We start from the raw sequence: 55857 nt of genomic DNA, 5'->3' as shown, positions 1-55857 counted from the left end.
TCGGGGTGGGTATCGGCGTGCTGATCGCCGAGAACATCGACGTGATCGTGCCCTGGATCGAGGGGCTGGCGGGGACCCAGTTCATGCCCGCGGACGTCTACTACATCAGCGAAGTGCCCTCGCGGCTCGACTGGGGCGACGTCGGCCTGATCGGCCTGATGGCCTTCGTGCTCTCGTTCCTGGCCACGCTGTATCCCGCGTGGCGCGCCTCCCGTGTCCAACCGGCCCAAGCGCTCCGCTATGAATAATCCAGGCTCTGCGTCATGAATGATCTTCGCGATACCCCGCGCCCGGTGCTCGAGGCGCAGGGGCTGACCCGCACGTTCCGCGAGGGCAGCCTCAACGTCGAGGTGCTGCGCGGCATCGATCTGGCCATTCAGTCCGGCGAACGGATGGCCATCGTCGGCGCGTCCGGGGCGGGCAAGTCCAGCCTGCTCTCCCTGCTGGCGGGCCTCGATCAGCCCACCGAAGGCGAGGTGTGGCTGGCCGGGCAGCGTTTCTCCGCCCTTGGCGAGCGCCGCCGTGGCCTGTTGCGCAATCAGCACCTGGGATTCGTCTACCAGGCCCATCACCTGTTGGCCGAATTCTCGGCGCTGATCAACGTCGCCATGCCGCTGATCATCCGTCGCGAGTCGCGCGAACAGGCCGAGTCGCAGGCGCGCACCCTGCTCGAACGCGTCGGCCTGGGGCACCGGCTCGATCATCGCCCGGGCGAGCTTTCGGGCGGCGAGCGTCAACGCGTCGCCATCGCCCGGGCGCTGGTCACCCGGCCGGCGGTGGTGCTGGCCGACGAGCCCACCGGCAACCTCGATACCCGCAGCACCGAGGCGATCTTCGAGGCGATGCTCGAGCTCAATCAGGCCATGGGCAGCGCCATCGTGTTGGTCACCCATGACCTGGAACTGGCCGCCCGGATGGATCGCACCCTGCACATCGTCGACGGTCTGATCACCGACCGCGCCTAAGTCCGGTCCTCCCGGCGCGCGGCACCTCGCCGGATGCGCTCTGTTCCTCAAAACATATTGCGCCCCGGCAATCACGGTCTACTCTTTTTGGCATTGTCCTAATCGTCCCGGCAATCGGGGCGTTTGAGGCTCTGCATTCAATTCAGGGAGAACCGCCGTGGCAACACTCACCATCAATGGGCGATCCGTGTCCCTCGAGGTCGCCGATGACATGCCCCTGCTGTGGGCCATCCGTGACTACATCGGCCTGACCGGCACCAAGTTCGGCTGTGGCGCCGGGTTGTGTGGTGCCTGCACAGTCCACGTCGATGGCGAGCCGACCCGCTCTTGCATCACGCCGGTCGCCTCCGCCGACGGCAAGGAAATCACCACCATCGAGGGGCTGTCCTCCGCCGGTGATCACCCGGTACAGCTCGCCTGGGTGGCCGAGGATGCACCGCAGTGTGGTTACTGCCAGTCCGGCCAGATCATGCAGGCCGCCGCATTGCTGGCGGACAACGCCGATCCATCCGACGAGGACATCGATCAGGCGATGAAGGGCAACCTCTGTCGCTGCGGCACCTACAACCAGATCCGCGCGGCGATCAAGCACGCCGCGCGGGCCAACATGGCCGGCAACGACGTCCAGAATGATGACAAGGAGGTCTCGGCATGACCACGCGCAGGCAGTTTCTCAAGGTCTCCGCCGCCGTGGGCGGCGGGTTGTTGGTCGGCTTTCGTTTCGGCGCCCCCGAATCGGCGATGGCCGCCGACGGTACGTCGGGCACATCAGGGTCGGCGGGTGTTTTCGAGCCCAATGCCTGGATCGAGATGCACCCCGACGGTCGCACGATGCTCACCATCTCGGGTTCCGAGATGGGCCAGGGCGCGATGACGGTGATCCCGATGATGATCGCCGAGGAGCTCGATCTGCCCTGGGGCGCGTTCGACACCCGTTTCGCCCCCGCCGACGAGGCCTACGCCAACCCAGCGCTAGGCAGCCAGGTCACCGGCGGTAGTGCCACCGTGCGCGGCTTTTACACCAAGCTGCGCGAGGTGGGCGCGGCGACCCGCGAGGTGCTGATGCAGGCCGCGGCGAATCGCTGGGACGTGCCGCTCTCCGATCTGCGCACCGAGCCGGGCGTGGTGGTACATACCGCCACCGGGCGGCAGGTCGAATACAAGGATCTGGTCGCCGATGCCGCCCAGCTCGAGCCGCCGACAGAGGTCTTCACCAAGGACCGCAAGGATTTCCGCATCATCGGCAAGCCGACCAAGCGTCTGGATACACCGCAGAAGGTCACCGGCCAGGCGGACTTCGGCATCGACGCCCGTCCGGATGGCTTGCTCCAGGCCAGCGTCGAGCGCTGCCCGGTATTCGGCGGCACGCTCAAGTCGGTCGACGCCGCCGAGGCCCGCAAGGCCGATGGGGTCGAGGACGTGATCGAGCTCGAGCACGGCGTGGCAGTGCTGGCACGTGATTGGTGGAGCGCCGACCAGGCGCGGCGCAAGCTCTCGATCGAGTGGGACGAGGGCGAGTTGGCCGACCTAGACGACGCGGCGATCGACGCGCAGTTCCAGGAACGGCTCAAGCAGGACGCCCGTTCGGCCCGCACCGAAGGGCGTGGTGCCGATGCGTTGGGCAATGATGAGAACACGCATAGCGCGACCTACCGTGTGCCGTATCTGGCCCACACGACCATGGAGCCGATGAACGCCACCGCCTCGGTGACCGATGATGGTGTGACCCTGTGGGTGCCGACCCAGGCACCCGGCTCGGTGCAGAAGGTGGCCGCCGAGGTTGCCGGCGTCGACAAGGACAAGGTCACGGTGCACACCACCTTCCTCGGCGGCGGGTTCGGCCGACGGTTCGAGACCGACTTCGTCCGCGAGGCGGTCGAGCTATCCAAGCGCAGTGGTCGGCCGGTGAAGGTGATCTACTCGCGTCCGGACGACGTGCAGCACGACTTTTATCGGCCGGCGGCCTACAACGAGCTGTCGGCCACCCTGGGTAACGACGGTTTGCCGGTGACCTGGGTGCACCGCATCGCCGGTCCGTCGATCTGGTCCCGCGTCGCACCGGGCATGATCAAGGACGGCATCGATCCGGCGGCGGTCGAGGGCGCGGCGGATCACCCCTATCAGATCGAGAACATCGCCGTGTCCTACGCGAACGTCGACCCGGGTATCCCGGTGGGTTTCTGGCGCTCGGTGGGTCACTCGCACAACGCCTACATCGTCGAATCGTTTCTCGACGAGCTTGCCCGGCGGGCCGATGTCGATCCGGTCGAGTACCGGCTGCAATTGCTCGAGAGTGATTCGCGACACGTCGCGGTACTCAAGCGTGCCGCCGAGATGGCCGACTGGGGTGGTGAAGTGCCCGAGGGGCGTGCCCGTGGCGTGGCGTTGGCCAAGTCATTCGGCAGTTATTGCGCCCAGGTCGCCGAGGTCTCGATCGAGGACGGCCGGCCGCGCGTGCACAAGGTCTGGTGCGCGCTGGATTGCGGCATCGCGGTCAACCCCGCCGGGGTGGAGCGGCAGGTGCATTCCTCGATTGCCTACGGCCTGACGGCCGCGCTGTTTGGCAAGATCACGATCAAGAACGGCCGCGTCCAGGAGCAGAACTTCAACGACTACCCGGCCCTGCGCATCGACCAGATGCCGGAAGTCGAGGTCGGCATCGTCGATTCCGGCCAGCCGCCGGGCGGCGTGGGCGAGCCGGGGCTGCCGCCGCTGGCGCCGGCCGTGGTCAACGCATTGGCGAGCCTGACCGGCAAGCCGATCCGCCGGTTGCCGATCGAGTTGGACGACGAGGCGTGAGCCCGTCCCCGTCCGCGGCAAACGACCGTCAGGCGGCCCTGACGCTGGCGGTCGAGGCACTCGAGTCCGGTCGTGAGGTGGCACTGGTTACCGTGCTCGAGACCTATGGCTCGGCGCCTCGTCGACCCGGCTCGTTGTGGGTGATCGTCGACCCGTCCGGCCCCCGGTCGCGCCAGGCCGGGTCGATCTCCGGCGGCTGTGTGGAGGACGACCTGCTCGACTGGTTCGCCGCACACCCGAATGAGGCGCGGCGAGGCGAGCCGGTGGAACGGCATTTCGATGGCACCTCCCATCCAGGTCTGCCCTGTGGCGGCACCCTGTCGGTGCTGGTCGAGTGGCCGCGGCAGGCGAGCGACCTGCGCCCGGCGCTGGCGGCCGTTTCCCGGCGCGAGGCGGCCTGGCGCGAGGTCGATCTGATCACCGGCCAGGTGGGCTTTTACCCCATCGATGGCGTGGTGCCGGAATCGCCCAGCCGTGGCGAAAACGCCCTGGCCGTGCCCTTCGGTCCGGCGTGGCGGCTGGTGATCATCGGCACCGGACCGGTGGCCGAGGCCCTCGCGCCCCAGGCCCTCTCGCTGGGTTTCGAGGTCGACGTCTGTGACCCGCGGCCTCACGCCGACTGGTCCGTTCCCGGGGTCGCGCTGCACCGCGAGGTGCCCGAGCGGTTCTTCGCCGCGACCGGACTCGATGCGCGCACGGCGGTGGTGGCCGTCGCCCACGATCCCCGGCTGGACGATCTGGCCCTCATGGATGCCCTCGAGTCGCCCGCCTTTCACGTCGCCGCCATGGGGGGCGCGTCCACCAGTCGCGCGCGCCGCGACCGGTTGGGGGGCCTCGGCGTCGATACCGAGCGGCTGCGGGCCCCGGCGGGGCTCGACATCGGCTCGCATACCCCGGCGGAGATCGCGGTATCGATGGCCGCCGAACTGGTCGCGGCGCGTTACCTCGAGCGCCAGCGGGCAACGGCGAGGCTGCCGATGGCCCGCCGCTCACTCGATGCCGGCTGAGGAGGTCCCGCTCGCCGGGGTGGTGGGGGTCGTGCTGGCCGCCGGGCGGGCGCGTCGCTTCGGTGCCGACAAGCGCTGGACATCCTGGCAGGGCGAACCGCTGCTCGCCCACGTGCTGCGCACGGCTGGGGCCACCTGCGAGCGGGTCTTGGTGGTTGTCGAGCAGAGCGATGCCGAGCTCGACGAGCTGATGGATCGATTGTCGGCCGAGCCGGTGATATGCCCCGACGCACTCCATGGTCTGGCATTCAGCCGCCGTTGCGGACTCGATGCCTTGAAAGACGATCCCGACCTGCGCGGGGTGCTGGTCTTTCTCGGTGACATGCCGGCCATTCGTCCCGTCGATGCCCGTCGATTGGGACGAACGATGCTCGAGACCGGATTGCCGGTGCGCCCGGTCCATCGCGGCGAACCCGGGCACCCGGTCGCCTGCCCGCGCCGATGGTTGTCCGAACTGGGCGAGTCGGGGTTTCCGGCCCAGCAGGGTCGCATGATCGAGTGGCGCCACGCCGGGGTGGTGCACGATGTCGACTATCCGGCCGATCTGCACCGTTTGGGCAAGCCCGGATTCCACACCTGATTCAACCCTGCTCGGCCGAACGCGTTACCGTTTCGGTTGGCTGTGCTAAGTTGGAATTGACCCCGGGTGCTCGGGACTCTCTGTACGAACCGCCAATGCCTCTGGCCTACCGGCTTGTTCACCATCGAGGCACCGCTTTGAAGGCGGGCTGAATGCCCGCCGATAAGCGGCAACAAAGAGGGTGGGTAAACCGGACAGCCCCGTAGGGTGGGCCGCCAGGCGCCCGTCTGCGGCGTTGGCGGTTCGTGCAGAGGTTGCCTGTGCGGCAACGCGCCGCGCCTGCGGATCATTGCATTCCCAACTCAGCCCATTCCGCATCTAGCGAAGGACCCCGGATGAACGAGCGTCCGTCAACGAGTCGTGCCACCGAACCCCTGCACTCCTCGCGGCATTGCTTCGCCCAACCCCGCTTCGCCGACGAGTCGGCGGTGCTCGCCGATGCCTACCGCCTGCTCGATGACGCGGTGATCCGCTATCAGGGTCACCCGGTCGGCACGATGGCGAGCCTCGACCCGCGTGCCCCGGCCGAGAACTACCGCGATTGCTTCGTGCGTGACTTCGTCTCGGCGGCGTTTCTGATGTTGCTGGAAGGGCGCTCGGACGTGGTGCGCGAGTTTCTCGCCATGATCCTGCGCATGCGTGGCCAGCAGGAAGAGCTGGAAGGGCAGCAGATCGCCCCCGGTGTGCTGCCGGCCTCGTTCCGCGTCATCACCCTCGACGACGGCAGCGAGCAGTTGTCGGCCGACTTCGGCGACCGGGCCATCGGCCGGGTCGCCCCGGTGGACTCGATGATGTGGTGGGCGGTGCTGCTGCGCGCCTATGTGCGCTACACGGGTGACACGGCCTTCGCCCACACCCCGGAGGTCCAGCGCGGGCTGCGCATGATTCTGAGCCTCTGCCTGCAGAGTCGCTTCGAGGTCTTCCCCACCCTGCTGGTACCGGATGGCTCGTTCATGGTCGATCGCCGCATGGGCGTCAACGGTCATCCGCTCGAGATCCAGGCGTTGTTCGACATGACCCTGCGCGCCGCCGACCTGTTGACCGTCGACGAGGGCAGCCACTGGTTGATGGACCTGGCCAAGCGCCGCCGCGGCGTGCTGCGCGACTATGTCCGCCGTTATTACTGGTTGGATATCAACGTACTCAACGAGGTCCACCGTTTTTCCACCGAGAAGTTCGGTCACGACGTCGACAACGTCTTCAACATCTATCCGGAGTCGATCCCCGAGTGGGTGGCCGACTGGCTGCCCGACGACGGCGGCTATTTCGTCGGCAATCTCGGCCCGGGTCGGATCGACTTCCGGTTTTTCTCGCAGGGCAATTTTCTCGCGACGATGGCCGGGTTGGCGACCGCGGAGCAGGGCGATCTGCTGATGCGCACCGTCACCGAGCGCTGGGATGACCTGGTGGGACAAATGCCGGTCAAGCTGGTCTATCCGCCGGTGCGCGGCGCCGAGTGGCGCCTGATGACGGGATCGGATCCCAAGAACGTGCCCTGGTCGTATCACAACGGTGGCAACTGGCCGGTGCTGATCTGGCCGATGGTGGCCGCGGCACTCGCCGCCGATCGCCAGGATCTGGGCGAGCGGGCTTTCCGCGTTGCCGAGCGGCGGCTGATGGTCGACAACTGGCCCGAGTATTACGACGGCCGGCACGGTCGCCTGATCGGTCGCCGGGCCAATCTTCACCAGGTCTGGAGCGCCACCGGGCTGCTGTTGGCTCGCCACCTGCTGGCCAATCCCAGCTGCCTGGTGGACCTTGCGCTGACCGAGGATGAGGACAGTGTCCCTGGGAACGGACGGGGTGGGTCGGCACAATCAGATCGGGGAGACGATTGACGCCATGCCGGAAAGAAACGATCAAGACGGGCTCTACATTTGCTTGATCAGCGTGCACGGGCTGATCCGCGGGCAGGACCTGGAACTGGGCCGCGACGCCGATACCGGCGGGCAGACCCTCTATGTGGTCGAGGTGGCCCGCGCGCTGGCCCGCCGACCCGAGGTCGCGCGGGTTGACCTGTTCACCCGGCGGGTGATCGATTCGCGGGTGGCCTCCGACTACGCCCAGCCCGAAGAGGACCTGGGCGACAACGCCCACATCATCCGCATCGATGCCGGTCCCGAGGAATACCTCCCCAAGGAGCGGCTCTGGGCCTACCTCAACTGCTTTGTCGACGGCGCGCTGGCCCACATCGATGGGGTCGGTCGGACGCCGGCGCTGATTCACAGCCATTACGCCGATGCCGGTTACGTCGGCGTGCGGCTCGCCCACCACCTGGGCGTGCCGCTGGCGCACACCGGCCATTCGCTGGGTCGCGTCAAGCGCCGCCGGCTGCTGGCACGTGGCGAGAGCGGCGAGACGATCGAGTCGACCTACGCCATGTCCACCCGCATCCGGGCCGAGGAAGAAGTGCTGCTCGCCGCGGACATGGTGGTGGTCAGCACCGGCCAGGAGATCGAGGAGCAGTACGGGCTTTACGACTGGGCCGATCCCGAGAAGATGACGGTGATCCCGCCCGGCGTGAACCTCGAGCGCTTCTCCCCGCCACCCGATCCATTCGCCCCGCCGATCTGTGCCGATCTGCATCGCTTCCTCCGCGAGCCCGACCGGCCGATAGTGCTGGCGCTCTCGCGACCCGACGAGCGCAAGAACATTGCCACGCTGGTCGAGGCCTTTGGCGCGCATCCCACGCTGCGCGAGCAGGCAAACCTGGTGATCGTCGCCGGCAACCGCGAAGACATTCGCGACATGGATGCCGGCCCACGCAAGGTGCTCACCGATCTGTTGCTGCTGATCGACTACCACGACCTTTACGGGGTGGCCGCCTATCCGCGCCACCACCAGTCCGACGACGTGCCCGATCTCTACCGGCTGGTCACCAGCAGTGGCGGGGTGTTCATCAACCCCGCGCTGACCGAGCCGTTCGGCCTGACACTGATCGAGGCCGCCGCCGCCGGGGCACCGATCCTGGCCACCGAGGACGGCGGCCCGCGGGACATCATTGCCGCCTGCGAGAACGGCGAACTGATCGACCCCCTGGACCCCGAGGGCATCGGCGAGCGGATCGCCGCGCTGATCGAGGACCGCGATCGCTGGCGTCGCTATTCGGAAAACGGCATCCGGCGCGTGCGCGAGTGCTATGCCTGGGAGGCCCACGTCGAAAGTTACCTGGCTCGCGTGGCCACCCTGTTCGAGGGCGAACGTCGGGTGGCCCGCCCCAGCTTGCCGGAACACATGCTCAGCCAGGTCGACCGGGCGTTGGTGGTCGAGTTGGTGGCGCTGGGCGGCTCCACCGATGCGCCCACGCGCGGGCGCCTGGTCGAGACATTGCGAGCCCATCGCCGGCAGGCCGGCTTTGCGGTGGTCTCCGATCGACCGCGCCGCGAGGTGCTCAGCGCGCTCAAGGAACTGGGCGTACCCACGCCCGACGTGCTGATCACTCGCGGCGGCACGCAGATCCATTACGGCCCGCGCCTGTCGCGTGACGAAGGTTGGAGTCGCCACATCGGCTACGCCTGGCAACCGGACCGCGTCTACAACCTGCTGGCCCGCACCCCCGGTGTGGAGGTGCGCTCCCGGGCGGTGCAGGGGGTGCATTCCGTGCACGCCTTCATCGCTGATACCGACGTGTTCCCGGGCTTCGAGGCCCTGGAGAACGAACTGCATCAACTGGATATTCACGCCAACTTGGTGCGCCTGTCGCGCAACGAGTTGCTGGCCATGCCGGTGCGCGCATCCAAGGGCTTTGCCCTGCGGTATTTCGCCACGCAATGGGGCATTGCGCTCGACCACCTGCTGGTGACCGGCGGCGTGGCAACCGACGAGGACATGCTGCGTGGCAATCCGCTCGGGGCAGTGGTCACGCCCGACGGGGCACGTGAACTGCCGGGGCTGACGGACCTCGATCGGGTGATCTTCACGCGCTCGCACGGACCCATGGGTGTGCTCGAGGCGATCGAGCACTACGATTTCTTCGGCGCCTGTGACCTACCGGAGGAGCGGGGCGATGATGGGGAGGCATCATGAGCAAGCTGGCGCCGATCCTGTTGTGCTGTGACCTCGACCGAACGCTGATCCCCAATGGTAATGCCGAGGAATCGCCCGAGGCGCGGCCGCGACTGGCGCGCTTCTGTGCCCATCCGGCGGTCGAGCTGGTGTTCGTTTCCGGCCGGGACCTTCAGCTGGTGCTCGACGGCATCGACGAGTGGTCCCTGCCGCAGCCGGACTACATCATCGGTGACGTGGGCACCACGATCTACGCGCCGCGCTCGCAGGCCGGCCATGGGGATGGTGACTGGGTCCATTGGCCGGCCTGGACCGATCAGATTGCCCCGGCCTGGAACGGGCTGATGCACGACGACGTGACCCACATCTTCGCCGACATCTCCGCCATCCGGCCTCAGGAGACGGTCAAGCAGGGGGCGTTCAAGGCGAGCTATTACGTCGACCGGCAGTCGAATCAGGAGGTGCTCGACGCCGAGCTACACGGTCGGCTGTGGCGCAACGGGGTCGACGCGCGGCTGGTCTGGTCGCTCGACGAGGCGGCCGACGTGTTGTTGCTCGACGTGTTGCCGACCAGCGCCAGCAAGTTGCACGCGATCGAGTTCCTCATCCAGCACCTGTCCTTCGACGAGAGCCGGGCGATATTTGCCGGCGATTCGGGCAACGATCTTCACGCCCTCGGCAGCCACATCAACGGCGTGCTGGTGGCCAATGCCGATCCGGCGGTCAAGGCGCGTGCTCGCGAATTGGTGCGGGCCGGGGCCCTGGAGGACACGCTCTATCTGGCGCAGGGCGGGCTGTTCGGCATGAACGGCAATTACGCCGCCGGCGTGCTCGAGGGGGTGGTGCATTACCTGCCCGAAACCCGTGAGTACATGACGCTGGCGCAGGATTCCTGCGAGGCCCCGGGTTGAGGGTGTGGCGCTGGCTCGCCGGTCTGTTCGGTGGAGGCGCTCACGATGTGATTGAGATTCCGCCCCGTGCATGGGCAGCCCTGTGCGCTCAACTGCCGGAACTGGCGGCCCTGTCGACCGAGGACCGCGAACGCCTGCGGCCGTTGGCCGGTCGGTTCCTTGCCGGTCGGCCGTTTTACGCCGGCGGGGCGATGGAGCTCACGGATACCATGCAACTGCGGATTGCCGCACTGGCGAGCCTGCCGGTGCTCTCGCTGGGGATGGATTGGCTGGCGGGCATCCGTTCGGTGGTGGTGTATGCCGATGCCTTTGAGGTCGATCACGAGGAGGTCGACGAGGCCGGCGTGGTGCACCACGTGCGCGACCTGCGCGCCGGCGAGGCCTGGTCCCATGGCACGCTGGTGCTTTCCTGGGCGGATATCGAGGCCGGTCTCGATCCGGATTACGCCGCCAGTGTGGTGATCCACGAGGTGGCGCATTTCATCGACGGGGCCAATGGCGCGGAAAACGGCTTCCCGCCGCTGGGCAAGGGACATGACCGCGCCCGCTGGACGCATGACTTCCAGGCGGCCTTCGACCGGCTCAATCGAGAGGTCGATATGGGGAGGGAGCCGGCGATCGACCCGTACGCGGCCACCAATCCGGCCGAGTTCTTTGCCGTGCTCTCCGAGTACTTCTTCCGGCTGCCCGAGGAGCTGTGCCACTTCGATGCCGCGCTTTACGAGCATCTTTCACGCTTCTACGGCCAGGACCCACGGGCGCGCTTTACCGCACTTTCGGCTGGCAAAATCCCCGCAGGGGTCTAAGGTCTTGCACAGACCCGGCGCCACAGGCGTCGGAAAAGATTTCCACTCGTTTCACGGAGGGCTACCACCGATGTGCGCAGCCAAGACGAAGAAAGGCGAAAAGACACTCAAGAACCTGCAGCAGGCGCTGTCGATGGAATTGACCGCCACTCACCAGTACCTGTTGCACGCCCACGTGCTCGAGGACTGGGGACTGGATCGCTTGGCCACCAAGATGAACGGCGAGGTGCAGGAAGAGCTGGGGCATGCCAGCCGGTTCATCGATCGCATCCTGTTCCTCAACGGGGACCCGGTGGTCACGGAAGCCAAGCCGACCAAGCGTTCCAAGTCGCTGACCGAGATGTTCAAGGCCGATCTCAAGGAAGAACTCGCCTCGATCGAGTTCTACGGCAAGGCCGCTGGCGAGGCCGCCGATGACGGTGACGTGGGCACCCGGAAGCTGTTCGAGGAAATCCTCGTCGACGAGGAAGGCCATGCCGACTGGCTGCAGACGCAGCTCGAGCTGCTCGATCGGATGGGCGAACAGAACTACTTTGCCGCCTACCACACGCCGAATACTGGCGAATAAGGGCGAGTCCCGCCGGCCCAATCGTGCCGGCGTAAGGTTTGACCAAGAGGCCACACAACCAGGGCCGGCTCTACATGGGTCGGCCTTTTTCGTGTTCCCGTGCTTATCGCGAGTGCGATGAGCTGTGTGGGATGTCCCGGGGCGTCACTCGCCGCCTGATGAGAGGTGGTCGATGGCCGCTTGCGCCACGCGCTCCGACCAGAGCAGTGCGAAGTGATTCACGGGCAGGCAGCGGTGATCGGTCAGTCCGGGTGTCGAGGTTTCGGCGACGGCGACCGTGCCGTCGTTGGGTGAGACGAGCGCCTCAGGGACGAGACGACCCGGGCCGACTGGCCGGGTGCCGGCCAGCATCAGGGTGTTGGGGGCGGTCCAGGTCGGGACGTCGCCGGCGAGTCCCGCCTCCAGGCTGCCGCCGAGCAGCCATCGCCCAAGTCGCCATTGGGCCAGACCTCGGGCGACGGCGCTGCCGGCCAAGGGTGAGCCCAGCAACACGAGGCGTGCCCCGGGCGGTCGGCTATCGGGGTGGCGGGCGAACAGGTGGGCGAGGAGCACGCCGCCGAGACTGTGGGCGAGGAAGTGGTCCGGAGAGGCGTTCTGCTCGTCCAGCCAGTGTGCGAGTCGTTCCGCGTTGGCCGCAGGGGCGGCGCGGCTGGGATAGCCGAAAAGAAGGGGGGCGAAGCCGGCCTGTTTCAGCCGACGAGCCAGTGGCCACATGGCCCAGCGTCCCATCCACAGCCCGTGGATCAGTACCACGATCGGCCTGCACTCGGAGGAGGGCTCCATCAGGCCGCGGTCAGACGTGATAGCCGATCAGGTTGCCGATGAAGGCGGTTGCGCCCATGGCGGCCACGCCCCAGAACAGCACGCGCGCGGCACCGCGGAGCATGGAGGCGCCACCGGCGCGGGCGGCCAGGCCGCCGAGCAGGCCGAGCGAGATCAGGGTCATCGCCACCACCGCGGGCATCATGGTCGCGTCAGGAGTGAACAGTACGGTCAGTAGGGGCAGGCCCGCCCCGACGGAGAAGGCGGCAGCCGACGCCCAGGCGGCGAGAAAGGGTTGAGCCCGGGTGATCTCGTGCAGCCCCATCTCGTCGCGGGCATGGGCGCCGAGGGCGTCGTGTGCCATGAGTTGCTGGGCGACCTCCTGGGCCGTTTCCGGTGTGAGGCCACGGTCAATGTAGATCTCGCGCAACTCGGCCAGTTCATGATCGAAGTTGATCTCCAGCTCGCGCGCCTCCATGGCGAGATCGGCATTCTCGGTGTCTTTCTGTGACTGCACCGAGACATACTCGCCGGCCGCCATCGAGAGCGCCCCGGAGACCAGCCCGGCGGTGCCCGCCAGCACGATGGCCGCGCGCGGGCTGCCGGCGGCGATGAAGCCCAGCATCAGACTCGAGACCGACACGATGCCGTCGTTGGCGCCCATTACGGCGGCCCGGAGCCACGAGTTCCGATTGATGCGGTGATGCTCGGCGTGAATGTCTATCTGCTTTTCCATGAGGCGCCTTTGTCCTGGGGCATCCCCGGCTGGCGGGCCGGGTGATAATCTGATGACACCCCGCCGGTCGGGCCGGCAGGGAAGCGTTTCAACGGGATATTGCCACGGTAATCAGCCGTAACCCAACACGAGGGCGCGGGTCGGTCGGCAAGGCCATCGACCCATCATCATGCAGCATCCGCTCGACATCAGCTCCGATCATCTCTGCCAGCGCCTGCAACAGGTGCTCGATGGCATGGGCGGCGTGGTCGCGCCGGATGTGGCGCTGGCCGTCGAACGCCTGTGTCTGTCGGTCGCGCGCGCCTCGGAAGGGGCGGCCGGTCCGCGGGTGGCCGTGGCGCTGGCGGACATCCAGGCCGACCTGCCAACCCTGGTTGCGGCCTTGCTGGCGGACCCGGCCCTGGGCAAATCCGGTTCGGGCAAATCCGGTTCGGGCAAATCCGGTTCGGGCGAGCCCCGGTCGCCGGAGTCTGAAACCGCCTCGTTCGCTTCGGCCGTGCTGGATCGCAACGGCTGTCGGGACGTGCAGCGCTTGCTCGAGGCGATCGAGCGCTTGCGGGGTTGGGAGGCCGGTTATCCCGAGCCGCGGACCGAACAGCAACGCGAGCACTGGCGTCGCCTGCTGCTCGCCGGCGCGCGTGACGCCCGCGCGGTGCTGATCGATCTGGCCTACCGCCTCGAGGGGATGCGGGCACTCGGCGACGAGCCCGACGAGGCGCGGCGTCGGCGCTTTGCCGGCATGACGCTGGCCGTCCACGCGCCGATTGCGCATCGGCTCGGACTGGGTCAAATCAAGTGGGAGCTCGAGGATCTGGCATTCCGCCACCTTGAGCCGAACACCTACGTCGAGATCGCCCGGCTGCTCGACGAACGTCGCACCAGCCGCGAGTCGTATCTGGCTCACGTCGAGCAAAAATTGAATCACGCCCTGATCCAGGCGGGCATCCGGGCGGAGGTCTACGGTCGACCCAAGCACATCTACAGCATCTGGGGGAAGATGCGCCGCAAGCAGGTCTCCTTCGAGGGGCTGTTCGACGTGCGCGCGCTGCGGGTGCAGGTCGACTCGGTTACCGACTGTTACGCGGCGCTCTCGGTGGTCCACGAACTGTTCCGCCCCATCCCCAGCGAGTACGACGACTACATCGCCCGGCCCAAGCCCAACGGCTACCAGTCGCTGCACACCGCCGTGCGCGCCGACGAGGACAAGGTGGTCGAGATCCAGATCCGCACCGAGCGGATGCACGCCTTCGCCGAGTTCGGTGTTGCCGCCCACTGGCGCTATAAGGCCGGCGGCGGGTCGGCGAATCCGTTCGATATGCAGGTCGAATCGCTGCGTCGTGATCTGTCACGCGGCGATATCCGGCCGCTGGATGCGCCGATGGTGTATGCCTTCACGCCCGACGGCGAGTTGGTCGAACTGCCGGCGGGGGCGACGGTGCTCGATTTCGCCTATCGCATTCACACCCACCTGGGACATCGCTGCCGCGGGGCGAAGATCAACGGCCAGATCGCGCCACTCAAGACCGAGGTGGCCAACGGCGACACGGTCGAGGTCCTGACGAACAAGGAGCCGTCACCCAGCCGCGAGTGGGCGCACGCCAAGAGCGGTTTTCTGCGCTCGGCCAGTTCGCGGGCCAAGGTGCGCAACTGGTTCGCGCAGTTCGATCGCGAGGATGCCCGCGAGCGGGGACGGTTGACCTGCGAGCGGCTCTATCGGCGCTTTTCCATGGATGCCGCCGCGCGACGGCGGCTGCTCGAGGCGCTTGGCGTCAACAGCGAAGACCAGCTGTTCCTGGCCGTGGGGCACCAGCGCATCGCCGCCGAAACGTTGCAGGCCGCCGCGCGCGGTCAGTTGGGCGCGGCGGCCGACCGCTCCGCCCGTCCGCCGCGCGAGGCGCCCCCCGAGGGCGAGCCGTTGCCCGAGCCGCCGGGCGGCCGCAGTCTCGTGATCGAGAACCAGTCGATCGACGGGCTCAAGGTGACGCGCGCGAAGTGCTGCCAGCCGCAGCCTGGCGAGCGGGTGATGGCCTTCCTCAGTCGCTCGCAGGGCTACAAGCTCCATCGCCCGGATTGCCGCAACCTCGCCCACCTGGCTCGCCAATTCCCCGAGCGGGTATTGCCGGTCGAATGGCCCGATTAGGGAAGGTCGGTACGATTCGATAGCGCCTCTGCGGGACCGCCAACGCCGAGTGCGGGCAAACCCGCAAGCCAGAGATGCCATCGAATCGTACCGACCTTCCCTTGACGAGCGCGACTGACAACAAACCGTCATGGACGCGGGGTAGTTTGGTGCAAATGGAAAAGACACCTGCTTCCCCGGCACTGCACCTGGCCGACGTCACGATGTTCTGGGGGCCGGCCTCGGGCGGCGTGCGGCGTTACCTCGAGGCCAAGCGCGACCACATCGCCGGTTGCCCGGATTGCCAGCACAGCCTGCTGGTTCCCGGCCCCCACCCAGCGTGGTCGGCCGATGCCAATCAATGGTTGCGCCAGTTGCCGGCTTGGCGTCTGCCGGCCGGTGATGGTTATCGCTTTCCCTTGCGAGCCGGCCCCTGGCGCGAGGCGTTGATCGAACTGGCACCCGATGCAATCGAGGCCGGCGATCCCTACGTGACGGCGCACGCCGCCCAGGCCGCGGCAAACCGTCTGGGAGTGCCGGCGGTCGGCTTCTTTCACTCGGATCTTTCGCGGTTGCTCGCGCTGCGCTGCGGCGACTGGGTCAGGCCGCTGTCCGGGCGCTACCTGGCGCGGTTGTATCGTCGCTTCGACTGGATGTTCGCCCCCAGTGACGTCATGGCCAGTCAGCTGGTCGATCTGGGCGTGCGCAATGTGAGTGTGCAGCGGCTCGGCGTGGATACCTCTGTCTTTCGCCCCTCGGCGGTCCAACCGGGACTGCGTGACAGCCTGGGGATCCCGCGAGACGCCCGGGTGTTGGTGTTCGCGGGTCGCAACACGCGCGAGAAACACGTCGACCAGCTGGTCGCGGCGCTCGATGAACTCGACGAGCGTTACTACCTGTTGCTGATCGGCGCTGGCATGCCGGTCGGCAGTCATCCCCGCCTGCGCGTGGTCGATTACGTTGCCGACGAGCACACGCTGGCCGCCTACCTCGCCTCGGCGGACGCATTGCTGCATGCCGGCGATGCCGAGACCTTCGGATTGGTGATCCTCGAGGCGATGGCCTGCGGCCTGCCGGTGGTCGGCGTGGCTGCCGGGGCCACGCCGGAACTGGTCGACGAGGCGGTGGGGGAGCTGGTCCCGAAGGCTCGGGCCGCCGCGCTGGCCCGAGGCGTGACGCGTCTGTTCGAGCGCGACTGGCTGGCGGCAGGCGCCGGCGCGCGCCGACGGGCGGTGCGTCACTACGGCTGGGGACCGCAGCTTGATCGGCAATTGATGAGAATGGGCCAGCTGTGCCGCGAGGGTCGGGTCAGCGACGACATTGGCCGCGAGGCATCGTGGCCAGGGAAGGGCTCGGTTTCCGCCTGATCGCGCCACGCGGGCCCGCGGTTGTGCCGCCCTGCCCGGATTACCTCGCCAGTGCCGCGCTCTTGACCAGGGCGATGACGGCCTGGCCGGCATCCAGCCCCATGTCGGCCACGGCGCGGTCGGTGACCTCGCTGACCAGCCGTTGACCGTCTTCCAGGGTGAGGAACACGGCCCGGCGGCCGGGGGCGCTGGTGTCGATCCGTTCGATCCGGGCCGGGAGCTGGTTCTGCATCGAGATGTTGTCGAGTCGCTCCCGGGCCAGTGCCACGTCGTCGGCGCGCACCCGCAGGCGGCGCGGGCCGTGCTCGGTCGTCGAGCCGTCCGCGCCCAGTTGGAAGGTCACCGGCTGGCCGGTGCCCGTTTGGGGCGCGGTGACGAAGCGCAGCCGGTGCGGGTCGCCGTGGACGTGCTCCACGTGGCCGTCGAGCGAGGCGACCGGGCCTTCCTCGGTGAACAGCGGCGAGTCGACCCGCCCGAGCGCCTCCTTCAATGGCTCGACCCGCTCGACCCGTCCTTCCGCCATGAACACCACCCGGTCGGCCAGCCGTTCCACCTCCGCCGGGGCGTGGGTGATCATCACGGTGGGGATGGCGAAATCGCGGATCACCGTCTCGAACAGGTCGAGCAGTTCGGCCTTGGCGCGCCAGTCGAGCGCGGCCAGCGGCTCGTCCATCATTAGCACGCGGGGTTTGCCGATCAGCGCCCGGGCGATGGCGATCCGTTGGCGTTCGCCGCCGGAGAGGCTGCCCACCGCCCGGTCGAGCAGCGGGCCGATGCCGGTGCGCTCGATGATCTGGTCGCGGTCGATGGCCGCCCCACGGTCTTGCGGCGCGCGCCGGGCGGCGAAGTCGAGATTGCCGCGCACCGTGCGGTGCGCGAGCAGGGCGGCGTGCTGGAAGACCATGCCGATGTCGCGCTGCTCGGCCGGTCGGCCACGACGGCCGTCCTGCCAGACCTCGTCGTGAAAGCGCAGCTGGCCGCGGGTATGCCGGTCCAATCCGGCCATGGCGCGCAGCAGCGTGCTCTTGCCCGAGCCCGAGCGGCCGAACAGGGCGGTCACGCCTTCCGAGTCGAAGGCGAAGTCGCCGGACGCCATCCGGAAGTCGCCGACGGTCAGTGTCAGATTGCCCTCGAACATGGTCTTACCCCAGCCTGGCCGAAAACCGGCGATTAATCAGGTACACGCCCACCAGCGTGACGAAGGCGAAGACCACCATCACCGCCGAGAGCAGGTGGGCTTGGGCGTATTCGAACGACTCGACGTGATCGAAGATCGCGATCGAGACCATGCGCGTCTGCCCCTCGATATTGCCGCCGACCATCAGTACCACGCCGAACTCGCCCATGGTGTGGGCGAAGGTGAGCACCGAGCCCACCAGCAGCCCCTGGCGCGAGAGTGGCAGGATTACGGTGAAGAACCGGTCGACAAAGCCTGCGCGCATCAGCCGGGCGGCATCCAGCACCTCCTCGGAGAGCCCCTGGAAGGCGGACATCATCGGCTGGACCATGAACGGCAGCGAGAACAGCACCGAGCCGATCACCAGGCCGGTGAAGTTGAAGGTCAGCTGGCCGTCGAAGCCGAACAGTCCCAGGAACTGGGTCAGCGCGCCATTGGGGTTCATCGCGATGATCAGGTAGAAGCCCAGCACCGTCGGCGGCAGCACCAGCGGCAGCGAGACCAGCGCCTCGAAGGCCACCCGCCAGCGCGAGCGCATGCGGGAAAGCCCCCAGGCGATCGGTACGCCGATGAGCAGCAGCAGGATGGTGGTCACCGCCGCCACCTGCAGGGTCAGCCAGATCGGGTGGGTGTCGAGCGGGATGCCGAACAGCGTCATGGCCTGTCCTCAGGGCGTGTCGTAGCCATACTTCTCCATGATCGCCGCGCCCTGGTCGCTGCGAACGAAGGCGAGGAAATCGTCGACTACCTCGGGATGCTGGCTGCGGGTCAGCGCGGCGGCGCCCTGCTCGATGGGATCGTAGTCCTCTGCCGGCGGCATCCAGATGTGTCCCTCGTCTGTTACCGGGCTTTGCGGGTCACGTAGTTGCGACAGGGCGACAAAACCCAGCTGGGCGTTTCCGGTGGTGACGAACTGGAAGGTCTGCGTGATGCTCTCGCCGGTGGCGATCTTCCCCTCCGCCCGATAGCGCTGGTAGAGACCACGCTTTTCCAGCACCTGCTGCGCGGCAAGCCCATAGGGGGCCGCCTTGGGGTTGGCCGCGGCCAGGTAGCGGAAGTCGCTGTCGGCCAGGATCTCCTCGGCGCGCTCGTGCACGGGCAGATCGAGGCTGAACAGGGCCAGTTTCCCCCGGGCGTAGACGAAGACGTCCCTTGCCTCGCCGGACTCGGCCAGCTGTTCCGGTCGGCCGGTGTCGGCGGAGAAATAGGCGTCGAAGGGGGCGCCGTTGCGGATCTGGGCCAGGAGCTTGCCCGAGGGGCCGAAGGAGAACCGCACCTCGTGGCCGGAGGACTCTTCCCAGGCCGCGCCGATCTCCTCAGCCGCCTTGGTGAAGTTCGCGGCCACCGCCACGGTGATGGTCTCGGCCTGGGCCGCCGCCGCGGTCAGCCAGCCGCTGGCAAGCAGGGCGGCCATCAGGGTCTTCTTCCACATCTCGAGCTCCTTGGTTTTGTCTTTCGATCGGTTGTTGGGTATATATCGATGCGCCAAGCGAGACACCGCGTGAGTGCTCGCGGGGCTACTCGTCCACGCCCAGGATCACGTGGCTGGCCTTGACCAGCGCGCAGGTCGCCGCCCCCTCGGCAAGGCCCAGCATGTCGATGCTGGTGTTGGTCACCACCGCCGTCAGGCGCGCGCCGCCGGGAAGGGCGACCACCACCTCGCTGTTGACCGCGCCGGTCTCGATGCGCTCGACCGTGCCGCAGAGCTGATTGCGCGCCGAGGTGCGCGAGTCGGCGTCGCTCAGGATCACGAAGCTTGCCTTGATCAGGGCATGCACGGCACGACCCTCGGCCAACGCCATGTCCTCGGCGCTGCGGCGCGTGATCACCGCGACCAGCTCGTCGCCACCGGCCAGCGAGACCACCACCTCGCTGCTGACCGGGCCGTAGGTGATCGCCTTCACCCGGCCGGCCAGGGCGTTCCTCGCGCTGGTCTTCATGTGGATCCTCCGCAGTAGGTCCAGATCGTCGGTCAGCTCGTTGCGTTCGAACAGGGCCAGCAGCTCCTGTTGCATGCCGTTGAGTCGCTTCCAGGCGGCCAGCAGGCGCCGCCCGTCCTCGGTGAGCCCCGCCCCGCCGCCCTTCGACCCGCCATGACGGGTGGTGACCAGCGGCTTGTCGGCGAGGTTGTTGATCGCGTCGACCGCGTCCCAGGCCGCCTTGTAGGTCATGCCGATCGACCGCGCCGCGCCGCTGATCGAGCCGGTCTGTTCCAGGGCGGCCAGCAGCCGCAGGCGGCGATCGGACACCTCGCCGGCACCCAGTTTCAGGCCGAGCGAGCCGGTGAACATCGCGTTATGTTTTTCACTATATATCGACATGAAGCTCAGAACAATGGGGTAATCGGGTGGCCGATCTTACTCGTATCGGCCGTTACCTCTCGTAATCCTTGATCTGCGCGAACGCCTCCAGGGCCGCCTCGCGGGAGGCCTTGAGATCGACGATCGGGCGGGGGTAGGTCTCGCCCAGTGTCACGCCGGCGCGGCTCAGGGTGCCGAGGTCGGCCTCCCAGGGGGCGAACAGCGCCTTGTCGGGCAGCCCGGCCAGTTCGGGTACCCAGCGGCGGACGAAGGCGCCCTCGGGGTCGAACTTCCCGCCCTGCAGCACCGGGTTGAAGATGCGGAAGTAGGGCGCGGCATCCGCGCCGGTGCCCGCCACCCACTGCCAGCCGGCGGTGTTGCTGGGCAGATCGGCATCGACCAGCGTGTCCATGAACCAGTCGGCGCCGATGTGCCAGTCGACCAGGCAGTTCTTGGTCAGGAAGGACGCGACGATCATCCGAGCGCGGTTGTGCATCCAGCCGGTCGCCCACAGGGCGCGCATGGCCGCGTCGACCACCGGAATGCCGGTTTCGCCGCGCTGCCAGGCACCGATGTGGTCGGGATCGTTGCGCCAGGGCAGGTGGTCGAAGCGGGCATCGAGATTGTCGGTCTGCGTCTGGGGAAAGTGGTAGAGCAGATTGGCGCCGAACTCGCGCCAGCCGATCTCGCGCAGGAAAGCCTCGGGGCCCTTGTCGTCGAGGGCATCCGGGTATTCGCATCGCACTCGGGCGACGACCTGGCGCGGGGAGATCTCGCCGAAGTGCAGGTGGGGCGAGAGCCGCGAGGTGCCGTCGAGATCGAGCCGGTTGCGGGTGTCGTGGTAGTGCGAAACGTCGTCGAGGAACGACTCGAACCGATCCCAGGCCCCCGCCTCGCCCGGCGTCCACCACTCGGCAAAGCCGTCGGCCCAGTCCCGCTGCGGCAGCAGTCCGAGCGAGCCGATCGTCTCGCTGTCGATTTCCGCCGGAACGGGGTTGAGGCCCTCGGGTTCGGGCAGGATCGGCTGGTCGATGCCCGCGGCGAGCAGTGCCTTCCAGTAGGGCGTGAATACCTTGTAGGGCGCGCCCTGCTTGTTGAGCACGTTCCACGGCTCGTGCAGGTAGTTGCCGGCAAACGACTCCACCGCCAGGCCCTCGTCGCGTAGCGCTTGCTTGGTGGCGCGGTCGGTGGCGATACCGGCCGGCTCCAGACGCCGGTTCCAGTGCACGGTCGTGGCGCCGGAGTCGGCCGCTAGCCGAGTCAGCACGTCGGCCGGCTCGCCGCGGCGAATGATCAGGCGACCGCCCAACGCCTGCAAGTCACGATCGAGTGCCGCGAGACTGTGATGTAGCCACCAGCGGCTGGCACCGCCGTGGTGAAAGCCGTCACGACGCGCCTGATCGGGCCCCTCGGGCGGCAGGATGTATACCGGTATGATGTCTCCGTTTACTGCGGCCCGCTCGAGGGCCGGGTTGTCCGCCAGGCGCAGATCCTGGCGAAACCAGACGATGGTGGGGGCGTTTGACATGGAATGGTCCGGCTGTCCGTGGACGGGAGAGGGAAATTGCCGGTGAGTATGGCAAAGGAAAGGCGGCTTTTTGCCGCGGGTTGGCCGGCGGGATTCCTGTCGGGCGCGCTGTTGGCCGCCTCGCTGTTGTTTGCGACCCATGCGGTCCAGGCGACCGAGGCGGAAGACGTCGAGGGGGCGGCCGAGACCCTGCCGGTGGTGCTGGTGGCGCCGGTGCGTGCTGGGGTCGATGCCCGGCCGGCGCTGGTGGGTGCGGTGGTCGCGAAGACCGCCAGCGCGCTGGGATTCCAGGTGGCGGGGCGGATCAGTGAGCGGTTGGTGCGGCGTGGCGAGCGGGTCGAGTCCGGTGCGGTGCTGGCCCGACTCGACGACCGGGATTTGCGTGCGCGGCTGGATTCGGCCCGCTCGGCCCTCGCGCAGGCGCAGGCCGAGGCAACGCTCGCCGACCAGGAACTGGCGCGCATCCGCGACCTGTCGAACCGCAATGTCGCCAGCCGGCAACAACTGGATCAAGCCATCTCCCGCCAACGGGCGGCTGCCGCGGCCATGAGTAATGCGGAGGCACGACTGACCGAGGCGAAGAATGCCCTCGACTACGCCGAGCTGCGCGCGCCGTTCGATGGCGTGCTGACCGGCCTGCTGGCCGATGTCGGCGACGTGGTCGCCGCCGGCCAGCCGATGCTGCAATTGGCCGCGGATGCCGGGCGGCTGGTCGAAGTGGCCGTGCCCGAGCGACGGATGCCGACCCTGTCGGAAGGGGCCATGGCCGAACTGGTTGGTGACGGGCAAACGGTGGCGGCCAAGCTCGATTCGGTCAGCGGCGCGGCCGACCCGGCCAGTCGCACCTATGCCGCTCGTTACCGCCTGAACGGGGCGGCGGTCGAGGGGCAGCCCTGGTCGCTGGGGCAGACGGCCATCCTGCGTTTTGCCGGCGGCGAACCGACGTTGCGTGTGCCGGTGGGCGCCGTCTTCGCCCGTGATGGCCAGTCGCGGGTCTTCCGCGTGCAGGACGATGCGGTGCAGGCGGTCGCGGTGACGGTGCGCTCGGTGGCGGGTGATTACGCGGTGATCGCGGGCGACCTGCCCGTCGGTGCGTTGGTGGTGGCCGCGGGCGTGAATCGGCTCCACGATGGCCAGCGGGTCCGCCCGCGCCGCGCCGCCGAGCTGGCCGGCGGGGCCGGGGAGCCGCGGCCTTGAGCCAGCCCGCCGATTCCTCGCGTTTCAATCTCTCGGCGCTCGCGGTCCGCGAGCGCTCGATCACGCTGTACCTGATCCTGCTGGTGGCCGCCGCCGGTCTGTATGCCTTCGTCTCGCTGGGGCGCGCCGAAGATCCGGCCTTCACCCTCAAGGTGATGCTCGCCGAGGCCCACTTGGAAGGCGCGACCGCCCGCGAGATGCAGGAGCAGGTGGGCGAGCCGCTCGAGCGTGCGCTCGACAACGTGCCCTACTTCGATTTCGTCGAGAGCGTCGCCCGCCCCGGTTCGATCTACCTGCGGATCAACTTCGAGGAATCCACCCCGCCCGAGCAAGTCAGCGACACCTTCTATCAGGTGCGCAAGCACCTCTCCGATGCCGAGCCCGAGCTGCCGCCGGGCGTGGTTGGCCCGTTGTTCAACGACGACTTCTCCGACGTCTACTTCACGCTCTACGCCCTGACCGCGCCGGGGGTGTCGCAGCGCCTGCAGGTTCAGGCCGCCGAAACCCTGCGGCGCGAGGCCTTGCGCGTGGAGGGCGTGGACAAGGCGCACCTGATCGGCGAGCAGGTCGACCGGATCGAAATCCGCCTCGACCCGGCGCGCATCCAGTCGCTGGGCCTGTCACTGGATGCGGTGGCCGCCGCGCTTGCCGGCCAGAACCGCATGACCTCGGCCGGGCGGATCGAGACCGACGGTCCGCGCCTGTCTGTGCGCGTCGGTCCGGGGCTGGATGGCGGCGGCACGGACGCAATCGAACGCATTGGCAACACCCCGCTGGTGATCGGCGAGCAGGTCCTGCGTGTCTCGGACGTCGCCGAGGTGTCGCGGCGGCTGGCCGATCCGCCCGCCTTTATCGTCGAGAACAACGGCGAGCGCGCGCTGATGGTGGGCGTGGTCATGGCCGACAACGTCAACGGCCTGAAGCTCGGCGAGCGGCTGGCGGCCTTCGAGGAGCGCATCCAAGCGGGGCTGCCTGCCGGTGTGCAACTGGAGAAGGTCACCAACCAGGCCGATGCGATTCGCCTGGCGGTGGACACCTTTCAGATCAAGTTCCTGCTCGCCCTGGGCGTGGTGATGCTGGTGGGCTTTCTCGCCCTGGGGCTGCGTGCCGGCCTGGTGGTGGCGCTGGCCGTGCCGCTGACGCTCGCGATTACCTTCGTCGTCATGCAGATCACCGGCAAGAACCTCGACCGGATCACGCTGGGGGCGCTGATCCTGTCGCTGGGCCTGCTGGTGGACGACGCGATCATCGCGATCGAGATGATGCTGGTGAAGCTCGAGGAGGGCACCGACCGGGTCGCCGCCGCGGCGCATGCCTGGACGGTCACCGCCATGCCCATGCTGGTGGGCACCCTGGTGACCGTGGTGGGCTTCGTGCCGATCGGCTTTGCCCAGTCGAACGTGGGCGAGTACGCCGGCAACATCTTCTGGATTCTGGGCATCTCGCTGATCGCCTCGTGGGTCGTCGCGGTGGTGTTCACCCCCTACCTGGGGGTGAAGCTGTTGCCGAAGGTCCAGCCCTCCTCCGGCGAGATGTATGCCGGGCGTGTCTACCGCGGGCTGCGGCGGTTGGTCATCGGTTGCGTGCACCACCGCTGGTGGGTGATCGGGGGCACGTTGATCCTGTTTGTCGCCTCGGCCGTGCTGATGGGGCAGGGCGTGGCCAAGCAATTCTTCCCCAGCTCGGATCGCCCGGAATTGCTGATCGATATCCAGTTGCCGGAGGGCAGCTCGATCGGAGCGACCCGCGAGGTGGCCGAGCGCGTCGCCGCGGCGATCGAGGACGATCCGGCACTCGAATCGCTGTCGACCTTCATCGGCCGCGGCGCGCCGCGCTTCTTTCTCGCGCTCAATCCCGAGCTGCCCGATCCGGCCTTCGCCAAGATCATCGCCGTCACGCACGATGCCGAGGCACGCGAGGCCCTGCGCGGGCGCATGCAGACGATGATCGCCGAGGGCGCCTTCCCCGAGGCGCGGGTCCGCGCGCACCCGCTGTTGTACGGCCCGCCGGTGGTCTGGCCGGTGCAGTTCCGTGTCATGGGGCCGGAAGTCGAGCGGCTGGTCGAGATCGGCGAGCGGGTACGTGTGGTGATGGCGGACAATCCGCACCTGGTCGATCCGCATCTGGAATGGGGGCGGCAGATCCCCACGCTGCGCCTGGCGCTCGACCCCGCGCGTCTGGCGGCCCTGGGGCTCACGCCCGCCGAGGTTCAGCAACAGCTCGCGGGCTTGATCAACGGTCGGGCGGCCACGCAGTTGCGCGAGGGCATCCGCGGCATCGACGTGATCGTCCTGGCCAACCCGGAACAGGCGCGCGACCCGGCTCGGCTCGATCAGTTGCCGATCCGCAGCGCCAATGGCGAAACGGTGCCGTTGGCCCAATTGGGCGAGATCGAGGTGGAAAGCGAATTGCCGGTGTTCAAGCGTCGTAACCAGGTCCCCTATCTGAACGTCAACGCCGAGATCCGCGGCGCCCAGCCGCCGGATGCGACCAGTGCCAGCTGGCAGGACCTGGCCGATCTGCGCGCCGATCTGCCGCCCGGTTATCGCCTGGAGATCGGTGGCACCGTCGAGCAGTCGGGCAAGGCGCAGAACTCGATCAAGGTGATCATGCCGCTGATGGTGGTACTCATGCTGACCCTGTTGATGCTCAACATGCGCTCATTCCCCGGCCTGTTCATGGTGCTGCTGACCGCCCCGCTGGGGTTGATCGGTGCCGCCGGGGCGCTGGCGCTGTTCAACCAGCCGTTCGGTTTTGTCGCCCTGCTGGGGCTGATCGGGCTGGCGGGGATACTCATGCGCAACACCTTGATCCTGGTGGGGCAGATCGACGAGAACCGCCGCGCGGGCGATGACCGCTACACCGCCGTGATCGAGGCGACCATTCGCCGTGCCCGGCCGGTGGTGCTCACCGCCCTGGCCGCGGTGCTCGCGTTCGTGCCGCTGACGGCCAGCACCTTCTGGGGGCCGCTGGCCTACACGCTCATCGGCGGGATCGCCGTGGGCACGGTGCTGACCATCGTGTTTCTGCCGGCGATGTATGCGGTGTGGTTCCGGGTCAAGCCGCCGGCCGCGGCCTGACGGCTGGAGCTTGAAGCTGGAAGAGGGCTCGTAGGAGCGGCTTTAGCCGCGATGCTCGCGAGAAAGCGGGAGGTCTGAGGCGGGGGCCTTGGCGGAGTGGGCCGCAGCAAACGCCCAACGGCACATCTCTTCCACTTCCACCTCTATGCTTGTCACCGAACCGTTGTCACAAATTCATCCTGTTGTCACAAACGATCCTCAGTATCCAATCCCGCAAACGCGTTGTGTTGAACACCAATTGAGGAATGACCCGTATGAAACCTTTTGCCGTAACAACGATTGGCCTGGCTGCCGTCGTGGCCGCCTCCATGGGCACCGCCCATGCCCGTGACCAGATCCGCATCGTCGGGTCTTCCACCGTCTTCCCGTTCTCCAGCTACGTCGCCGAAGAGCTGGGCGCGACCACCGATTGGCCGACCCCGGTTATCGAGTCCACCGGCTCAGGCGGCGGCATGAAGCTGTTCTGCGAAGGCGGTGAACTGGACACCCCGGACATCACCAACGCCTCGCGCCGCATGAAGACCTCTGAGTTCGAGCGTTGCCAGGAGAACGGTGTCACCGACATCACCGAGGCCATGGTCGGCTACGACGGCATCGCCTTTGCCCAGAGCAACAAGAACGACAGCGCCGCGTTCACCCGCGAGCAGATCGCCATGGCGCTGCTGGAGAAAGTGCCGGTCGATGGCAAGCTGGTCGAGAATCCGTACAAGAAGTGGAGCGACGTCGACTCCTCGCTGCCGGACCGTGAAATCCGCGTCTATGGCCCGCCGACCACCTCCGGCACCCGTGATGCCTTCGAGGAACTGGTGCTCGAGGCCGTGACCGAGGAGATGGAAGCCTACGGTAACGAAGGCTACGCCAACCTGCGCAAGGATGGTGCCTACATCGACGCTGGCGAGAACGACAACCTGATCGTCCAGAAGCTCGAAAAGGATACCGACGCCTTCGGCATCTTCGGCTACTCCTTCCTCGACGAGAACAGCGACAAGCTGGTTGGTTCGAACATCGACGGCGTCGCCCCGGAGCCGGAAGCCATCGGTTCGGGTGAGTACCCGGTCTCCCGTTCGCTGTGGTTCTACATCAAGAACAGCCACGCCGCCGACGTTCCGGCAATGGGTGACTACGTCGATCTGTTCATGAGCGACAAGATGATCAGCGATCTCGGCTACCTCAAGGGCATCGGCCTGATCCCGCTGCCGCAGGCTGAGCTCGAGCAGTGGCAGGAGCGGGTTTCCGATCGCACCAAGCTGCAGATGTCCGACCTCAAGTAAGCGCAGGATCCGCTTTCCCAGGAGGGGGAAGGGATGCTCATCCAGGGATGGGGATAGCCGGTGGGCTCGCTCACCGGCTTTCTCTTGTCGCAAGCGTTTGGTGTTTTGATGACCGAATGCTTGCAACAGGAGCCAGGTTCTCAATAATGGGCCGCCTGAACATCGCCGCCTCAGCCGACGATCGACCGGATGACCGGCAACGATCGGCCATCGACAAGACGGAACCCGCTGCCATGCAGACCGACCAGATACTGATGACGTTCTTTGCCGGGGTCTTGTTCCTCGGGGTGCTGGGGTTCTTCCTCGGCCGTTCCAAGGCTGCCCGTGTCCGCGCCAGCGGGACGCCCATGCACTCCCAGCCGGATCAATACGCCTGGTTCACCGTCCTGAGCGCCGCGGGTCCGGCGATGGTCGTCGCCATGCTCGCGGCCATCGTGCTGGGCTTGTTCGAAGATGTCTTCCCCGGCTGGTTGGCGGTAGTGGGTGCATTGGGTCTGGGGGCGTTCGGCTTGTTCGTCGGCCTGAGCCGGGTCCGGCCGGAACTGCGCGCCCGCGATTCGCTGGAGGGTGCCGTCAAGTGGGTGCTGGTTGGCGCGGCCTCGATTTCGATCCTGACCACCTTCGGCATCCTGTTCGCGATCGTGTTCGAGGCGATCCGCTTTTTCCAGATGGAGAGCTTCTGGTACTTCATCACCGGCACGACCTGGGCGCCGGGTGACTCCTTCCTCGAAGGCGCTGGGCGTGGCGACGGCTTACCCGAAGCATCCAACAATTTCGGCGCGGTACCGCTGTTCGCCGGCACCTTCATGATCACCGTGATCGCGATGCTGGTGGCGGTACCCATCGGGGTCTCGGCGGCGATCTACATGGCCGAGTTCGCCCCGTCGAAGGTGCGCGACGTGGCCAAGCCGGTGCTCGAGGTGCTCGCCGGCATCCCGACCGTGGTCTACGGCTTCTTTGCCGCGATCACCGTCGCGCCGCTGATCGTCTCGTTGGCGAATTCGGTCGGGCTGGACGCCTCGTTCAATAACGCGCTGGCCCCCGGCATCGTGATGGGCATCATGATCATCCCGTTCATCTCCTCGCTATCCGACGACGTGATCAATTCGGTACCCAACGCCATGCGCGAAGGCTCGCTGGCACTGGGCACCACACGGGCGGAGACGATTCGTTCTGTGGTACTGCCCGCCGCTTTGCCCGGCATCATTTCGGCGACGCTGCTGGGTGTCTCGCGGGCACTGGGCGAGACCATGATCGTGGTCATGGCGGCCGGCATGCGCCCCAACCTCACCGGCAACCCACTCGAGGACATGACCACCGTCACGGTGAGCATCGTCTCGTCGCTGACCGGCGACAACGAGTTCGAGTCGGCAGCGACCCTGTCGGCCTTCGCCCTCGGCTTGGTGCTGTTCGTGATCACGCTGGCGCTCAATACCGTCTCGGTGCTCATGATTCGCCGCTTCCGCGAGAAATACGCGGTCAGCAACCTGTAATTGGATTAATCGGAAGCAACCCGTCATGGCTCAGTCCCTCGACGACATCTCCCGTCAGTTGAAAAAGCGCCACCGCAAGTCGGCCCGCATGAAGTGGCTGTCGATGGCGGCGCTGATCCTGGCTGGCACCTTCCTGCTGGTCTTCCTTGGTGACATGCTGGCAAAGGGGCTGCCGGCCTTCCAGCAGGGCTACATCGAGGTCGAGGTGGACTACAGCGAACGGGCTGCCGAGCTGCCACTGGCCGCGGTCGAGGCGGACTATCGGGACCTGGTCAGCCGCGGTTACCTGCGCCTGATTCCGGGTCGCATGGCCGACGATGAATCGTTGTTGGGAACCACGCAGACCGAGTGGGTGTTGGCTGACGATGCGGTCGACCAGTATCTCAAGGGGCGCAAGGCCCGTCTCAAAGACAAGCAGATCGAGGTGCTCGACCGACTGGCCGAGGAAGGGCGCGCCGAGTTGCGCTTCAACACGGGCTTTTTCACCAATGGTGACTCCAAGTTGCCGGAAATGGCCGGCCTGGCGTCGGCCGCGATGGGCTCGGTTTTGGTGCTGATTGTCACGCTGGCCTTTGCCTTCCCGGTCGGGGTGATGACGGCGGTTTATCTCGAGGAATTCGCTCCGGACAACCGGTTCACGCGCTTTCTCGAGGTCAATATCAACAACCTGGCCGCGATCCCGTCGATCCTGTTTGGTCTGCTGGGTTTGGCGATCTTCATCAACTTCTTCGGTGCACCTCGTTCTTCGGCTCTTGCGGGTGGTCTTACGTTGGGGATGATGACCCTGCCGATCATCATCATCACGTCGCGCGCCGCCCTGCGGGCGGTACCCGACTCGATCCGCCAGGCCGCCTTCGGCGTCGGGGCCACCCGCTGGCAGACCGTGCGCGACCACGTCCTGCCGTTGTCGATGCCCGGCATTTTTACCGGCTCGATCATCGGTCTGGCGCAGGCGCTGGGCGAAACCGCGCCACTGATCATTATCGGCATGATCGCCTACATCCCGGACGCCCCCACCAGCTTCACCCAGGCCGCCACCGTCTTGCCTGCACAGATATTCACCTGGGCGGGCATGCCGGAGTCGTCTTATGTCGAGCGCACCGCCGCGGGCATTCTCGTGCTACTGACGGTGCTCATCTCGCTCAACGCCACGGCAGTCTATCTGCGCAAGAAATTCGAGCACCGCTGGTAATCCCAGCGGCTTGGTCAGAGCCCATTCAATGAACGCCCATCAACGACAGGTACGGCGAGCATGACAACCAAACTCGCATCCCCCGGCGCCCCAGTCACCTTCAGCCCGGAGACCACCCACGATCTCGAAATGACCGTGCGTGATCTCAAGCTCTGGTACGGGGAAAAACAAGCGCTGCACGGCATCGATCTGGACATCTACCAGAACAACATCACCGCGCTGATCGGCCCGTCGGGGTGTGGCAAGTCCACGTTCCTGCGTTGCCTGAATCGCATGAACGATCTGATCCCCTCGGCTCGCGCCGAGGGCGAGGTCATGATGGAAGGCAAGAACGTGCTCTCCAAGCAGGTCGACGAGGTGGCGCTGCGCAAGAAGGTGGGCATGGTGTTCCAGAAACCCAACCCGTTCCCGAAGAGCATCTACGAGAACGTCGCCTACGCGCCGCGCATGCACGACATCGTCTCCAAGGGCAAGGAGCAGGATGAGCTGGTCGAGCGGTCGTTGCGCGCCGCCGGTCTGTGGGACGAGGTCAAGGACCAGCTCGGCCAGCCGGGCACCTCGCTGTCCGGTGGTCAGCAACAGCGCCTGTGCATCGCGCGCGCGATCGCCGTGCAGCCGAGCGTGATCCTGATGGACGAGCCCACCTCCGCCCTCGACCCGATCTCCACGGCCACGATCGAGGAGCTGATGCATGAGCTCAAGCGTGACTTCACCATCGTCGTGGTCACCCACAATATGCAGCAGGCCGCGCGCGTCGCCGACTACACCGCCTTCTTCCACCTCGGGGAAGTGATCGAGTACAACGACACCGCGACCATGTTCTCCACGCCCGAGAAGAAGAAGACCGAGGACTACATCACCGGGCGGTACGGTTAATCCGGAATAGGGGCGGCGCCCGGGAGTGATGAGCGTCCCCGATGAGGCGTATTGCTCCGTGGGAAGCGAGCCGCACCAGCGGCCGTCCCGGTTCGCCGATTGGCGACAGCGTTTGAAGGGGCACGCGCTTGCCGGCGCGTTTCGTTTGCGAGGCAAACTCCCACGGGGAACGGGGGCCACGTCGTCGGGCCGAAAATGAGTGAAAGCGTCCAGGGATAGATCCATGCGTTAGCTTTCTCCCCGTTTCCTGTCCTTGAACAGAAAAAGCCCCGCGAGTCGATGACCCGCGGGGCTTTCTTGCATCCGGGTTGTCCGGAAGGCCTTAGCCTTCCTTGTGGTAATCCCAGAGGCGCTGGACTTCGTTCTTGGAGCCCAGGATGACCGGTACGCGCTGGTGCAGCTTTTCCGGGTCGATGGTCATGATCCGGTCCGGGCCGGTGATCGACAGGCCGCCGGCCTGCTCGACGATCATGGACATCGGGTTGGCTTCGTACATCAGACGCAGCTTGCCGCCGCGCTCGCGGTGCTTGCTGTCGATCGGGTACATGAACACGCCGCCACGCACCAGGATGCGGTGCACTTCGGCAACCATCGAGGCGACCCAGCGCATGTTGAAGTCCTTGTCGCGCTCGCCTTCCTTGCCGGCGAGGCACTCGTCGACGTAGCGCTTGACCGGCGCATCCCAGAAACGCTGGTTCGACATGTTGATGGCGAACTCGGCGGTGTCTTCCGGGATGGTCATGTTCGGGTGGGTCAGCTTGAACTCGCCCACGGAGCGGTCGAGCGTGAAGCCGTCGACGCCGTCACCGATGGTCAGGACCAGGATGGTGGACGGGCCGTACGTCACGTAGCCGGCGGCGACCTGCTCGGTGCCCGGCTGCATGAAGTCTTCCTCGGTCGGGTTCTCCTTGCCGGTGGGGGCCTTGAGCACGGAAAAGATGGTGCCGACGGTGACGTTGACGTCGATGTTCGACGAGCCATCCAGCGGGTCGTAGGTGCACAGGTACGGACCGCGGTGCTTGCCGACCGGCAGGTCGTAGACCTCGTCCATCTCCTCGGAGGCGAGACCCGCGACGTGGCCGCCCTCGGTGAGGATGTCGGTGAACTCGTCGTTGGAGATGATGTCGAGCTTCTTCTGCGTTTCGCCCTGCACGTTCTCGGTCTCGGCCGAGCCCAGCAGGTCGATGAGGTTGCCGCGGCCGACCTGGTCGGCGATCACCTTGCAGCCGGCGGCCACGTCGCTGATCAGGCCGACGAAGTCGGCATCGACGCGGCCCTGGCGCTGGTGCTCGGCCAGGTACTGCGAAAGTCGCTTGGCTTCAGACATGGAAAAGTCCTCTGTGTCAGTCGAATGGGTAAACGGGATTTCGGAGACAGGAAGTCTTTGAATGCGCGGGCATTCAGAGCCACCCTGTCCGAAAAATTGGAGCCTATGGTAACCGATCGTCGGCACCAATCGAACTGTGCCCCACGAGCCGTGTTGCTAAGGGGTTTCCGGGTGGCTGCAGGGTGGGGGCAAAATGGGTATGCTTGTCGGCGCTCATGTCCGGGCGGCGCTGGCCGCTCGAACGAACCCACGGATTCGGAGTCATCGGTCTTGGACGATCAGGACATCAAAACCGTCCGCGCCCCCCGCGCCATTGAGCGCACGCTCGAGCGATTGTTCGAGGCGCGCGGCCATGTCTGGCTGATCCCCGATGACGACCCCGACTTCCAGGGCCAGGTGCAGGTGGTGGGCAACGAGCCCGCCGCCCGCCGGCTGGTGCTCGACTGCCCCGATCCCGTGGTGCTTCGCCACGTGCTGCAAGCCCGCCAGGTGCGGCTGCAGGCGGTCATCGACGGCCTGCTGAACTGGTTTTATACCGCCGACCTAGCGACCCGTGAAGAGGATGGCGACTGCTACTTGAGTGTCGGCTATCCCGAGCTCATGCAGCGGCTCCAGCGCCGCGCGGCCTTTCGAGTCGACCTGCCTCCGGATGTGCCCGGTACGCTGGCGTTCTGTCCGTCGATGCCGCAAGGCGTCACGTCCGGGGACGTGGTCAACCTCTCGGCCACCGGTTGCGCGGTGAGCGTGGTGGGTGGCAAGGACCCGGGGCTCAAACCCGGCGACGAGGTCAGCGCCGCGCGCCTGAAGGTCGGCGACAGCATCGACGTGCGCCTGGAATTCATCGTGCGCAACCGCCGACCGGGCGTGGGCAAGAGCGTGGTCTATGGGCTGGAGTTCTCCGCACTGCCCCCGCGTGACAGCCAGCTGATCGACCGCGAGGTCATGCGCCTGCAGCGCCTGAGACTGACCCGGGGTTGATACCGGGGGCTGATGTCCGGGGCGAGGCGTCTCAGGTGCGCAGCACGCTATTGTCGCCGGTGCCGTACGGGTTGGGCACGTAGTCGTCGGCCGCCTCGTCGTTGTCCCAGCGGTCCTCGTCGATCAGGTAGCGAAAGGCGTACTCGCCGCCCTGCGGCAGGCTGACGGTCGTCCGGTAGCTGCCGTCGCGCTGGCGTTTGAGCGGTATCGTTTCATCGCCCCAGCCGTTGAAATCGCCGCGCACTTCGACGCGGTGTTTCTCACCGTCGTCCGGGCGGTAACTGAAGGTGATGCGACACTCGGGGCGTACCTTGAGCGGTTTTTTCGTGATCGACATGGCCTGAACTCTCTCCTGGATGGACAAACAAAGCCGACAGGGCGTCGGTCGCCTGCATTGCTTAAGCAATGTCGGGCGAACGGGCAATCCAGTCAAGTGCTTGTTTACGCGACGGTCGTGACGGTCGCGTGACCCGGAGGGGTATTTGGCTTGGAGGCGGTCGGGCTCAGCGCGTCAGGTTCTTCTCGAGCACGCGCATCAACCGTCCCTCGCTGACCAGTCCGGCCGTGACGAAGGCCAGCAGCAGGAGCACCAGCAGCCCCACGGCCAGGAACAACATCGGCGCGGTCACGGCCAGCAGGGCCTGGGTGGCCGAGTCGAGGTTGCCGGTCTGCATCAGGTCGAGCACGTGCAACGGATTGACCAGGATGGGGTTTTGCAAGAAGGCCCAGACATAGAAGCCGATGGTCACTACGCCCAGCAGCAGCGCGATCACCGGCCAGATGCGAATCAGCCGGCGTCGGCGGGAAATGATCTGGCGCATCTCCCGGTGCATGTCGTTGGCGGGCAGCTTTTTGGCCATGGTTCAGCCTCCGGTCACCGGTGGGAAGAAGGCAACCTCGTCGCCATCCGAGAGCGGATGATCCAGGTCGACATACTCGTGATTGACGGCCGCCAGGGTGTTGCTGGGGCGCTCGACATCGGTGACCCGCCGCCAGGCTTCGGCCACCGTGGCCGGGGTCTGGTCGAGCCGGGTCTCATCGAAGCCGATGCGCTCACGCAGGCTGGCAAACAGGCGGATGGTGATACTCATGGTCGGTCGTTTCGCTGACGGTGTGTGTCGGTTCTGCCGGCCGTTTCGACACATGCGAACGCCCGGTCTGGCCCCGCCTATTGTCTGCTAAAGTCTGAACCAATCCTAGTCCGGATTGTGACCCGAGACACTCGAATCGACCGGGCCAATCGGACCACCCGGGGGCATGCGTGCCCGGCCACCGACCTTCGAGGACGACCCTGCATGAAATGGATCAAGCGCATTGGCCTGCTTTTCGTCGCGATCGTGCTGGTCGCCATACTGGCGATCGTCGCGTTCGCCCTGACCTTCGATCCCAACGACTACAAGCCGCAGATCGCCGCCCAGGTGGAAAAACAGACCGGGCGCAGCATCCAGTTCAATGGCGACCTCTCGGTAACGATCTTCCCGTGGCTGGGGGCGGCCACCGAGGACGTGGTGCTGGCCAATGCCGAGGGCTTCGAGCCCGAATCGATGATCGAGATCAAGCGTCTCGAGGCCCAGGCCGCGCTTTTGCCGCTGCTGCGCGGCGAATTCGAGATCGGTACCCTGCTGATCGAGGACGCGCGGATCCACCTGACCCGCAAGGAAGACGGGCGCAACAACTGGGGCGACCTGGTCGAGCGTTCTGCCAAGTCGGCCAAGGCCTCGGGCGGGGAGCCCGACACCATCGAGCCGCAGGATGGCGACGGCCCGGCACTGACGCTCAGCGTCGGTGGTGTCGATATCCGCAATGCCACCCTGCACTGGCGTGACGAGCAGGCCAACCAGCAGTTGACCATCGATGGGTTGGATCTCAAGACCGGTGAGCTGGCCGACGGCGCGCCGACCGATATCGAACTGGTCTCCGGCTTTCGCCTGGCGATGCCCGACATGCCGGTCCTGAGTGGCAGCGTCGATCTCACCACCCGGGCGCAGCTCTGGCTCAGTCGTCAGGACATGCTGTTCGAGGATCTCGAGCTCAATCTGGTGGCCAGCCATGACCAGGGTGTGGATGCCGGTCTGCCCGAACGTATCGAGGCGATGCTGCGCGTCGAGAAGGCCGACGTGCGCGCCGGCAACTCGCAGGCGCGGCTCGATGGCGTGGTGCTCGACCTCAATGGCAAGGATGTCGGCCCACTGACCTACCTGGAAAGCCGGCTCGAGACCGTGCTGGAGGCCGACTGGTCGACTGGTCGTTACGAGTTGCCGCGCCTGACGTTCCAGGCCGATCTCAAGGGGCTGCCGAACGTGGGCGAGACGGTGCAGGTTGCGGCGAGCGCCGCGCTGGTCGCCAACCTCAAGGCCGGCACCGCGACCATCAACGATTTGCGCCTTTCCTCCGAGCCGATCGAGGCGACCGGTCGGCTGGACGTCAGTGGTCTCGATAGCGGCGAGCTGGTTGCCGCCGGTCCGATCAAGATCGCCGCCTTCGACCCGCGCGAACTGGCCGACCGGCTGGGCATGACCGTGCCCGAGATGCGTTCCGATGACGCGTTGCGCGAGTTCGCCCTGACCGGCCAGGTCGACCTGGCCCCGTCGCGGGCGATGTTCCATGACCTGCGCGTCACGCTCGATGGTCAGAAGCTGACCGGCCGTGCCGGTATCGACGACCTCGAGAGCGGTCGCCTGTTCGCCCGATTGCAGGGCGGCGATTTCGACGCCAACCCGTACCTCGCGCCGAAGGCTGCTGGCGACAAGGGCGCTGGCGACCCGGCGGGGTCTGGTGATGGCGGCAGCGAGCAGCGCAGGGCGGCCGCGAAGGACGCCGAGATCGAGTTGCCGGTCGAGATGCTGCGCGGGCTCAATCTCGATGCCCGGCTGCAACTGGAAAGCCTGCGCTACGAGGGCTACCGCCTGTCCAGTCCGGTGGTCCATCTCACCGCGGCTGGAGGCCGCCTGCAACTGACCGAGCTGACCGCCAATGCCTTCGAAGGCTCCATCAATGCCAGCGGGGCACTGGATGTGCGCGGCGAGGTGCCGAGTTATGCCGGCAAGGGCCGGATGCAGGGCGTATCGCTGCAACCGTTGCTCAGCGCGGTAATGGACGAGAACCGGTTGCTCGGCAAGGGCGATGTCGCCTTTGACGTCACCACCCAGGGCAAGCGGGCCGACCAGCTCAAGGCGGGGCTCGACGGCAATGCCGATTTCGCCCTGCGCGACGGCAAGGTCAAGGGCTTCGATATCGGCTACCTGCTGCGCCGTGCGCAGGCGCGCCTCGAGGGCAAGACCGAGCCGGAACCCGAAGAGCTGTCTACCGACTTCACCGCGATCACCGGCACGGCGGCCATCCGCAATGGCGTGGTGCGCAACGACGATCTCGCCGGCTCCTCGCCGCTGCTGCGGGTCGCCGGTGAGGGCCAAGTGGATCTGCCGCGCGAGCAGATTGACTACGGCCTGACCGTCACCGTGGTGAACACCGCCACCGGGCAGGGCGGCAAGGAGCTCGAGCGCCTCAAGCAGGTGCCGGTGCCGATTCGCATCCAGGGCGCGTTGAGCAATCCCTCGATCTCGCTCGATCTCGAATCGCTGGCCCGCGAGGCGGTCAAGGGCGAGGTGAAGCAGCGTGTCGAGGAAGAGATCGACAAGCGCCTGAAAGACAAGGGTGGCGACGCGGTGAAGGACATGTTGAAGGGCTTCGGTCTGTGAGCCGGCTGGATGCTGGCAACTGGCGAGCGGTCGGCCATGTCCGTTGCGGGTCGTGACCGCGCCGTTCGCCGATCGGCTGCTGGCCTGGTTCGACGATCACGGCCGGCATGACTTGCCGTGGCAGCACCCGCGCACGCCCTACCGGGTGTGGGTCTCGGAGATCATGCTCCAGCAGACCCAGGTGGCCACCGTCATTGCGTACTTCGAGCGCTTCATGGCGCGTTTCCCCGATATCGAGTCGCTCGCCGCCGCCGAGCCCGACGCGGTGCTCGCCCTGTGGTCGGGGTTGGGTTACTACGCCCGTGCCCGCAATCTGCATGCCGCTGCCCGGCAGATGATGGAGTCCGGCGTGCCCGAGACGACCGAGGGCTGGGCGGAGCTACCGGGGGTGGGGCCGTCGACCGCTGCGGCGATCGTCGCCCAGGCCTTCGACCGGCGGGCCGTGATCCTCGATGGCAACGTCAAGCGCGTGCTCGCCCGGCATGCGGCGATCGATGCGCCAATGGAAACCGCCGCCACCCAGCGTGAGCTGTGGTCGCTGGCCGAGGCATACACCCCGACCGGGCGACCGGCCGACTACACCCAGGCAATCATGGACCTGGGCGCGACCGTCTGCCGTCGGGGCAAGCCACGCTGTGATGTCTGCCCGGTGAGCGAGGACTGTCGGGCGCGGATCGAGGGGCGCGAGCAGGAACTCCCCGCTCGCCGGCGGCGCAAGCCCAAGCCGGTGCGCGAGCGGGTGCTGCTGTGGCTGGAAGACGGTGAAGGTCGTGTTTTCCTGGAAAAGCGCCCGCCGAGCGGCATCTGGGGAGGCCTTGCCTGTCTGCCGGTGAGCGAGACGCCCGAGACGGTTGATCAACGGCTGGCCGACCTCGGCTTCAAGCCCGCCGATGACTGGCAGGCGCTGGGCCAGCTGCGGCATGTCTTCAGCCATTTCGAGCTGGCCGCCGAGGTGTGGGGTGTGCAGATTGCGCCGGCTGCGGTGGCTGACCGCAACGGTGAGTGGCATGCGATCGAACAACTGGCCCACGAGTCACCGGTGGGGCTGCCCGCCCCGATCCAGCGGTTGATCCGTGCGCAGCTTGGCCCAGCGTTAGGGGACAAGTGAGGTTGTAGGGGCCTTGTCGTGCGGTTCGATCGGCTTTGGTGTGCCCAGGGGTGAGCAGTCAGCCACGCGGCTGACGTGGGACTGAAGTCCAACCCACGGTAGCGATGATGCCGTCCCATGGCTTGGGCTTCAGCCCGACGAGCCGTTGGATGCCGCCCTGCCGTGACGCCGGTCGCTGTTATCATCCACGCACATTTTCCGGGCACATCCCGCATCGACCCGTGAACGAGGTTCCCATGACTGACCGCACCGTTTTTTGCCAGCGCCTGCAGTGCGAGGCCGAGGCCCTGCCCAAGCCGCCCTATCCGGGTGAGATGGGTGAGCGCATCTACAACAACATCTCCAAGGCCGCCTGGCAGCAATGGCTGGCGCACCAGACCATGCTGATCAACGAGTATCGCCTGACGCCGATCGATCCCAAGGCGCGCGAATTCCTGGTCCGCGAGATGGAGAAATTCCTGTTCGAGGGCAACGAGGACAAGCCGGAAGGCTACGTCCCGCCGAGCGAGGGCGAATAAGAGGAGCGCGCGACACCCTTGTAGGAGCGGCTTTAGCCGCGATAGGCCACTCCGTGGAGCCCAGGCCTAACGTGGTGCCAAGGCGCTCGTCGCGGCCAGAAAATCGTCCAACGCGAGGAACGGCGCGGTGTCCATCGGCTCGCCGCGGCTGTTGGGCAGGGTGATCGCGCGCAGGTGACGGATGCCGAAATCCTCGGCGGCCGCCAGCGCGACCAGGTTGTCGTCGACCAGCAGGGTGCGATCGGGGTCGAAGTGCAATTGCTCGGCCAGCCGGTCCCAGAAGCGGGGCGACTCCTTGGCCGCACCGATCTCGTGGGCGTTGAAGATGCGATCGAGCCGCGTCGAGAGATCGACCTGCTCGAATTTGAGATCGACACTGGCCGGGTGGGCATTGGTCACCAGCACGCGCTGCTTGCCGGCCCCGCCCAGGCGCTCGAGGAAATCGGGCACGCCGTGGCGGTAGCGGATGTGGTGGGCCAGTTCGCGCTTGAGTGCGATCAGGTCGAGCTCATGGCGACAATCGGGTGCCAGCGCACGGTGCCAGTCGTCGAGGCAGTACCAGGCCAGCTGGCCGCGCAGGCCCTCGAAGCGGGCGTTGAGTCGCGCCATCGCCTCGGGCTCGGTCAGTCCGCTCAGCTCGACGTAGCGCTGCGGGAAGTGTTCCTTCCAGAAGCGGGCATCGAAGTCGAGATCGAGCAGCGTGCCGTCCATGTCGAGCAGGACGGTGTCGATCTCGCCCCACGGCAGCGCGTGGTGCGACACGGGCGTGTCGCCCAGGGGAGAATCGCTCATTAGTATCGGCTTTGAAGATTGGATGGGCCGGCTTGAGGCCGGTCCGGGATTCTACCAGCAGAGACAAGCGAGCCGGATCGACGGTTCCGGTAGTGGAGGGGAAGACAATGGCTGAATCGACGGCCGAACCGATGGTCCGTATCGAGCTCAACGGCGAGCCGCGCGACGTGCCCGAGGGCACCACGATCGAGGCGTTGGTCACGCTGGCCGGGACGAGCGGCAAGCGCTACGCGGTCGAGGTCAACGGCGAGATCTGCCCGCGTGCCGAGCATGCCAGCGCCGTGGCCGCCGACGGCGATCGGGTCGAGATCGTCCAGGCGATCGGCGGGGGCTAAGCATGATTGGGCTACTGCCTCGGCTCGCGCTTGCGCTCGTCCTGTCGCTGGGCTGGCTTTCGGCCCCAACCTCGGCCTCGGCATCGCCGGGCCAGGCCGCCATCGCCACCGCCCACCCCATGGCCACGGCCGCCGGGCGCGAGGTGCTGGAGGGCGGCGGCAATGCCTTCGACGCGGCGGTCGCCATCACGGCCGCACTCGCGGTGGTCGAGCCGTACAGCTCCGGCCTGGGTGGCGGCGGCTTCTACCTGCTCCATGAAGCGGCAAGCGGGCGCGACGTGATGCTCGATGCCCGCGAGCGTGCGCCGGGTCAGGCCAGCCGCGACATGTATCTCGACGATGAGGGCAATCCCCAGCCCGATCTGTCCGTCGATGGCGCGTTGGCCGCCGGCATCCCCGGCATTCCCGCCGCGCTCGATCACCTGGCCGCCGATTACGGCGCACTGCCTCTTAGCACGACCCTCGACCCGGCCATCCGCGTCGCGCGCGACGGCTTCGAGGTCACCGAGATGTATCGCCGCCTGGCCGGGTTCCGCGAGGAATTGCTCGCGGACGATCCGGGCAGCCGGTCGATCTTCCTCGATGACGGCAAGGTGCCGGCGCTGGACCACGTCATCCGCCAGCCGGATCTCGCCGAGACGCTTGAACGCATCGCCGTCGAGGGGCGCGACGGCTTCTACCAGGGCGAGCTGGCCGGGCGACTGGTCGATGGAATGCGCAAGGCCGGCGGCATCTGGGCTCGCACCGATCTGGCCGGCTACCGGGTGGTCGAGCGCGAGCCGGTGGTCAGCCACTTTCGCGGCTTCGAGGTGGTCTCCGCGGCCCCACCGTCCTCCGGTGGCGTGGCCATCGCGCAGATACTGAATACCTATGGCGCCCTCGAGCGCCGCGCCGGCGATCTGGACGACCTGTCCGTGTTGGGGCTGCACTACCGGGTCGAGGCGATGCGCCGCGCCTATCGCGACCGGGCGGAATACCTGGGCGATCCCGATTACGTCGACATGCCGATCGAACGGCTCACCAGCAACGATTACGCCGCCGGGCTGGCGGTGGGCATCTCGCCCACCGACGCCACGCCCTCGTCGAGCCTCGCCCCGGTGGTCACCGAGCCCGAGGGCCCGCACACCACGCATTTCTCGGTGATGGACCCGCAGGGCAACTACGTCGCGGCGACCCTCTCGATCAACTACCCGTTCGGCGCCGGGGTGACCGTGCCGGGCACCGGCGTGCTCCTGAACGACGAGATGGACGACTTCTCGCAAAAGCCGGGCGTACCCAATGTCTACGGGCTGGTCGGTGCCGAGGCCAATGCCATCGCGCCGGGCAAACGGCCGCTGTCCTCGATGTCACCCACCTTCGTGCGCAACGATGAGCTGGTGGGCGTGCTCGGCACGCCCGGCGGCTCGCGCATCATCACCATGGTGCTCGGTGGTGTGCTGGCGGCCACGCGCGGCGAGCCGGTGGCCGAGTGGGTCGCCCAGCCGCGCATCCACCACCAGTACCAGCCCGACCGGATCGAGGTCGAGCCCGACCTGCTCAGTGACGAGCAGCGTGCCGAGCTCGAGTTGATGGGGCATCGCATCGAGGTCAATGACGGCTTTGGTAATATGCAGGCGGTCGCCTGGTGGCGTGGCGACGGCCGGCTCGAGGCGGCCAGCGACCCGCGCGGGGAAGGGCAGGCAGACGTGTTTGCCCCCAAGGCACCATGAGCCGGTTTGCCCTGGGTTGCTTCCGCACCACGGCCCGGCCGGCGGGTGACGAGACGCTGTTCGGCCTGCCGGCCGCGCCGCGTCGCCTGGCGACCACGACCGGCTCGTTCACGCAGGCCTTGAGGCGGCACACCGGCCATCCCGTGGTGGTGCGCCGCCTCGACGAGGGGTGGCGCGGGCACGTCGCTGGCCGTTGGCCCGTGCCGCGGGTCACGCGCGTTTGGCAACGTCGCGTCCGGCTGGAAAGCGGCGATGCCCGGGTCGAGGCCCTGACCGAGGTGGTCGGCCCGCTCACCCCGCGCCTGCATCGCGCGATCACCGGCCTGGCCGACACGCCGCTGATGGCAGTGCTTGCCCGGCAGCCCCATTGCCGTCGGCTGAGTTTTCGCGTCCATCGTCACGGCCGCCAGATCGAGCGGCAGACCGTCTACCGCATCCACCTGGCCCGGGTGCGCGTCACCGAATGGTTTGATATCGAGCAGCACTGACATGCCACCGTGGGAGCGACCCTCGGTCGCGAAAGCCGCGTCAGCGGCTGTCCCGGTCGCAAACAGGCAATGCGTTCTCCGAGTTGCCAGCTGAACGACGGGACTCGCGCGTTCCGCGCGATTCGCTTGCGAGGCAAGCTCCCACAGGGGGTTTCCTTTTCGCACGAAAAAGCCGCGCTCGGATTGTCTCCGTCGCGCGGCTTTTTCTTCGTCTGGCTGGCGGCTTGGTTTAGCCGAATTCCATGCTGCGGGTATTGCCGCCCAGGTCGGCGAGGGTCTTCTTGACCTGATCGGTGAAGGCGGGCGGGCCGCAGACGTAGAACTCTTCGGAGAGATCGCGCACGTGCTCGTGGATAAAGCCTTCGTCGACGTGGCCGCTGTGGGTGCAAAACGGCGAGTTCTCGCGGGTGCAGACGAAATGCGCGTTCTCGCCGAAGGCGGCTTCCAGTTCGCGCTGCTGGATGATGTCTTCGGCGGTCTTGTTCGAGTAGATCAGCTTCTGCCCCTCGAGCTCGCCGCGGTCGGCGAGATCGCGGATGATGGCGAGGAACGGGGTGATGCCGGCGCCCGCCGCGATGAACCAGCCCGGCCCCTCGTAGTTGAAGCTGTCGAACGGCTCGGATATCCGCAGTTTCTGGCCGGGCTGGGCCTGCGCCAGGCGCTGCGTGACGCCGTCATGGCTGCCGTAGCTCTTGACCATCAGTTCCAGCACGCGGTCGTCGACCCGGTTGGTCAGGGTGAACGGGCGGCCCTGGTCGCGCCATTGCGGCTCGTCGATGGCCAGCTCGATCGCCTGGCCCGGCGTGAAGCGGTAGCCATGGGGCTTGGCCAGGATGTAGCGCTGGACGTCGTGGGTGACGAATTCGCGCAGCAGCAGTTCGGTCTGGAACATAGTCGTTTCGGGTCTTCGGTTGGGCTGAAAAATATCGGGGCAGTCTAGCTGATTTGAGGGGGGCTCGCCGCGCCGGCCGGGAAGATACCCTCCAAAACCGGTCCGCTTCGATGCCCTCAAGGCCGCCGTTCATCGGCCGGGCGCGCGACGCCGTTCTTAAAAAATCGCGCCGAATCCGGTACATTGACCGGCAGTTTCCGCGCGTGCGTTCAATTGCCCGAGTCCGTTTTGACGGCCGGGCCCAGGGCGGCGCGCCCGAATTTCCCCCGCATTTTGCAAGTATCCGAGGACCGCGAGATGAGCGACTACATCATTGCCCCGAGTATCCTGTCGGCCGACTTCGCCCGCCTGGGCGAGGAAGTGGACAACGTCCTGAAGTCCGGCGCCGACTGGGTCCACTTCGACGTGATGGACAACCACTACGTGCCCAACCTGACCATCGGCCCGCTGGTCTGCGACGCGCTGCGCAAGCACGGCGTCACCGCGCCGATCGACGTCCACCTGATGGTCAAGCCGGTCGACCGCATCATCCCGGACTTCGCCAAGGCCGGCGCCACCTCGATCACCTTCCACCCGGAAGCCACCGAGCACGTCGATCGCAGCCTGCAGCTGGTCCGTGACGAGGGCTGCCAGTCGGGTCTCGTCTTCAACCCGGGCACCCCGCTGGACGTGCTGGAATGGGTGATCGACAAGGTCGACATCATCCTGCTGATGTCCGTCAACCCGGGCTTCGGCGGCCAGAAGTTCATCCCCGCGACCCTCGAGAAGGCCCGCCAGGCGCGCGAGATCATCGATCGCTCCGGCCGTGACATCCGCCTCGAGATCGATGGTGGCGTTTCCAGCGCCAACATCGCCGAGATCGCCGCAGCCGGCGTCGACACCTTCGTCTCCGGCTCCGCGCTGTTCGGCAAGGGTCAGGATTCCGACCCCAACGGCTACGACAGCGTCATCAAGGAGATGCGCGCCGAGCTGGCCAAGGTCAAATGATGCCACGCTTCACGCCACGCATGGTGCTGTTCGACCTGGACGGCACCCTGGTTGACTCCGTGCCCGACCTGCTGGTCTCGGTCAATGCCATGCAGCGTGAGCTGGGCAACCCCGAGCGCGCCGAAGAGGACGTCCGCAACTGGGTGGGCAACGGCGTCGAGCGGCTGGTCGAGCGCGCGCTGACCAATGATCTGGACGGCACGCCCGATTCGGCCGAACTCGACGAGGCCCTGCCGGTATTCAAGCGTCACTACGCCGAGAACAACGGCCAGCACTCGCAGGTCTTCGACGGCGTGTTGCAGGGGCTGGAGTTCGTCAAGTCGCTGGGCCTGCCGATGGGTTGCGTGACCAACAAGGCCGAGGCGTTCACCCTGCCGCTGCTCGAGCAGACCGGCCTGCGTGATCACTTCGAGGTGGTCATCAGCGGTGACACCCTGCCACTGAAGAAACCGGACCCGGCCCCGCTGATCTACTCGGCGGGCTGGTTCCACGTTCATCCCTCCGAGGCGCTGATGATCGGCGACTCGATTTCCGACGTGAAGGCCGCCCGTGCCGCGGGCTTCTCGATCGTCTGCATGAGCTACGGCTACAACCACGGCAAGGACATCCGGGACTTCGACCCGGATGCCGTCATCGACTCGATGACGGAATTGTCCGGGTTGATCGGCCGGTAGGCCGCATGACGGAGCCAGGGATGATGGCGAAGGGGACGATGGCTGCGGGGACGACGCGCTGGCGGAGACGATGGCGTAGCTGAACGCCCACTCGTCCCCGTCCCTCGTTTTCCCTTCCGGAGCCCGTCATGCCCAACCGTTTCCAGCCCTACCAGCCCACCCGCGTCGATCTCGAGCAGCTTGCCGCCGAGGGCTACAACCGCGTTCCCGTCACCCGCCGCGTGCTGGGCGACTACGACACGCCGCTGTCCGTCTACCGTAAGCTGGTCGAGGGACCGTTCGGCTACCTGTTCGAGTCGGTCACCGGCGGCGAGCGCTGGGGGCGCTACTCGATCATCGGCCTGCCGTCCCCGACCATCCTGACCGTCCACGGCCACCGCGTGGTGGTCAAGCAAAACGGCGAGGTGGTCGAGGACGAGACGGCCGACGACCCGCTCGCCTGGATCGAGACCTTCAAGGCCCGCTACCGCGTCTACGAGCCGGCCGACATGCCGCGCTTTCACGGCGGGCTGGTGGGCTACTTCGGCTTCGAGACCATCGGCTACATCGAGCCGCGTCTGGCCAACTTCGATGCCGACGACCCGCTGGGCGTGCCCGACATCCTGCTGATGGCCAGCGAAGAGGTGGTCGTGGTCGACAATCTCTCCAGCGAGCTGCTGCTGGTGACCCTGGTCGACCCCGAAGCCGACGGGGCGCTGGATGTAGCCGAAGCCCGCCTGAACCAGCTGGCCGCCCGCCTGCGCGAGCCGGTGGCCCACTACGGCTCGTCCGCGCCGGGCAAGCCGATCGACGAGAATGACTTCACCGCCACCTTCACCCGCGAAGGCTACGAGAACGCCGTGCGCACCATCCGCGAATACATCGCGGCGGGGGATGTCATGCAGGTGGTGCCCAGCCAGCGGATGAGCATCGAGTTCAATGCTGCGCCGATCGACCTCTATCGGGCGCTGCGCTCGATCAACCCTTCGCCGTACATGTACTTCATCGATGCAGGCGAGTTCACCGTGGTGGGTTCGAGCCCCGAGATCCTCGCCCGTCTGGAAGACGGCACGGTCACCGTCCGCCCCATCGCCGGCACCCGCCCGCGTGGGGCCACGGAGGCCGAGGACAAGGCCCTCGAGCAGGATCTGTTGAGTGACCCGAAGGAGATCGCCGAGCACGTCATGCTGATCGACCTGGGGCGCAACGACACCGGCCGCGTCGCCAAGGTGGGGAGTGTGAAGCTCGAGGAGCGCATGATCATCGAGCGCTACTCGCACGTTATGCACATCGTCTCGCAGGTCACCGGCCAGCTGGACGACGACCTCAACGCCATGGACGTCCTGCGCGCGACCTTCCCCGCCGGCACCGTCTCGGGTGCGCCGAAGATCCGTGCGCTGGAGATCATCCAGGAGCTCGAACCCGTCAAGCGCGGCGTCTACGCCGGGGCGGTGGGGTACTGGGCCTGGAACGGCAACATGGATACGGCGATTGCCATCCGTACCGGGGTGATCAAGGATGGGCAGCTGCATGTTCAGGCTGGTGGCGGGATCGTCGCCGACTCGATTCCTGCTACCGAGTGGGAGGAGACGTTGAACAAGCGGCGGGCTTTGTTTCGGGCGGCGAATATGGCTAGTCGGGGATTGGATGGCCATCAATGACTTAAGTTAGCCGTCATTTTTGGTTTTTTGTGTTTAGGCGGATCCTGTCCAATATTCGGCATCGGTTTCTGCTTAGGGAGTTTTATGCAAAGGGACGCGACTGGTTGGATAGTAAGTGGGATTGTTGTCGTTGGACTAGTTCTGCTCTACATGTGGGGATCGTACTCTGACCTGACTGAGCGACGTCTTGCTTATCTTTACCATCCTGAAACTGATCAAGTTTATAGATTGGAGCTTGCTCCATTTTTGAGTGTTAATCAAAAGTGGGACCCATTCATTCCCTTTAAGGATTTGCATTACTCAGAGCCAGTCCGTGTGGACTATTTGGGGTATTTGCAAGAGCTTATGAGGGAGGTGAGAGAGGACCGAAGGCTTGCGGAAGAAGATTTCGACGCATGGATGGAAAAGATGGATGAAGAGCTGGAGGAGGATATAAATAAATATGGTGATGGGGCGTCAATTTTAGAAAACTGGGATGTGGAATACGGTGTGCTTGAAGTCGAATTCCCAGCTGAGAGACTTCCTAAGTTCTTAAAAATCTTTATGGCAAAGCACAACGTTGGTCACCCAAATGTATTCGCAGTGGATGCCGTCGTTGTGAAGAGCAAATATGATTTGGACGGATCACGACAGGATCTGCGTCCGTCGTTTTCGATCTTACATGATGCGTTGCTGATCAAGGGCGTGGCCGCATATCAAATATACAAAAATGCCTTGTGATAGTAGTTACCCGCCTTGGATGTAGCGTGATGGGCTGTTTAGCCGCCGAATGCATTTTCACGGGATGTTTAAATGGGTAATAAGATCCAGAGCGCTGCGGGCTGCTTTTTTATCGCCGCGATTGTGGTCTACGGCCTTCTGCAATTGTGGGCAGGGTATGTCGGGATAGAGCACCATCTTGGGTACGGTTGGGCTGTTGCCGCTGTTTTCGCTGCATTTTTGCTTAGGTTTGCTCTCCCAATCACTATCGGATCTTTTTTTGGTGCGATGGATGTCTGGGGGTGGCATTGGGCTGGTGCCCTAGTTTTTGCTGCACCAGGTCTGGCATTCATGGCACTAATGATTCCTGGCATGCTGACGTCCGTCTTTAGGAAAGAATGATCCAAAAAAGGGGTCAGAACCCTTTTTCTATGAAGTAGTCGGAGCATTGTCCCCTCCACGCTGAAGTGTGGTGGATCGGTTTCACGCGCCTGTTGCATGATGTGGCAACGCTTCGGCCTCCTGTATGGCGCGCGAGTCGGTTTTCTTGCTTGTCCAAGAAAACCGACGAAAAGAAGGACACAGGTCTCGTTCCGGGGTCGGACCTGGTTAAGTGCTTGATATAAATCCCCCTGCCCCTCTGGTGAGGGGCTTTTCATCTCTTAAAACGGCATTTTTGCCATCAAAACTGATCCCCTAAGAGGCCTTCCGTTCCTCACCTTGAAGCGTGGTGGATCGGTTTCACGCGCTTGTTCCGTGAGGTGGCGCTGCTTCGGCCCTGTGCGTGGCGCGCGAGTCGATTTTCTTGCTTGTCCAAGAAAACCGACGAAAAGAAGGACACCCCGACGCCTTGGCCCTTCGGGCCTGATCGCTGCGCGATCAGCCTCGCGAACGGGCAATCGCGGACGGGTCGGTTCGACGCGACTTCCTGTCGCGGCGAACCTCGGGCCGCCGTCCATGGCGGCCCGACCCTGCGATTTCCCGCCCGCGAGGCAAGGCGTAAGGGGGCTCACCCTTCGATTTGGTCCGCTGCCTGCCTCCAGGGCTTGAGGTTACCTTCGGGTCAGGTGGAGGGGGTGTCCAGAGGGCTAAATCTGCACGGCGGCAAACGGAGGCTTTTCCCCCTTGACGGCTTGCCTCACGGCCGGCGGTTGGCCGGGGTCGGAGCGACAGGGACGTCGCTCCGAGGCTCAGCGCGACACGACGTCGCGTCGAGCCGGCCCCGAGACATTCGCCGGCCGTGAGGCTTCGAGGTCGGACGTCGTCCGGCCTCGAAGGTCCGAAGGGCCAAGCCGTGGGGTGTCTTTCTTTTCGCCTCTTTTCTTGGACAAGCAAGAAAAGGGGCTCGCGCGCCTGGCAGCGCGATCGCTATTGATCACTCCGCGTTACTGGCGTGCGAAATGATCCTCCAGTGTCTATTCGACAGATCCGGCAAGTCGGCCGGTGGCCGACGTCGGACTGAAGTCCGACCTACAGTTGGTGGGAGTCGGGGGAAAGAGGTCAGAATCCTTTTCTTTTGGTGATCAACCGGACGGCCGGTCCTCCCCAATCCGCCTGTGCCGCCCGGCTCTCGTCGAGCGCCTCGTATGCTCGCTGGACCACAGCATCGGCATTCTGATCCTCGACCCGGAAGGCAGCCACGCCCACGCTGACATCAAATGTCGTTGATGCCGAGGCGTCTTCGACCAGGAAGTAGGCGGCCGCCAGGCGCAACTTGTCCGCTACCGCCGAGGTGCCGTTTACCGAGGTGTCGGGCAGGATCACGGCAAACTCGTGGTCGGCGATGCGAAACGACATGTCCATGCCACGCAGCGTCTCTCGCAGGCAATCGCCGAAGGCACGCAGGACGCGGTCTCCGGCCGACGGGCCGTGGTGGTTAATGAACTGGACGATGTCGAGCAGGATCAGGCTCACCGGCAGGTCGTTGCGCTGATGCTGACTGAACAGGGTGTCCAGTTGGCGCACGAAGTCACGGCGATTGCCCAGACCGGTCAGATCATCGATCAGCGCCCGCTCACGGTCGTGAGCCAGGTCGAGTTCAGCTGCCATGGAGCGCAGGCGCTCGGTCAAGCCTTCTCGATCAAGCGAGTCGATATCCGCCAGCCAGTGCGCGGACGGTTTGCTGGAAGGGTGCTGACTCACGGAAAACTCCTTCATGACGAAGCGCCGACCACTCGGCACGGCACGCGTTGTGACAATAGCAGCAAGCCAAGACAGGATCAGGTGGTGAAGTCTCGGATAACGGGGTCGGAGCCCTGACCGTCAGGCCTCAATCCGGGTAACCCTGCCTGTGGTAGGCTCGCCTGGAAGCCAATTCGACAGGAAGTCGAGACGCTTGGAAGGGAATCTGTTGTTCTCCGATATTTCCCCCTGGTCGGCGTTCCCATGCCGGTCATCCAAACCGGCTGACGCACTGTGTTCTGCAGGGCGCTGCGCAATCTCCCGTCTTGACTGTCCTTCGTGCTTCAAAAAAACCAAGAACCTAAAAAGGACCAAGAGCAATGAAAGACCTTCTTTTCTTCGACAAGATGCTGACGCCGAAGTTTATTACCGTCATTTACTGGCTGCTGCTGGTGGGTGTGGTGATCGGCGGCATCGGCATCATGTTCGCCGGTTACGGCTTCTCGTTCGCCGCGTTCTTCTCGGGGCTGATGACCATCGTCTTCGGCGCGATCCTGGCGCGCATCTGGTGTGAGCTGATGATCGTGCTGTTCAAGATGAACGAGGCGCTGCAGGACCTTCGCTACAAATAAAGGCTATTGCGGGCCCGGTTCGTTCGGGCCGTTAAAGAGAAGTCGCAGTCAGACCCGGCGCGGTCGCTGCGACTTTTTTTGGGGGAAAGGGGCCGAACCCGTCCGTGTCGGCTTCAGGCGGCTTCCACGCGATTGCGGCCATTTTCTTTGGCCTGATAGAGCGCGTGGTCGGCTTGTGCGACCAAGTCCTCGGTCGGGGTGGCCTCGTTGTGGATCGCAAGGCCGACGCTGATGGTGATCTCGAGTACGCCGGCGCTGGTGACGAAGGGCGTTTGGGCGACCGCGCGCCGGATTTTTTCGGCAATGGTCATGGCGCCCATTTCGTCCACGCCCTGGACCAGTAACAGAAATTCCTCACCGCCCCAGCGAGCCACCCGGTCCTCGGTCCGGACAGACCGCTCGAGTCGGAGGGCCAATTCGACGAGAACCTCGTCGCCGACTTTGTGGCCATATGCGTCATTGACCCGCTTGAAATGATCCAGGTCGGCCATCATCAGGGCGTAGGTCTGTTCGTGGCGAATGGCCCGGGCCCGTGCAATGGTCAGTTCTGCGTCCATGGCGCGCCGATTGAGCAGCCTGGTTAGTGGGTCGGTCATCGCGCTTTGCCGTAGCCGCTGTGCCGCCAGGAAGTTTGCCGCATTCCCGCAGTAGAACAGTTCCGCGATGATGCCGGCCACCACGACCATAATCGCGGGATAGATCAGAGGGGGTGTCATCTCGGCCAGGGGTACCCCGTTGAGCAGTAGCAGGAGAGGCAGTGCGAATAGCAGGGGTGGTCCGAAGACCAGGGGCAGATCCCGCAGTCCGCGGGTGGCCGTGATGGAAACGACCGCAATGTTGATGATCAGGTGTTGCCCGGTGTAGAGGTCGGCAGTGCTCTCAAGGGCCTGGCCCCGGGCGAAGATGCCCACCGCCATGGTCAGCAGCGCGAGGGAAAACAGTTGCAGCAGGGGCCGCGGCCAGGCCCCCTCCGGTCGAAACCAGCGCAGGCCCAGTATCGCCAACGACACGACCATCACTGGCACGCGCCAGAGGGCATTGTGCAACTCGGCCGATTGGTAGCCGGGTAAAAGCATCTGTTCCATTGCCTGTGCGGCGGGCAGGATGGTCAGCGCGGCGATGGCCGCCACCACGGCGATACGCCGTTCAGCCTCACGCTGGTGGTGCCGAAAGGCCCCTTGGGAGGAATGGGGGAGCCGGGCAAGCAGGGTGTTGAGAAGCCCGTGGGGCTGGGAGGTGTTCATGTGGGTGCGCCTCTAACGAGCGGGTCGGGGCGCGCTAAGCCCTTGCTCCTGGATCATGCATTCAATGTTAGGTCAGAAAAAGGAGGTCAGAACCCTTTTGGGCCAACCCGTCCGCTTATGCCGCCGTGAGTGGATGGAATCCGGTGGCTTCATGTCGCCGCACCGGACACCGAGGCCACCCGGCCGCTGACGCGAGTGGTCGGCCAGTTCAGCAAGCCGCTCGAGCGGCCGATGCGCCAACACGGGCGGATCGGTCCGGGCAATCCGGGGCTGCCACGGGAAGGGTCTGCACGACTCCGATGCCATTCTGCCGGCAAGCTCCAGGAGGGGCGGGTTAGGCATTTATCCGGGCTCCACTACAATTCAACAAGGGATTCGGTGGCGTCTCTGCGCGGCCGCCAAGGGTCCAGACGCAAGGCGCGGGCTGCAGTGAACGGCCGTCGCCTTGATTGCGAACAAACCCGCAAGCCAGAGAGCCATCGAATCGTGTCGACCTTTTCAAGTGATCAGCGGACCGGGGGATCAGTGGCTTATGGTCTTTGGGGAATGGCCTGAAACCATGGCTACTGTTTCCAGGACGTTGGCCATATCACTGCCTCCTGACTGTGCCGTGATGCCCATCGATGCGGGGCATAGATGACTGCGATTTCCCCGGAACTGAGTTATGCGGTGCGCCTCCCGGTGCTGGCGAAGTACCTGGGACTGCTCGCGTCCATGCTCGCCTTGCTCACGCTGGTGCCGCTGGGCGTGGCGGTGGCGTTTCAGGACTATGGCATTGCCCTGCGTTACCTCGCCGTCATCGCCGTGCTGCTGACCGCCTGGGGCGCGTCGCGCTCCATTCCCGAACCCAGGCGGATACAGACGAACGAGGCGCTGACCATCGTGGCGCTGGCCTTCGTGCTCTCGCCGTTGCTGATGACCTTTCCGTTCATGGGCAGCGGGCTCAGCTTCGAGAACGCCTTGTTCGAGGCGATCTCCGCGGTCACCACGACTGGGCTGTCGGTGACGACCGATCTGGCGGACAAGCCGGAGACGTTCCTGTTTGCCCGCTCGTGGATGCAGTGGTACGGCGGCCTGGGGATCGTGGTGCTCTCGATTGCCATCCTGATGGGGAGCCAGGTGAGCAGCCGCAGCCTGCGCGCGCCCCTGGGCGGCGAAACGCTGGCGACGACCACGCGCGCCCACGCGCGGCAGGCGCTGATTATCTACAGTGCGTTGACCGTAACCGGCATTGCCGTGGTCTGGCTGGTGTCGGGCAGCGGCGTGGTCGCGATCAACCACGTGCTGGCCGCGGTGTCGACCGGCGGGTTCTCGTCTTTTGACGACAGTCTTGCGGGCCTCGATAGCTGGTACAGCCGGTTCGCGATCATTGCCATCAGCCTGTGCGGCGCGTTGCCCCTGACGCTGTACGCGATCACCTTCTCGAAGCGCTGGCGTGACGCCATTCGCGACGAGGAGTTGCTGGCGCTGGTGGCGGCGGTGGGCCTGGTGACCCTGCTGCTGTTCCTGTCGTTCCGCTTGGGTTCGGGCATGGGGCTGCAGGATGCCGCGGGGCACGCGTTGTTCCTGGCCATGTCGGCCCAATCGACGGCGGGGTTCACGACGCTCGACCTGGCCTCGATCGATGATGGGGCCAAGCTGAGCCTGCTGGTGTCGATGCTGATCGGCGGTGGCGTCGGCTCGACGGCCGGTGGCATCAAGCTGCTGCGCTTGCTGATCCTGCTGCGCCTGATCCAGGTCCTGTTGCGGCGCACGACCATGCCCCCGCACGCCGTGCACCCTGCCAAGCTCGGTGGCAAGGTGCTGGAAGACGCGACCATTCAGCGCGTGCTGATCCTCGTCCTGCTGTATGTCGGCGTGGTGCTGATCTCCTGGTTCGCTTTCCTGGCCTACGGCTATGCACCGATGGACGCGCTGTTCGAGGTGGTCTCGGCAACCGCCACGGCCGGCCTGAGCGCGGGCATCACCTCGGCGGAGATGCCGCTTTTCCTAAAGCTCGTCCTGTGCCTGGACATGCTGCTTGGGCGGGTGGAAATCGTTGCGCTGCTGGTTGTCCTCTATCTTCCGAATTGGGTTGGAACACGCAAGGAGTCCTGATGAAGGCGATATTTGTCGGTGCGAGCTCTATGGCCGTCATGGCCGCGCAGCGGCTGCTCAAGCGCGGCCATGAAGTGGTAATCATCGAGCGGGAAAAGGGAAAGATCGACGAGCTCAGCAATGAGTTCGACTGCGGCTTTCTGCTTGGCGACGGCGCCAAACCGTCTCTGCTGCGTGAAACGAATCCGGAAGAATCGGATGTGCTCTACTGCCTGACCGGCGAGGATCAGACAAACATCATTGCCAGCCTGGTGGGGCGGTCGTTGGGGTTCGACAAGGTGGTCACCAAGATCCAGGACCCGAGCTACGAGCATATCTGCATCGAGCTCGGGCTCGATGCCACGATCATCCCGGCCCGCACCATCGGCCGGCACCTGGCCGACCTGTTCGAAGGCCGTGATCCGTCCGAGCTCTCCACCATCTTCCGTTACGACGCCTCGACCTTTTCGTTTGTGGCGAAGGAAAACCATATCGGCCCCGTGGCCGAGCTGGCGTTGCCCAAGGCCAGCCGGGTCATGTGCATCTACCGGAATGAACAGCTGATCGTCCCGGACGAAGACGAACCGATCGAGGTCGACGATGAAGTGATGATCATTACCCATCGCAAGAACCTCGAGGCCCTGCACGAGCAGCTGGGCGTGGTGGTGGACGACCAGCCCGAGGAGCCTGGGGCGAAGCCCGGGGGCTGAATGACAGTCGGCCTCGGTCGGGCTCCGCTACACTCCCCCGAGGGCGAGCGGGCCGACACCGGGAGGAAGGTCATGAACGAGCCTGCCAGAAGCAGGGGGGCGCCGGGGACCTATGCACTGGCCGTCATCCATGACGAGAACATGAACGGCAAGCTCGATACCCAGTGGCTGGGCATCCCCACGGAGGGTGCGGCTTTCCAGCGATGCCAGGGCTAGGTTCGGCGCGGCGAGCTTTCCGTACGACGGGGAGACCCTGGACCTGACGATTCCCCTGCATTACTGAAATGCCGTTGCGTGAGCAGCGAGAGCCTTCTCCCTCGCACGCTCAATCAGAAGATTTCTTGCGCCTGGCGGGACGATTGGGCCGAGGCAGGAGGGGCATGCCTAAGGTTGCGCGTGAGGGACAAGCCGCATTGGTTAACAAGCCTGGGGAAGGGGGGCGATGAGTGAAATGAAAAGATACTCCGAATGGATGGGTCGCGTTGTCTATTCCCTGATCAGCCTGAGTCTGGCGGGTATCAGTATCGCCATGATGGGGGCCGCACTGTGGGACATCTGGGGGTCGTTGCACGACAAGACCCTGCTCGTGAAGGCGCTGCTCGATGCCATCGGTCTGATCGTGATCGGGATGGCGGTATTCGATGTGTCCAAGTTCCTGCTGGAGGAGGAAGTCTTGCGGAGCAGTTCCACGAGATCGCCGGCCAAACAGCGAGCGACCCTGTTGAAGTTCCTCGTGATCATTGCCATCGCCGTGAGCCTGGAAGCCCTCGTCTTCATCTTTGATGCCGGGAAGAAAGATGTCGCAGACCTGGTCTACCCCACCTTGCTGTTGGTCTCCGCGGTACTGGTCGTGGTTGGTCTGGGCGTTTACCAACGGCTGACCCGGGATGAACGAGAGTGACCGGGATGCGCTCCGGGTTCGTGTCTCGAGCAAGCTGGCGGGATCGTCGGCGCTTGAGGAAAATCGGAAGGGTGTGAAATGGGTAAAGCGAAACTGATCGCCGCGCTGGTGCTGGTGGCGGTCGTGCTGATCATCGTCCTGCAGAACACGCAACCGGTCGAGACCCGGATGCTGTTTATGACGCTCACGATGCCCAGGGCCGCCTTGTTGGCAATAACGATGCTGATTGGCGTGGGCGTCGGTATGCTCATCGCGCTGGGCTTGTCGGGTCGAAAGCGCAAAAGGTAACCGGGCTGGTGGCGTGGGCTCATGGGTAGGGGCGGCGATTTCCCGCTCGGCGTGGCGTCTGCGTGAGCATTCGGGCATCCTCTCGTCCGATGATTTCCGAACGACAACTGCTTTTCCTGACCCGTGCCGGCTACGAGGGCGATTGCGCTGCCCAGGTGCAGGCCGTCGCCGCCGAGGCCGGCGTGCACGGCTTCTGCAAGGCCAAGCCCGATACCGGCTACTTGACCTTCATCGCCCACGACCCCGACCTGCTGGCCGACTGGTTCCAGACGCTTTCCCTCGACGACCTGATCTTTGCCCGGCAGATGTGTCTCGCCGGCGAGCCCCTGGCCGACCTGCCGCCGGACAACCGGTTGGGGCCGATCCTCGCTGCGCTCGACAGGCAGACGTTCGGTGGCACCTATGTCGAGACGCCGGACGCCGAGGCGACCCGGCCGCTGATGCGGTTGGCCCGCCAGTTCACCAAGCCGCTGGAGCAGTCGATGCGCAAGCGGGGGCTGCTCGAACCGGGCAATCGGGAGTTGCCGCGGCTGCATCTCACCTTTACCGATTCCACCACCGTGATCCCCGGCTGGTCGCACCCGGGGCAGGCGACGCCACGACCGATGGGGATCCCGCGCCTCAAGCTGTCCAAGCACGCGCCCAGTCGCTCGGCGCTCAAGCTCGAGGAGGCGCTGATCACCTTCCTGTCGCCCGATGAGCGCAAGGAGCTGCTGCGCGCCGGGCTGGAGGCGGTCGACCTGGGGGCGGCGCCCGGCGGCTGGACATGGCAGCTGGTGCGCGACGGGCTGATGGTCACGGCGGTGGACAATGGCCCGATGGCCGATGAGCTGGCCGCCTCCCACCAGGTGGAGCACCGCCGCGAGGACGGCTTCACCTTCCGCCCCGAGCGGCCGGTGGAGTGGCTGGTCTGCGACATGGTGGAAAAGCCGATCCGCGTGGCGGCGCTGGTGGCCGAGTGGATGGCGCGAGGCGATTGCCGGCGGGCGATCTTCAACCTCAAACTGCCGATGAAGAAACGCCAGCAGGCGGTGATGGAGTGTCGGGAGTGGATCGAGGATCGTTTGGTCGAGGCCGAGGTGCCGTTCGAGATGGATATTCGGCAGCTATATCACGATCGGGATGAGGTGACGGCTTACTTACGACGAGTGTCGTAGTCGTCTGTTGTCAGGCGTAGTTTGTGGTTTCGCACGCCGTTTTCGTTCAGCGGTTTGCAGGATGCCGCCGTGCCAGGCGCGCGAGCCTCTTTTCTTGCTTGCCCAAGAAAAGAGGCGAAAAGAAGGGCACCCCGACGTCCTGGC

The 55857-nt window shown here is 65.8% G+C and carries 53 protein-coding genes (1 of these 53 only partly in view); 38 read left to right on the top strand and 15 right to left on the bottom strand.

Going from position 1 to position 55857, the window contains the following annotated elements:
- The 11 genes from ABGV18_RS00265 to ABGV18_RS00215 form a co-directional block, all read left to right on the top strand.
- On the top strand, positions 1–248 hold the 3' end of the coding sequence (locus ABGV18_RS00265; RefSeq protein WP_396584324.1) for a lipoprotein-releasing ABC transporter permease subunit. 1000 nt of this gene lie to the left of the window's left edge; the window shows 248 of its 1248 coding nt (coding positions 1001–1248); the start codon falls outside the window, past its left edge; it ends in the stop codon at positions 246–248.
- A gap of 15 nt (positions 249–263) precedes the next feature.
- The gene (locus ABGV18_RS00260) at positions 264–965 is read left to right on the top strand and encodes an ATP-binding cassette domain-containing protein (RefSeq protein ID WP_396584323.1); all 702 of its coding nucleotides are present in this window, start codon (positions 264–266) and stop codon (positions 963–965) included.
- A gap of 157 nt (positions 966–1122) precedes the next feature.
- Positions 1123–1620 carry a 2Fe-2S iron-sulfur cluster-binding protein gene (locus ABGV18_RS00255; protein WP_396584322.1) on the top strand — a complete coding sequence of 166 codons (498 nt, stop codon included), beginning with the start codon at positions 1123–1125 and terminating at the stop codon, positions 1618–1620.
- The gene (locus tag ABGV18_RS00250) at positions 1617–3764 is read left to right on the top strand and encodes a xanthine dehydrogenase family protein molybdopterin-binding subunit (RefSeq protein ID WP_396584321.1); all 2148 of its coding nucleotides are present in this window, start codon (positions 1617–1619) and stop codon (positions 3762–3764) included. Before ABGV18_RS00255 ends, ABGV18_RS00250 begins: the two co-directional genes overlap by 4 nt.
- Positions 3761–4771 (top strand): XdhC family protein, encoded by a 1011-nt coding sequence (locus ABGV18_RS00245; protein WP_396584320.1) that lies wholly within the window; start codon positions 3761–3763, stop codon positions 4769–4771. The genes ABGV18_RS00250 and ABGV18_RS00245 overlap by 4 nt, the downstream gene beginning before the upstream one ends.
- The gene (locus ABGV18_RS00240; protein WP_396584319.1) at positions 4761–5351 is read left to right on the top strand and encodes a nucleotidyltransferase family protein; all 591 of its coding nucleotides are present in this window, start codon (positions 4761–4763) and stop codon (positions 5349–5351) included. The genes ABGV18_RS00245 and ABGV18_RS00240 overlap by 11 nt, the downstream gene beginning before the upstream one ends.
- A gap of 335 nt (positions 5352–5686) precedes the next feature.
- On the top strand, positions 5687–7189 hold the full coding sequence (locus ABGV18_RS00235) for a glycoside hydrolase 100 family protein (RefSeq protein ID WP_396584318.1): 1503 nt from the start codon (positions 5687–5689) through the stop codon (positions 7187–7189).
- Positions 7190–7193: 4 nt separating this feature from the next.
- A complete protein-coding gene (locus ABGV18_RS00230; protein ID WP_396584317.1) occupies positions 7194–9377 on the top strand; it encodes an HAD family hydrolase in 2184 nt (727 codons plus the stop codon).
- The gene (locus ABGV18_RS00225) at positions 9374–10267 is read left to right on the top strand and encodes an HAD-IIB family hydrolase (RefSeq protein ID WP_396584316.1); all 894 of its coding nucleotides are present in this window, start codon (positions 9374–9376) and stop codon (positions 10265–10267) included. The genes ABGV18_RS00230 and ABGV18_RS00225 overlap by 4 nt, the downstream gene beginning before the upstream one ends.
- 47 nt (positions 10268–10314) lie before the next feature.
- On the top strand, positions 10315–11073 hold the full coding sequence (locus tag ABGV18_RS00220) for a M90 family metallopeptidase (RefSeq protein ID WP_396580364.1): 759 nt from the start codon (positions 10315–10317) through the stop codon (positions 11071–11073).
- Positions 11074–11143: 70 nt separating this feature from the next.
- Positions 11144–11641, top strand: coding sequence for a bacterioferritin (locus ABGV18_RS00215; RefSeq protein WP_396580362.1), 498 nt, complete (start codon positions 11144–11146; stop codon positions 11639–11641).
- A 144-nt stretch (positions 11642–11785) separates the two neighbouring features.
- Here the strand turns inward: ABGV18_RS00215 and ABGV18_RS00210 are convergent, their stop codons facing one another.
- Together ABGV18_RS00210 and ABGV18_RS00205 are read right to left on the bottom strand one after the other, a co-directional pair.
- Complete coding sequence (locus ABGV18_RS00210; protein ID WP_396584315.1) at positions 11786–12424, bottom strand: esterase/lipase family protein; 639 nt, start codon at positions 12422–12424, stop codon at positions 11786–11788.
- A 10-nt stretch (positions 12425–12434) separates the two neighbouring features.
- Positions 12435–13139, bottom strand: a complete 705-nt coding sequence (locus ABGV18_RS00205) for a VIT1/CCC1 transporter family protein (protein ID WP_396580358.1) — start codon at positions 13137–13139, stop codon at positions 12435–12437.
- A 169-nt stretch (positions 13140–13308) separates the two neighbouring features.
- On the opposite strand from ABGV18_RS00205, the gene ABGV18_RS00200 reads away from it, so the two are divergent.
- Together ABGV18_RS00200 and ABGV18_RS00195 are read left to right on the top strand one after the other, a co-directional pair.
- A complete protein-coding gene (locus ABGV18_RS00200) occupies positions 13309–15279 on the top strand; it encodes a TGS domain-containing protein (RefSeq protein WP_396584314.1) in 1971 nt (656 codons plus the stop codon).
- Positions 15280–15434: 155 nt separating this feature from the next.
- Positions 15435–16625: a glycosyltransferase gene (locus ABGV18_RS00195; protein ID WP_396584313.1), complete on the top strand. Its 1191-nt coding sequence runs from the start codon at positions 15435–15437 to the stop codon at positions 16623–16625.
- A 40-nt stretch (positions 16626–16665) separates the two neighbouring features.
- Here the strand turns inward: ABGV18_RS00195 and modC are convergent, their stop codons facing one another.
- From modC to ABGV18_RS00170, 5 genes are all read right to left on the bottom strand, one after another.
- Positions 16666–17763 carry a molybdenum ABC transporter ATP-binding protein gene (modC, locus tag ABGV18_RS00190; RefSeq protein WP_396584312.1) on the bottom strand — a complete coding sequence of 366 codons (1098 nt, stop codon included), beginning with the start codon at positions 17761–17763 and terminating at the stop codon, positions 16666–16668.
- A 4-nt stretch (positions 17764–17767) separates the two neighbouring features.
- Complete coding sequence (modB, locus tag ABGV18_RS00185) at positions 17768–18460, bottom strand: molybdate ABC transporter permease subunit (protein WP_396584311.1); 693 nt, start codon at positions 18458–18460, stop codon at positions 17768–17770.
- 9 nt (positions 18461–18469) lie between these two features.
- Positions 18470–19234: a molybdate ABC transporter substrate-binding protein gene (gene modA, locus ABGV18_RS00180; RefSeq protein ID WP_396580349.1), complete on the bottom strand. Its 765-nt coding sequence runs from the start codon at positions 19232–19234 to the stop codon at positions 18470–18472.
- A gap of 85 nt (positions 19235–19319) precedes the next feature.
- On the bottom strand, positions 19320–20123 hold the full coding sequence (locus ABGV18_RS00175) for a TOBE domain-containing protein (RefSeq protein WP_396584310.1): 804 nt from the start codon (positions 20121–20123) through the stop codon (positions 19320–19322).
- Between the two features lie 52 nt (positions 20124–20175).
- Complete coding sequence (locus ABGV18_RS00170) at positions 20176–21630, bottom strand: FAD-binding domain-containing protein (protein WP_396584309.1); 1455 nt, start codon at positions 21628–21630, stop codon at positions 20176–20178.
- Between the two features lie 48 nt (positions 21631–21678).
- On the opposite strand from ABGV18_RS00170, the gene ABGV18_RS00165 reads away from it, so the two are divergent.
- The 6 genes from ABGV18_RS00165 (at position 21679) to pstB (ending at position 30739) form a co-directional block, all read left to right on the top strand.
- Entirely contained in the window at positions 21679–22827 is a 1149-nt protein-coding gene (locus ABGV18_RS00165) for an efflux RND transporter periplasmic adaptor subunit (protein WP_396584433.1), read from the top strand.
- Positions 22824–25907 carry an efflux RND transporter permease subunit gene (locus ABGV18_RS00160; RefSeq protein ID WP_396584308.1) on the top strand — a complete coding sequence of 1028 codons (3084 nt, stop codon included), beginning with the start codon at positions 22824–22826 and terminating at the stop codon, positions 25905–25907. Before ABGV18_RS00165 ends, ABGV18_RS00160 begins: the two co-directional genes overlap by 4 nt.
- A gap of 254 nt (positions 25908–26161) precedes the next feature.
- Positions 26162–27178 (top strand): PstS family phosphate ABC transporter substrate-binding protein, encoded by a 1017-nt coding sequence (locus tag ABGV18_RS00155; RefSeq protein ID WP_396584307.1) that lies wholly within the window; start codon positions 26162–26164, stop codon positions 27176–27178.
- 146 nt (positions 27179–27324) lie between these two features.
- Positions 27325–28671 (top strand): phosphate ABC transporter permease subunit PstC, encoded by a 1347-nt coding sequence (pstC, locus tag ABGV18_RS00150; RefSeq protein ID WP_396584306.1) that lies wholly within the window; start codon positions 27325–27327, stop codon positions 28669–28671.
- Positions 28672–28696: 25 nt separating this feature from the next.
- Positions 28697–29863, top strand: coding sequence for a phosphate ABC transporter permease PstA (gene pstA / locus ABGV18_RS00145; protein WP_396584305.1), 1167 nt, complete (start codon positions 28697–28699; stop codon positions 29861–29863).
- Positions 29864–29923: 60 nt separating this feature from the next.
- The gene (pstB, locus tag ABGV18_RS00140; RefSeq protein ID WP_396584304.1) at positions 29924–30739 is read left to right on the top strand and encodes a phosphate ABC transporter ATP-binding protein PstB; all 816 of its coding nucleotides are present in this window, start codon (positions 29924–29926) and stop codon (positions 30737–30739) included.
- A 322-nt stretch (positions 30740–31061) separates the two neighbouring features.
- Here pstB and ABGV18_RS00135 read toward each other — a convergent pair whose 3' ends face one another.
- Positions 31062–32066, bottom strand: a complete 1005-nt coding sequence (locus ABGV18_RS00135; RefSeq protein WP_396580334.1) for a class 1 fructose-bisphosphatase — start codon at positions 32064–32066, stop codon at positions 31062–31064.
- Between the two features lie 270 nt (positions 32067–32336).
- Here ABGV18_RS00135 and ABGV18_RS00130 point away from each other — a divergent pair, with 270 nt between their 5' ends.
- Complete coding sequence (locus ABGV18_RS00130; protein WP_396584303.1) at positions 32337–33044, top strand: PilZ domain-containing protein; 708 nt, start codon at positions 32337–32339, stop codon at positions 33042–33044.
- A gap of 31 nt (positions 33045–33075) precedes the next feature.
- Here ABGV18_RS00130 and ABGV18_RS00125 read toward each other — a convergent pair whose 3' ends face one another.
- The 3 genes from ABGV18_RS00125 to ABGV18_RS00115 all read right to left on the bottom strand — a co-directional run bounded on the left by ABGV18_RS00125 (position 33076) and on the right by ABGV18_RS00115 (position 34135).
- The gene (locus tag ABGV18_RS00125) at positions 33076–33381 is read right to left on the bottom strand and encodes an isoamylase early set domain-containing protein (protein WP_396584302.1); all 306 of its coding nucleotides are present in this window, start codon (positions 33379–33381) and stop codon (positions 33076–33078) included.
- Positions 33382–33547: 166 nt separating this feature from the next.
- Positions 33548–33904 (bottom strand): hypothetical protein, encoded by a 357-nt coding sequence (locus tag ABGV18_RS00120; protein WP_396584301.1) that lies wholly within the window; start codon positions 33902–33904, stop codon positions 33548–33550.
- Between the two features lie 3 nt (positions 33905–33907).
- Positions 33908–34135 carry a MoaD/ThiS family protein gene (locus tag ABGV18_RS00115; RefSeq protein ID WP_396584300.1) on the bottom strand — a complete coding sequence of 76 codons (228 nt, stop codon included), beginning with the start codon at positions 34133–34135 and terminating at the stop codon, positions 33908–33910.
- Positions 34136–34339: 204 nt separating this feature from the next.
- On the opposite strand from ABGV18_RS00115, the gene ABGV18_RS00110 reads away from it, so the two are divergent.
- The 3 genes from ABGV18_RS00110 to ABGV18_RS00100 all read left to right on the top strand — a co-directional run bounded on the left by ABGV18_RS00110 (position 34340) and on the right by ABGV18_RS00100 (position 38368).
- Positions 34340–36742 carry an AsmA family protein gene (locus ABGV18_RS00110; RefSeq protein ID WP_396584299.1) on the top strand — a complete coding sequence of 801 codons (2403 nt, stop codon included), beginning with the start codon at positions 34340–34342 and terminating at the stop codon, positions 36740–36742.
- Positions 36743–36794: 52 nt separating this feature from the next.
- The gene (mutY, locus tag ABGV18_RS00105; protein WP_396584298.1) at positions 36795–37850 is read left to right on the top strand and encodes an A/G-specific adenine glycosylase; all 1056 of its coding nucleotides are present in this window, start codon (positions 36795–36797) and stop codon (positions 37848–37850) included.
- A 236-nt stretch (positions 37851–38086) separates the two neighbouring features.
- The gene (locus ABGV18_RS00100) at positions 38087–38368 is read left to right on the top strand and encodes an oxidative damage protection protein (RefSeq protein ID WP_125198084.1); all 282 of its coding nucleotides are present in this window, start codon (positions 38087–38089) and stop codon (positions 38366–38368) included.
- Positions 38369–38434: 66 nt separating this feature from the next.
- On the opposite strand, the gene ABGV18_RS00095 is transcribed toward ABGV18_RS00100, so the two are convergent.
- Complete coding sequence (locus tag ABGV18_RS00095) at positions 38435–39160, bottom strand: HAD-IA family hydrolase (RefSeq protein ID WP_396584297.1); 726 nt, start codon at positions 39158–39160, stop codon at positions 38435–38437.
- Positions 39161–39267: 107 nt separating this feature from the next.
- Here ABGV18_RS00095 and thiS point away from each other — a divergent pair, with 107 nt between their 5' ends.
- Genes thiS through ABGV18_RS00080 form a run of 3 tightly spaced genes read left to right on the top strand, consistent with a single transcriptional unit; the run spans position 39268 to position 41692 of the window.
- Positions 39268–39495 (top strand): sulfur carrier protein ThiS, encoded by a 228-nt coding sequence (gene thiS, locus ABGV18_RS00090; RefSeq protein WP_396580317.1) that lies wholly within the window; start codon positions 39268–39270, stop codon positions 39493–39495.
- Between the two features lie 2 nt (positions 39496–39497).
- Positions 39498–41204, top strand: coding sequence for a gamma-glutamyltransferase (gene ggt / locus ABGV18_RS00085; RefSeq protein ID WP_396580316.1), 1707 nt, complete (start codon positions 39498–39500; stop codon positions 41202–41204).
- On the top strand, positions 41201–41692 hold the full coding sequence (locus ABGV18_RS00080; protein WP_396580314.1) for a chorismate--pyruvate lyase family protein: 492 nt from the start codon (positions 41201–41203) through the stop codon (positions 41690–41692). The genes ggt and ABGV18_RS00080 overlap by 4 nt, the downstream gene beginning before the upstream one ends.
- Before the next feature lie 229 nt (positions 41693–41921).
- Here ABGV18_RS00080 and ABGV18_RS00075 read toward each other — a convergent pair whose 3' ends face one another.
- On the bottom strand, positions 41922–42584 hold the full coding sequence (locus ABGV18_RS00075; RefSeq protein WP_396584296.1) for an FAD-binding oxidoreductase: 663 nt from the start codon (positions 42582–42584) through the stop codon (positions 41922–41924).
- Between the two features lie 297 nt (positions 42585–42881).
- Here ABGV18_RS00075 and rpe point away from each other — a divergent pair, with 297 nt between their 5' ends.
- The 5 genes from rpe (at position 42882) to ABGV18_RS00050 (ending at position 46986) form a co-directional block, all read left to right on the top strand.
- Positions 42882–43571 (top strand): ribulose-phosphate 3-epimerase, encoded by a 690-nt coding sequence (gene rpe / locus ABGV18_RS00070; RefSeq protein ID WP_396580310.1) that lies wholly within the window; start codon positions 42882–42884, stop codon positions 43569–43571.
- Positions 43571–44245, top strand: a complete 675-nt coding sequence (locus ABGV18_RS00065) for a phosphoglycolate phosphatase (protein ID WP_396584432.1) — start codon at positions 43571–43573, stop codon at positions 44243–44245. The genes rpe and ABGV18_RS00065 overlap by 1 nt, the downstream gene beginning before the upstream one ends.
- 128 nt (positions 44246–44373) lie before the next feature.
- Positions 44374–45885, top strand: a complete 1512-nt coding sequence (gene trpE / locus ABGV18_RS00060; protein WP_396584295.1) for an anthranilate synthase component I — start codon at positions 44374–44376, stop codon at positions 45883–45885.
- Between the two features lie 408 nt (positions 45886–46293).
- Positions 46294–46605 (top strand): hypothetical protein, encoded by a 312-nt coding sequence (locus tag ABGV18_RS00055; RefSeq protein WP_396584294.1) that lies wholly within the window; start codon positions 46294–46296, stop codon positions 46603–46605.
- 72 nt (positions 46606–46677) lie between these two features.
- Entirely contained in the window at positions 46678–46986 is a 309-nt protein-coding gene (locus tag ABGV18_RS00050) for a hypothetical protein (protein ID WP_396584293.1), read from the top strand.
- A gap of 1098 nt (positions 46987–48084) precedes the next feature.
- Here the strand turns inward: ABGV18_RS00050 and ABGV18_RS00045 are convergent.
- Entirely contained in the window at positions 48085–48726 is a 642-nt protein-coding gene (locus ABGV18_RS00045; RefSeq protein ID WP_396584292.1) for a diguanylate cyclase, read from the bottom strand.
- A gap of 359 nt (positions 48727–49085) precedes the next feature.
- Between ABGV18_RS00045 and ABGV18_RS00040 the strand changes: the two genes are divergently transcribed.
- Positions 49086–49337 (top strand): DUF4282 domain-containing protein, encoded by a 252-nt coding sequence (locus ABGV18_RS00040; protein WP_396584291.1) that lies wholly within the window; start codon positions 49086–49088, stop codon positions 49335–49337.
- A 113-nt stretch (positions 49338–49450) separates the two neighbouring features.
- On the opposite strand, the gene ABGV18_RS00035 is transcribed toward ABGV18_RS00040, so the two are convergent.
- The gene (locus ABGV18_RS00035; RefSeq protein WP_396584290.1) at positions 49451–50581 is read right to left on the bottom strand and encodes a diguanylate cyclase; all 1131 of its coding nucleotides are present in this window, start codon (positions 50579–50581) and stop codon (positions 49451–49453) included.
- 636 nt (positions 50582–51217) lie between these two features.
- Here ABGV18_RS00035 and ABGV18_RS00030 point away from each other — a divergent pair.
- The 6 genes from ABGV18_RS00030 to rlmM all read left to right on the top strand — a co-directional run bounded on the left by ABGV18_RS00030 (position 51218) and on the right by rlmM (position 55713).
- Positions 51218–52678: a potassium transporter TrkG gene (locus ABGV18_RS00030; protein ID WP_396584289.1), complete on the top strand. Its 1461-nt coding sequence runs from the start codon at positions 51218–51220 to the stop codon at positions 52676–52678.
- The gene (locus ABGV18_RS00025; RefSeq protein ID WP_396584288.1) at positions 52678–53367 is read left to right on the top strand and encodes an NAD-binding protein; all 690 of its coding nucleotides are present in this window, start codon (positions 52678–52680) and stop codon (positions 53365–53367) included. The genes ABGV18_RS00030 and ABGV18_RS00025 overlap by 1 nt, the downstream gene beginning before the upstream one ends.
- A gap of 72 nt (positions 53368–53439) precedes the next feature.
- Positions 53440–53583 carry a DUF2141 domain-containing protein gene (locus tag ABGV18_RS00020; protein ID WP_396584287.1) on the top strand — a complete coding sequence of 48 codons (144 nt, stop codon included), beginning with the start codon at positions 53440–53442 and terminating at the stop codon, positions 53581–53583.
- A 226-nt stretch (positions 53584–53809) separates the two neighbouring features.
- Complete coding sequence (locus ABGV18_RS00015) at positions 53810–54268, top strand: hypothetical protein (RefSeq protein WP_396584286.1); 459 nt, start codon at positions 53810–53812, stop codon at positions 54266–54268.
- A 78-nt stretch (positions 54269–54346) separates the two neighbouring features.
- Positions 54347–54556 (top strand): lipopolysaccharide assembly protein LapA domain-containing protein, encoded by a 210-nt coding sequence (locus ABGV18_RS00010; protein WP_396584285.1) that lies wholly within the window; start codon positions 54347–54349, stop codon positions 54554–54556.
- Positions 54557–54618: 62 nt separating this feature from the next.
- Positions 54619–55713, top strand: coding sequence for a 23S rRNA (cytidine(2498)-2'-O)-methyltransferase RlmM (rlmM, locus tag ABGV18_RS00005; protein ID WP_396584284.1), 1095 nt, complete (start codon positions 54619–54621; stop codon positions 55711–55713).
- The last annotated feature ends 144 nt before the right edge of the window (positions 55714–55857 follow it).

It is taken from the genome of Guyparkeria halopsychrophila, from assembly GCF_044582135.1.
In the GTDB taxonomy this organism is placed as follows: Bacteria; Pseudomonadota; Gammaproteobacteria; order Halothiobacillales; family Halothiobacillaceae; genus Guyparkeria.
Note: the sequence above shows the minus strand (reverse complement) of the source record. Positions and strands in the feature narration are given on the sequence as shown.

Excerpts from the sequence above, each read along its gene's own strand:
- ABGV18_RS00260 (WP_396584323.1), top strand. The coding sequence starts at position 264 with ATGAATGATCTTCGCGATACCCCGCGCCCGGTGCTCGAGGCGCAGGGG.
- ABGV18_RS00250 (WP_396584321.1), top strand. The coding sequence starts at position 1,617 with ATGACCACGCGCAGGCAGTTTCTCAAGGTCTCCGCCGCCGTGGGCGGC.
- ABGV18_RS00240 (WP_396584319.1), top strand. The coding sequence starts at position 4,761 with ATGCCGGCTGAGGAGGTCCCGCTCGCCGGGGTGGTGGGGGTCGTGCTG.
- ABGV18_RS00235 (WP_396584318.1), top strand. The coding sequence starts at position 5,687 with ATGAACGAGCGTCCGTCAACGAGTCGTGCCACCGAACCCCTGCACTCC.
- ABGV18_RS00230 (WP_396584317.1), top strand. The coding sequence starts at position 7,194 with ATGCCGGAAAGAAACGATCAAGACGGGCTCTACATTTGCTTGATCAGC.
- ABGV18_RS00225 (WP_396584316.1), top strand. The coding sequence starts at position 9,374 with ATGAGCAAGCTGGCGCCGATCCTGTTGTGCTGTGACCTCGACCGAACG.
- ABGV18_RS00215 (WP_396580362.1), top strand. The coding sequence starts at position 11,144 with ATGTGCGCAGCCAAGACGAAGAAAGGCGAAAAGACACTCAAGAACCTG.
- ABGV18_RS00210 (WP_396584315.1), bottom strand. The coding sequence starts at position 12,424 with ATGGAGCCCTCCTCCGAGTGCAGGCCGATCGTGGTACTGATCCACGGG.
- ABGV18_RS00205 (WP_396580358.1), bottom strand. The coding sequence starts at position 13,139 with ATGGAAAAGCAGATAGACATTCACGCCGAGCATCACCGCATCAATCGG.
- ABGV18_RS00200 (WP_396584314.1), top strand. The coding sequence starts at position 13,309 with ATGCAGCATCCGCTCGACATCAGCTCCGATCATCTCTGCCAGCGCCTG.
- ABGV18_RS00195 (WP_396584313.1), top strand. The coding sequence starts at position 15,435 with ATGGAAAAGACACCTGCTTCCCCGGCACTGCACCTGGCCGACGTCACG.
- modC (WP_396584312.1), bottom strand. The coding sequence starts at position 17,763 with ATGTTCGAGGGCAATCTGACACTGACCGTCGGCGACTTCCGGATGGCG.
- modB (WP_396584311.1), bottom strand. The coding sequence starts at position 18,460 with ATGACGCTGTTCGGCATCCCGCTCGACACCCACCCGATCTGGCTGACC.
- modA (WP_396580349.1), bottom strand. The coding sequence starts at position 19,234 with ATGTGGAAGAAGACCCTGATGGCCGCCCTGCTTGCCAGCGGCTGGCTG.
- ABGV18_RS00175 (WP_396584310.1), bottom strand. The coding sequence starts at position 20,123 with ATGTCGATATATAGTGAAAAACATAACGCGATGTTCACCGGCTCGCTC.
- ABGV18_RS00170 (WP_396584309.1), bottom strand. The coding sequence starts at position 21,630 with ATGTCAAACGCCCCCACCATCGTCTGGTTTCGCCAGGATCTGCGCCTG.
- ABGV18_RS00165 (WP_396584433.1), top strand. The coding sequence starts at position 21,679 with ATGGCAAAGGAAAGGCGGCTTTTTGCCGCGGGTTGGCCGGCGGGATTC.
- ABGV18_RS00155 (WP_396584307.1), top strand. The coding sequence starts at position 26,162 with ATGAAACCTTTTGCCGTAACAACGATTGGCCTGGCTGCCGTCGTGGCC.
- pstC (WP_396584306.1), top strand. The coding sequence starts at position 27,325 with ATGGGCCGCCTGAACATCGCCGCCTCAGCCGACGATCGACCGGATGAC.
- pstA (WP_396584305.1), top strand. The coding sequence starts at position 28,697 with ATGGCTCAGTCCCTCGACGACATCTCCCGTCAGTTGAAAAAGCGCCAC.
- pstB (WP_396584304.1), top strand. The coding sequence starts at position 29,924 with ATGACAACCAAACTCGCATCCCCCGGCGCCCCAGTCACCTTCAGCCCG.
- ABGV18_RS00135 (WP_396580334.1), bottom strand. The coding sequence starts at position 32,066 with ATGTCTGAAGCCAAGCGACTTTCGCAGTACCTGGCCGAGCACCAGCGC.
- ABGV18_RS00125 (WP_396584302.1), bottom strand. The coding sequence starts at position 33,381 with ATGTCGATCACGAAAAAACCGCTCAAGGTACGCCCCGAGTGTCGCATC.
- ABGV18_RS00120 (WP_396584301.1), bottom strand. The coding sequence starts at position 33,904 with ATGGCCAAAAAGCTGCCCGCCAACGACATGCACCGGGAGATGCGCCAG.
- ABGV18_RS00115 (WP_396584300.1), bottom strand. The coding sequence starts at position 34,135 with ATGAGTATCACCATCCGCCTGTTTGCCAGCCTGCGTGAGCGCATCGGC.
- ABGV18_RS00110 (WP_396584299.1), top strand. The coding sequence starts at position 34,340 with ATGAAATGGATCAAGCGCATTGGCCTGCTTTTCGTCGCGATCGTGCTG.
- ABGV18_RS00100 (WP_125198084.1), top strand. The coding sequence starts at position 38,087 with ATGACTGACCGCACCGTTTTTTGCCAGCGCCTGCAGTGCGAGGCCGAG.
- ABGV18_RS00095 (WP_396584297.1), bottom strand. The coding sequence starts at position 39,160 with ATGAGCGATTCTCCCCTGGGCGACACGCCCGTGTCGCACCACGCGCTG.
- thiS (WP_396580317.1), top strand. The coding sequence starts at position 39,268 with ATGGCTGAATCGACGGCCGAACCGATGGTCCGTATCGAGCTCAACGGC.
- ggt (WP_396580316.1), top strand. The coding sequence starts at position 39,498 with ATGATTGGGCTACTGCCTCGGCTCGCGCTTGCGCTCGTCCTGTCGCTG.
- ABGV18_RS00080 (WP_396580314.1), top strand. The coding sequence starts at position 41,201 with ATGAGCCGGTTTGCCCTGGGTTGCTTCCGCACCACGGCCCGGCCGGCG.
- ABGV18_RS00075 (WP_396584296.1), bottom strand. The coding sequence starts at position 42,584 with ATGTTCCAGACCGAACTGCTGCTGCGCGAATTCGTCACCCACGACGTC.
- rpe (WP_396580310.1), top strand. The coding sequence starts at position 42,882 with ATGAGCGACTACATCATTGCCCCGAGTATCCTGTCGGCCGACTTCGCC.
- ABGV18_RS00065 (WP_396584432.1), top strand. The coding sequence starts at position 43,571 with ATGCCACGCTTCACGCCACGCATGGTGCTGTTCGACCTGGACGGCACC.
- trpE (WP_396584295.1), top strand. The coding sequence starts at position 44,374 with ATGCCCAACCGTTTCCAGCCCTACCAGCCCACCCGCGTCGATCTCGAG.
- ABGV18_RS00055 (WP_396584294.1), top strand. The coding sequence starts at position 46,294 with ATGGATGAAGAGCTGGAGGAGGATATAAATAAATATGGTGATGGGGCG.
- ABGV18_RS00050 (WP_396584293.1), top strand. The coding sequence starts at position 46,678 with ATGGGTAATAAGATCCAGAGCGCTGCGGGCTGCTTTTTTATCGCCGCG.
- ABGV18_RS00040 (WP_396584291.1), top strand. The coding sequence starts at position 49,086 with ATGAAAGACCTTCTTTTCTTCGACAAGATGCTGACGCCGAAGTTTATT.
- ABGV18_RS00035 (WP_396584290.1), bottom strand. The coding sequence starts at position 50,581 with ATGAACACCTCCCAGCCCCACGGGCTTCTCAACACCCTGCTTGCCCGG.
- ABGV18_RS00030 (WP_396584289.1), top strand. The coding sequence starts at position 51,218 with ATGACTGCGATTTCCCCGGAACTGAGTTATGCGGTGCGCCTCCCGGTG.
- ABGV18_RS00025 (WP_396584288.1), top strand. The coding sequence starts at position 52,678 with ATGAAGGCGATATTTGTCGGTGCGAGCTCTATGGCCGTCATGGCCGCG.
- ABGV18_RS00020 (WP_396584287.1), top strand. The coding sequence starts at position 53,440 with ATGAACGAGCCTGCCAGAAGCAGGGGGGCGCCGGGGACCTATGCACTG.
- ABGV18_RS00015 (WP_396584286.1), top strand. The coding sequence starts at position 53,810 with ATGAGTGAAATGAAAAGATACTCCGAATGGATGGGTCGCGTTGTCTAT.
- ABGV18_RS00010 (WP_396584285.1), top strand. The coding sequence starts at position 54,347 with ATGGGTAAAGCGAAACTGATCGCCGCGCTGGTGCTGGTGGCGGTCGTG.